The 57,671-nt window shown below is 64.5% G+C and carries 30 protein-coding genes (1 of these 30 cut by a window edge); 28 read left to right on the plus strand and 2 right to left on the minus strand.

Translation table 11 applies throughout. The features are described 5' to 3' along the window. Positions 1-534 precede the first annotated feature (534 nt). The 26 genes from J8G26_RS19530 to J8G26_RS03605 all read left to right on the plus strand — a co-directional run bounded on the left by J8G26_RS19530 (position 535) and on the right by J8G26_RS03605 (position 52,883). Positions 535-2,934, plus strand: coding sequence for a GLEYA domain-containing protein (locus J8G26_RS19530; protein ID WP_282598124.1), 2,400 nt, complete (start codon positions 535-537; stop codon positions 2,932-2,934). 276 nt (positions 2,935-3,210) lie between these two features. After that, positions 3,211-4,482 carry a glycosyltransferase family 4 protein gene (locus J8G26_RS03485; RefSeq protein ID WP_210567941.1) on the plus strand — a complete coding sequence of 424 codons (1,272 nt, stop codon included), beginning with the start codon at positions 3,211-3,213 and terminating at the stop codon, positions 4,480-4,482. A 163-nt stretch (positions 4,483-4,645) separates the two neighbouring features. Next, positions 4,646-6,634 (plus strand): ATP-grasp domain-containing protein, encoded by a 1,989-nt coding sequence (locus tag J8G26_RS03490; RefSeq protein ID WP_210567942.1) that lies wholly within the window; start codon positions 4,646-4,648, stop codon positions 6,632-6,634. Positions 6,635-6,894: 260 nt separating this feature from the next. Then, positions 6,895-28,521 (plus strand): DUF4214 domain-containing protein, encoded by a 21,627-nt coding sequence (locus tag J8G26_RS03495; protein ID WP_210567943.1) that lies wholly within the window; start codon positions 6,895-6,897, stop codon positions 28,519-28,521. A gap of 298 nt (positions 28,522-28,819) precedes the next feature. Then, a complete protein-coding gene (locus tag J8G26_RS03500; protein WP_210567944.1) occupies positions 28,820-29,650 on the plus strand; it encodes a SapC family protein in 831 nt (276 codons plus the stop codon). Positions 29,651-29,775: 125 nt separating this feature from the next. Further along, positions 29,776-30,015, plus strand: a complete 240-nt coding sequence (locus tag J8G26_RS03505) for a DUF6447 family protein (RefSeq protein WP_210567945.1) — start codon at positions 29,776-29,778, stop codon at positions 30,013-30,015. Between the two features lie 262 nt (positions 30,016-30,277). Then, positions 30,278-30,916 carry a hypothetical protein gene (locus tag J8G26_RS03510; protein WP_210567946.1) on the plus strand — a complete coding sequence of 213 codons (639 nt, stop codon included), beginning with the start codon at positions 30,278-30,280 and terminating at the stop codon, positions 30,914-30,916. Beyond that, positions 30,913-32,652, plus strand: coding sequence for a type I secretion system permease/ATPase (locus J8G26_RS03515; RefSeq protein WP_210567947.1), 1,740 nt, complete (start codon positions 30,913-30,915; stop codon positions 32,650-32,652). Before J8G26_RS03510 ends, J8G26_RS03515 begins: the two co-directional genes overlap by 4 nt. A gap of 39 nt (positions 32,653-32,691) precedes the next feature. Further along, positions 32,692-34,446, plus strand: a complete 1,755-nt coding sequence (locus J8G26_RS03520; protein ID WP_210567948.1) for a type I secretion system permease/ATPase — start codon at positions 32,692-32,694, stop codon at positions 34,444-34,446. 48 nt (positions 34,447-34,494) lie between these two features. Next, positions 34,495-35,880 (plus strand): HlyD family type I secretion periplasmic adaptor subunit, encoded by a 1,386-nt coding sequence (locus tag J8G26_RS03525; protein WP_210567949.1) that lies wholly within the window; start codon positions 34,495-34,497, stop codon positions 35,878-35,880. 4 nt (positions 35,881-35,884) lie between these two features. Then, entirely contained in the window at positions 35,885-37,249 is a 1,365-nt protein-coding gene (locus J8G26_RS03530) for a TolC family outer membrane protein (RefSeq protein ID WP_210567950.1), read from the plus strand. A gap of 104 nt (positions 37,250-37,353) precedes the next feature. After that, complete coding sequence (locus J8G26_RS03535) at positions 37,354-38,448, plus strand: glycosyltransferase (protein WP_210567951.1); 1,095 nt, start codon at positions 37,354-37,356, stop codon at positions 38,446-38,448. 72 nt (positions 38,449-38,520) lie between these two features. Beyond that, positions 38,521-39,417, plus strand: coding sequence for an acetylglutamate kinase (gene argB, locus J8G26_RS03540; protein WP_210567952.1), 897 nt, complete (start codon positions 38,521-38,523; stop codon positions 39,415-39,417). A gap of 15 nt (positions 39,418-39,432) precedes the next feature. Continuing rightward, on the plus strand, positions 39,433-40,131 hold the full coding sequence (locus tag J8G26_RS03545; RefSeq protein WP_210567953.1) for a response regulator transcription factor: 699 nt from the start codon (positions 39,433-39,435) through the stop codon (positions 40,129-40,131). A 47-nt stretch (positions 40,132-40,178) separates the two neighbouring features. After that, positions 40,179-41,630 (plus strand): sensor histidine kinase, encoded by a 1,452-nt coding sequence (locus J8G26_RS03550; RefSeq protein WP_210568041.1) that lies wholly within the window; start codon positions 40,179-40,181, stop codon positions 41,628-41,630. A gap of 209 nt (positions 41,631-41,839) precedes the next feature. Then, entirely contained in the window at positions 41,840-42,523 is a 684-nt protein-coding gene (gene slmA / locus J8G26_RS03555; protein WP_210568042.1) for a nucleoid occlusion factor SlmA, read from the plus strand. 214 nt (positions 42,524-42,737) lie between these two features. Then, complete coding sequence (locus J8G26_RS03560) at positions 42,738-43,442, plus strand: TetR/AcrR family transcriptional regulator (protein WP_210567954.1); 705 nt, start codon at positions 42,738-42,740, stop codon at positions 43,440-43,442. Between the two features lie 5 nt (positions 43,443-43,447). Continuing rightward, positions 43,448-45,244 carry an acyl-CoA dehydrogenase C-terminal domain-containing protein gene (locus tag J8G26_RS03565; protein ID WP_210567955.1) on the plus strand — a complete coding sequence of 599 codons (1,797 nt, stop codon included), beginning with the start codon at positions 43,448-43,450 and terminating at the stop codon, positions 45,242-45,244. Positions 45,245-45,273: 29 nt separating this feature from the next. Beyond that, positions 45,274-45,711, plus strand: coding sequence for a DUF2147 domain-containing protein (locus J8G26_RS03570; protein ID WP_210567956.1), 438 nt, complete (start codon positions 45,274-45,276; stop codon positions 45,709-45,711). Between the two features lie 57 nt (positions 45,712-45,768). After that, on the plus strand, positions 45,769-48,168 hold the full coding sequence (locus J8G26_RS03575) for a 3-hydroxyacyl-CoA dehydrogenase/enoyl-CoA hydratase family protein (RefSeq protein ID WP_210567957.1): 2,400 nt from the start codon (positions 45,769-45,771) through the stop codon (positions 48,166-48,168). Between the two features lie 154 nt (positions 48,169-48,322). Further along, entirely contained in the window at positions 48,323-48,835 is a 513-nt protein-coding gene (locus tag J8G26_RS03580) for a DUF4442 domain-containing protein (RefSeq protein WP_210567958.1), read from the plus strand. Positions 48,836-48,847: 12 nt separating this feature from the next. Further along, positions 48,848-50,047 carry an acetyl-CoA C-acyltransferase gene (locus tag J8G26_RS03585; protein ID WP_210567959.1) on the plus strand — a complete coding sequence of 400 codons (1,200 nt, stop codon included), beginning with the start codon at positions 48,848-48,850 and terminating at the stop codon, positions 50,045-50,047. A 258-nt stretch (positions 50,048-50,305) separates the two neighbouring features. Continuing rightward, complete coding sequence (locus J8G26_RS03590) at positions 50,306-50,473, plus strand: hypothetical protein (RefSeq protein ID WP_349238300.1); 168 nt, start codon at positions 50,306-50,308, stop codon at positions 50,471-50,473. Beyond that, complete coding sequence (locus tag J8G26_RS03595; RefSeq protein WP_210567960.1) at positions 50,470-51,303, plus strand: thioesterase family protein; 834 nt, start codon at positions 50,470-50,472, stop codon at positions 51,301-51,303. The genes J8G26_RS03590 and J8G26_RS03595 overlap by 4 nt, the downstream gene beginning before the upstream one ends. Positions 51,304-51,361: 58 nt before the next feature. Then, a complete protein-coding gene (locus tag J8G26_RS03600) occupies positions 51,362-52,138 on the plus strand; it encodes an enoyl-CoA hydratase (RefSeq protein ID WP_087747623.1) in 777 nt (258 codons plus the stop codon). Positions 52,139-52,322: 184 nt separating this feature from the next. Then, entirely contained in the window at positions 52,323-52,883 is a 561-nt protein-coding gene (locus J8G26_RS03605; RefSeq protein ID WP_087747622.1) for a polymer-forming cytoskeletal protein, read from the plus strand. Between the two features lie 78 nt (positions 52,884-52,961). On the opposite strand, the gene J8G26_RS03610 is transcribed toward J8G26_RS03605, so the two are convergent. Beyond that, positions 52,962-53,375 (minus strand): acyl-CoA thioesterase, encoded by a 414-nt coding sequence (locus J8G26_RS03610; protein ID WP_087748404.1) that lies wholly within the window; start codon positions 53,373-53,375, stop codon positions 52,962-52,964. 40 nt (positions 53,376-53,415) lie between these two features. On the opposite strand from J8G26_RS03610, the gene J8G26_RS03615 reads away from it, so the two are divergent. Both J8G26_RS03615 and J8G26_RS03620 read left to right on the plus strand, forming a co-directional pair. Then, positions 53,416-55,230, plus strand: a complete 1,815-nt coding sequence (locus J8G26_RS03615; RefSeq protein ID WP_210567961.1) for an ABC transporter ATP-binding protein/permease — start codon at positions 53,416-53,418, stop codon at positions 55,228-55,230. A 260-nt stretch (positions 55,231-55,490) separates the two neighbouring features. Further along, positions 55,491-56,423: a 2-hydroxyacid dehydrogenase gene (locus J8G26_RS03620; protein WP_210567962.1), complete on the plus strand. Its 933-nt coding sequence runs from the start codon at positions 55,491-55,493 to the stop codon at positions 56,421-56,423. Positions 56,424-56,653: 230 nt separating this feature from the next. Here the strand turns inward: J8G26_RS03620 and J8G26_RS03625 are convergent, their stop codons facing one another. Next, positions 56,654-57,671: the 3' portion of a DctP family TRAP transporter solute-binding subunit gene (locus J8G26_RS03625; protein WP_210567963.1), read on the minus strand. 20 nt of this gene lie beyond the right edge of the window; the window shows 1,018 of its 1,038 coding nt (coding positions 21-1,038); its start codon lies beyond the right edge, outside the window; the stop codon is at positions 56,654-56,656.

The raw sequence follows: 57,671 nt of genomic DNA on the forward strand, positions 1-57,671 counted from the left end.
ACGTAGCCCGGGTAAGGCCACAGGCCGCACCCGGGGTCCGCACAGCGATCCATCACCCACGCCTCATGACAAAGGCCCGCGCGGTGCCACCCCGGGTGCGCTGCGCTGACCCGGGCTACAAGGCAACGGGGCCCGCCAAAATGTAGCCCGGGTAAGGCCACAGGCCGCACCCGGGTCCGCACAGCGGTCGATGACCCACGGCCCATGAAAAAGGGCGGTGCACCCCCCGGGTGCGCTGCGCTTACCCGGGCTACAAGGCAGCCACCCGTAGCCCGGGTAAGGCCACAGGCCGCACCCGGGTCCGCACACCGATCAATCACCCACGGCCCATGCAAAAGGTCAGGCCTGCACGGTCTGCGCCGTGTCGCGGCGGTACAACATCGCGGTGCTATTTCGCCGTGACTTGCCGTGTCAAGGTCGGCTAGTATCTGTAACAATTTTCCGCCAGCCGGGCTTCCGGCGCCTTGGGGGCTCAGGGTTCACGACCAGTTCTCAGGCCATCCCTTGTTGTACTGTCATTCTTGGAATCGATCCATGGCACCCACCCCGCAGAAGACCATTCAGGGCAACGCCCGCAACAATTACCTCTACGGCACCGCCGACGGTGACGGTATGGATGGCGGCCTGGGAGACGACTACCTGCGCGGCTACGCGGGTAACGACTTTCTGTGGGGCGGCGCGGGCGCCGACCGTTTTGTGTTCGAGCGCACCCGGGCGCAAAACGGCACCGACACCATCATGGACTACAGCTTCATTGAGGGCGACGTGCTGGACTTCTCCCTGGTGGGCTTCGCCCGCGGCGTGTTCAACCGGGGGCCGTTGTCGGATGTCATCCGCATCCAGCAGGGCCCGGGCAACACCGCCCGTGTGCTGATCGACGTGGACGGCGGCGGCAATTCTTTTGAGCAGTGGGCCGTGCTCGAAAACTTCGCCCCCGGCTCCAGTGTGGGCGTGCGCGTGGGGGCGAACACCTACACCATAGAGTTGCCCGAGGTGCTGTCTTTCACGGCCAGCGGCGCCAGCCAGTTGTCCGTCACGGCCAACAAAGCCGTGTCTGCCGGGCTGTATGCGTGGACGGACGGCGAAGTGGGCGATGCCATCACCAGCCCCTTGACGCCCCTGACCGCCAACACCCCCGGCACCCTCACCGTGGCAGCGCAGGCCAACGTGACCGAAACCGTGCTGCGCATCTCGGACAGCAACGACACCGTGGGGCCGGCGCCCGATACCCATGTGTTTCTGGGCACAACCGGCGGCGATTCGATCATCGGCACGCAGGCTGCCGACATCCTCTTCGGCTTCGCCGGCAACGACACCCTCACCGGGGGCGATGGGGCCGACACCCTGCGCGGCGGTGCAGGCAACGACGTGCTGGTGGGCGGGGCCGGTGCGGATGCGCTCTACGGTGACGATGGCGATGACAAACTGGTATTTGCGCTAGGCAACGGGCTGCTGGGTACGCGCTACGAAGGGTACTTCAATGACGACCTTGACTTCTTCGCCACGGCAACTCCGCAACCGCACCCCGTTTTCAGCACACAGCCGTTCACCTCGGTAACGGCGTTGACGGCGGGTGCCAACTATGACGACACCTACTCCGCCCAATGGCAAGGCTACTTTGTGGCGCCAGTTTCGGGTTTGTATAGTTTTCGTACCACCAGCGACGATTCCAGCCTGCTCTGGATCGGCAACGCGTCCGAATCGGTCGACGCATTGATCGGGCGGCGGGATTTCGGCAATCTCACGGTCTATAACGGAGGTGAGCATCCCGCGCAAATTAATGATGGGTATGTGTCGCTGGAAGCCGGAAAAGCCTATCCGCTATTGATGTACTTCGGTGAAAACGCAGACTATGACAGCATCCATTTGTCTTTCTTGGCGCCAAATTTTGACTGGCAAACGGACGGCACCGGCTATTTCTTCCACGGGCTAAGCAATTCCGTGGGTGAAACGATCAACGGTGGAGACGGTTCAGACACCTTGGTATTGAGTGGCCCCGCCATTGTGGACCTGTCCGACGATGTCATCAGCAGCATGGAAGTGCTGGACCTGGCGCACACTGCCGATGGCCTTGCCGATGCGTCGCAGCAAACCGTGCACATGCAAGCCAGCCAGGTGGCAGGTTTTGACACCATCGTCGCCACATTGGGCGACACTATCCGGCTGACCGATGCCATGGGCGCCAGCATGCTCGATGGCGTGGCCGTTCAAGGCGATTTGGCCATTCAACTCGCCAATGTGTCGGGCAATGCGCTGACCTTGCAAAACGCCGTTCTCCAGTCCACCGACCGCCTGCGGATCGATGGCTCGGCACTGACGGGCACCAACGCCTTGCAGTTTGACGGTAGAGCCGAAACCACCGCATCCATCACCGTGGTGGGCGGCGCGGGTGCCGATGCCATCACCGGCGGTGCAGGTAATGACGGGCTTTCTGGCGGAGGGGGCAATGACAGACTCTCTGGCGGTGCGGGCAACGACACGCTCAACGGGGGTGACGGCAATGACCGGTTCACCTATGTGTGGGGGGATGGCGCCGACACCATCACCGACTTCCAGAGTGGCGTGGATATTTTCGACACCAGCATCGCAACGTCCGCCGGTAACTTCACATTCAGCACGGCATCGGCCAACAATGCGAATGAACTTGTCATCAATGCGGCGGCGCAGGGGGTATTCAAGTTCAACGGCAACTTCGGCGCTCTGGACTACACCGATGCAGCGGCTGTTCTGAGTGCGATCGATGCCGATGGCACCGTGACGTTGAGTGGCGGGGCCGATTTTTACCTCGTCCTGCACGACACCGTCTCCAACGACAGCCACCTGTACTTCGTTTCGGATTACAACCCGCGGGATGGTTGGGTGAACTCCAGCGATCTGGTGGCGCTGATCGGCACGTTCACCAATGCGGACCTCGTCACCGGCGACATCGTCTGACGGGCTCTGTCGGCCGCCTTCACCCGCAGCCCGGGTAAGGCCAAAGGCGGCACCCGGGGTTCGAACGGCGGTGGTTGCATCACGGCCCCTGAAAAAGGGCGGTGGCGCATTCCCCGGTTTTGCTCCCTCTCCCCCTGGGAGAGGGCAGGGGTGAGGGCCGGCATCCGCTGGGCGCTGGGTACTCCGGGTGCGCTTTGTTCCCCGGGTGCGCTTTGTTCCCCGGGTGCGCTGCGCTTACCCGGGCTACCCGGCCACGCCGGGCTACGATGCTGCACCATGAAGATTCTTTTTGTTCACCAGAACTTTCCGGGGCAATTCAAGCACCTGGCGCCCGCCCTGGCGCAGCAGGGCCACGAGGTGGTGGCGTTGTTCATGCAGCAGCGCAAGACGGCTGTGCTGCCCGCCTTGCCGGGCGTGCGGGTGGTGCCTTATGCGGCACTGCGCGGCTCCACGCCCGGCATTCATCCCTGGGTGGTGGATTTCGAGACCAAGACCATCCGCGCCGAAGCCTGTTTCAAGGCCGCGCTGCAGCTCAAGGCCAAAGGTTTCGAGCCGGATGTGGTCATTGCGCACCCCGGCTGGGGCGAGAGCCTGTTTCTCAAGGAGGTGTGGCCTCGGGCGCGGCTGGGCATCTACTGCGAGTTCTATTACAACCAGCATGGCGCAGATGTGGATTTCGATCCCGAGTTTGCCCAGCACGACGTGGGCGAGCCCTGCCGCTTGCGGCTGAAGAACCTCAACAACCTGCTGCACTGTGAAGTGGCCGATGCAGCCATCAGTCCCACGCAGTGGCAGGCCAGCACCTTTCCCGAGCCCTTTCGCCGCAAGATCAGCGTGGTGCACGATGGCATTGACACCGCTGCGCTTGCGCCCAATGCGCAGGTTCGCATGACGCTGGCCGTACGCACGGGGGGCACGGTCACGCTCAGCCGCAATGATGAGGTGATCACGTTCGTCAACCGCAACCTGGAGCCGTACCGCGGCTACCACACCTTCATGCGTGCCCTCCCGGAACTGCTGCGCCAGCGCCCCCGGGCGCGCGTGCTGATTGTGGGCGGCAATGATGTGAGCTATGGCAGCCGTCCGGACCCGGCACGCCACGGGGCCAGCACCTGGAAGGATGTGTTCATCAGCGAGGTGCGCCCGCAGATCAGCGACGCCGATTGGTCGCGGGTGCACTTCCTGGGGCATGTGCCGTACCAGCAGTTCGTGCCTTTGTTGCAGCTGAGCACCGTGCATGTCTACCTGACCTATCCGTTTGTGCTGAGCTGGAGCCTGCTCGAAGCCATGAGTGTGGGGTGCGCCATCGTGGCCAGTGACACCCAGCCGCTGCACGAGGCCATCACCCATGGCGAGTCCGGGCGCCTGGTCAGCTTCTTTGATCCGAATGCATTGGTGCAGCAGGTGGTGGATTTGCTGGACCAGCCCGATGAGCGCCGCCGTCTGGGCACGCAGGCCCGCCTTTTTGCGCAGACGCATTACGACCTCCAGACCGTCTGCCTTCCCCGGCAGTTGCAGTGGGTGCAGGATCTGGCGGGCAAGGGGTGAACGGGGCCGCCATGTCCGCTCACACGGCCACCCGGCGTGGCAAGTGCACACCACCGCCTGGCCTGGCCATCAGTATCTGCGGGCAGAGATGTTCCGCTCGGCGCCGTACCTTTCCGTGTTGTCTTTCCGCAGGCAGCAGCGTTTTCAAGGTTCCTGTCTTGACATGACATTCATACCGGTCGAAGAGGCCAGCGCATTGCGCTGGCCTTGGGGTTCATTGCAGATGCTGTCGGTGCAGGGTGCGGCGCATGGCTTGCCGCATGCGCATGTCAAAGTGTGGCTGCAAGCCGTCGCACTGCCGGTGCCTGCCACGGGGTCGGCGCTGCGCGCATTGCAGGAGCTGGCCGTGGCCTTGCAGGTGGCTGCGCCGCAGTCCGGTGGGTGCACGCAGGCGCAAGATCCGTTGCACGCGGCGCAGCATGGCCTGACAGACTGGGTGGCCATGATGGGCCAGGCCCTGGCAGCGGCGGCAGCGGTATGTGCCCCCCATGCAGCGGGTGAGCCACGGGTGGTGTCGGGCCAGCAGAATGGGCAGCAGGGTTTTTGGGTGCTGTGGCCTGCGCATTGGCCCCAGCGGGTGGGCGGCAGCTTGCTGTGGTCACTGCAGGTCTGGCAGCAGCTGGCACAGCCAGATCCTGACGGGCAGCGGCCTGGAGTGGGGGGCTTGGGTCGGCAATGGCAGGAGAGGGTGCGAATGCTGCGGCAGCGGGTGCCAGGAGGGTTGAATCCCGCCAACGTGCTGGCGGCAGCCCGTGCGCTGGACTGGCCTGCCCGCTGGGTGGACGGGGATGTGCTGCAGTTGGGCCAAGGGCGGCTCTCCCGCTGGTGGCGCAGCACCCTGACAGACGCCACGTCATCGATCGGGGTGATGCTGGCCCGGGACAAGACCCGGACCAGCCGACTGCTTCGTGCGGCCGGCCTGCCAGTGCCCCGGCACATGGAGGTGGGCAGCCTTGATGCGGCCGAGCGTGCCGCCGAGGCGCTGGGCTGGCCGGTGGTGGTGAAGCCGGCAGACCAGGACAGGGGCGCCGGGGCGCGGGCTCACTTGCAGTCGATGGAGCAGGTGCGGCAGGCATTTGACCACGCTGTAGCGGTGTCCAGGCGGGTACTGGTGGAGCAGCACGTGTACGGGCGTGAATACCGGCTCACTGTGGTGCAGGGTGTATTGCTCTGGGCGCATGAACGCGTGCCTGCGCAGGTGGTGGGGGACGGGCGCAACGATGTGCAAACCCTCATCGAGCAAGAAAATCGTCGCAGGCGCGCCGCGCTGGCGGCCGATCCGGTGGGCTGGGTGCCCATGCAGGTCGACGAAGAGATGCGCGACTATCTGCAGGAAACGGGTGTCTCGCTGCAGGCGGTGCCGCCTGCCGGTGTGCTGGTGCGTCTTCAGCGCGTGCCGGCGGCCAACACGGGGGGAGGGGGACTGGCCTGTTTTCACACGATGCACCCGGATAACCGGCGTCTGGCAGAGCGCGCAGCGCAGTGCCTGCGGCTGGATGTGGCGGGTGTGGACCTGATCATGCCGGACATCACCCGGTCCTGGCGCGAGGCGGGCGGTGCAGTGACCGAGGTGAATGCGATGCCCCAGCTCAGTCTGCAAACCAATCCGAAGCTGGTACAGCGGTTGCTGCAGTGCAGCCTGCCCCAGGGAGCCCGGATTCCATTGGTCTTTGTGCTGGCGGGTTCTGCCAGTCCGCAGTGGCTGGCTTTTTGGCGTGAAAGTGCGCAGGAGGCCGGGCTTTCCCTGGGAATCAGTGCGCCCAGCGGCCTGGAGGTGGGCGCCGAGCGGCGCATCGACGGCCGCATCTCGGCCTGGGAGCACATGCAGGCCTTGCAGATGGACAAGGAAGTGGACGCGATGGTGCTGGTCAGCGATGGCACCGAGTTCCTCAAGACCGGTCTGCCCTTCGATCGGGTGGATGTGCTGGTGGTGCAGGAGTACCAGCCCCGTGTGCTTTCGCTGCTGTGGCCCTATTGCACAGGCCTGCAATTCTGTGCGGACGAGCCATTGTTTCAGCAGTATGCGCACTCGCTCCCGAACCTGCCATTGCAATGGCAGGTGCACAGTCAGGAAGCGGTGCAAACGAAGGACTGGGTGCGCGGATTGGTCCGGCGGTTGAAACCGGGTGCGGGCCCGGTAACAAGCCCGTAGCGCGCTGCTGACGGGTGCATGCTGCGCACCCGGTGGGCACCATCGACGTCATCAAGCGTTGGTTTCTTGCGGCCTGGCAAAGATGGCAAGGCGGTCAGCGGCCATTTTCAGGTGGATTGTCGTGATGAACCATCAACTGTCAAATCGCTGTCGTTGCACTTGCAATTTTAAAATTGCCATGCTTTGAGACGTTTGTTACGATGTATTTGCAATAGTTGAAATAACTGTACCTGTACCCCTAACAAGCAATCGGAGCTCCTGTGGCCACTCAAGCATCTCTCACCATTGTTCAAAAAGCCTATATCGCCTACTACGGACGGCCCGCTGATCCCGAAGGATTGCAGTATTGGGCAAACCTGGTGGACAAGCAAGGCATTGATGCGGTCATTGACACCTTCGGTTCTGCGCCGGAAGCGCAGGCGCTGTTTGGTGGCATGACCAACGAGTCGATGGTGCAGCGGCTGTATGAGCAGATTCTGGGTCGTCCGGCCGAGCCGGCGGGGGTGGCGTACTGGGTGGGAGAGCTGACGTCGGGGCGTCTGTCTGCGGCGTCCATCGCCCTGCAGATCATCCAGGATGCGCAAAACGGCGACGCCGTGGTCGTGGCCAACAGGCTGGCGGTGGCCAACTATTTCACGGCCGGGCTGGACACCCCGGTCGAGAAGTCGGCTTACGCAGGGGATTGGGCCGCAGCGCAGGCGCGCGAGATGCTGTCTGCGGTCGATCAGGAAACCCGGGTTGAAAACTTTGCGTACGTTGTCAATGCCACCATCGCCCAGATTGCCAGCGAGTTGATCGACCCGTCGGCGGCCACATTGGTGCAGAAAGCCTACATCGCCTACTACGGCCGTCCGGCAGACCCGGAGGGTCTGCTTTACTGGTCGGGCCGGATCGAGAAGGAAGGGGTCGATGCCGTCATTGACACCTTCGGGTCGGCGCCCGAAGCGCAGGCGCTGTTCGGCGGCATGACCAACGAGGCGATGGTCCAGCAGCTGTACCAGCAGATTCTGGGCCGTCCGGCAGAACCGGCGGGGCTCGAATACTGGGTGGGCGAACTGACCTCCGGGCGTTTGTCCGCGGCGTCCATTGCCCTCAAGATCATTCTGGGTGCGCAAAATAGCGATGCTGTGGTGGTCGCCAACAAGCTGGCGGTGGCCCATCGTTTCACGGCAGACCTCGATACGCAGGCCGAGAAGGCTGCATACGCCGGAGAGTGGGCGGCCGGCCTTGCGCGCGAGATGCTCGCGGCAGTCAACCGCAGCACCAGTCCCGAGGCGTTCTACAACGTGGACAACACCATCGCGGTGCTGGTGGGTGGCTCGTCCGCGCAGCATTTTGTGCTGACGGACAACATCCAGCAGGGCACACCGGGAACACCTGGAACGCCAGGCCAGTCTGCCATCTATTGGGGTTACACGCCAGGACAAGGCGGCGTGCCGGTGGCCGACATGCTGGCTTTCATTACCCATATCACCGGGCTGGACCTGGCTGAGCTGGGCATTGTGAGTGTGAACGGACAAGACCCCCTGAGCCAGGTGGCCAGCCTCACGCTGACCGATCTTTTCCAGGGTGACGGCAGCACCGCGAACTTGCTGATCGGCTTTGCCGATGGCACCACCCAGAGCACAGCGGCTACGCTGGGCACGGGCTACATGACGTTCCTGCGCGAATTGCTGTTCGATGCCAATGGCCAGTCCCGTCTGTACGAAGTGGTCAGTGGCGGGGAGGCTGGCACGCCAGGCACTCCGGGCGGGCACCTGCCTGCCGTGCTGACACCCAACGAAAACAACGGTGGTACCGTGCAGGTTGGCTATACCACCCCGGGCAATGACCTCATCGTCGCCAGCCGCCTGGAATGGCTGCACCAGGCGCGCATCGACGGCGGGTCGGGTGTCAACACCCTGGAAGTCAGTGCCACCGGCGGCTTGGCCCAGCCAGTGGATCTGCGCAACATCCAGCAGGTCCAGGTGCAGAACATGGCGGTCAACGGGTCTGCCAGCGTGCTGGACCTCAGCCGCGCCACCGAACTGCAAAAACTGGTCCTGAACGAAGGCTACGCAGGCAGTGCCGGGCTGGGTGATCTGGCGGTGGTCGGCATTCGCGGCAATGCCGCGGTCAACCTGGAGGGCGCTTTCACCCAGGCCGTGACCCTGCATTTTGGCCAGGGTGTGAGCACGGCAGGCATCAACCTCGGGCTCAATCTGGGCGATACGCAAAGCCCAGGTTTTGACCTGAGCATTTCGCACAACAACAGCACGCTGAACGTGGATGCCCAGGGCGCTGAAAACTGGATTCATGACGCCAATCTCGGCGGCATGCTGCGCTACCTCAATGTAACGGGTGAGGGCTCGCTCACCATCGAAGGCAACCTGGCACAGTCGTTCATTGCCACCCGTCCGGCGGTCATTGTGGCCACCAACGCCGGGGGGGTGGACCTGCATTTCGACGGGTTGCCCAACGTCCAGTTCACGGGCACGCAGGCGGGCGATGAGTTCGCCGCACTCAACGGCGTCTCGGCCACGATCAATGGTGGTGCCGGCAACAATATCTTCAGTGCCGATGGCACCCAGACCGTCAAGATCAGCGCAGGCGACGGTGACAACACCGTCAGTGCGGAGGGTACCCAGTCCCTGACGCTCAACCTGGGCGATGGCGATAACGTCGTGCAGGCCAGCGAAGGCCAGCAAGTCCATCTGGTGCTGGGCGACGGCAACAACCGTGTCACCTCCACCGACTCCGTGTCCATCGCGCTGACGCTCGGTAACGGCAGCAACGTGCTGGCACTGGCGGCAGACACCCTGACCGTGACCAGTGGCAGCGGCAATGACAGCCTGTCTCTGGCCAGCCGCACAGGCGAAGCCCAACTGGCAGTGAACCTGGGTGGCGGCACCAATACCCTGAAACTGGGCGACGTCGACGGTGGCAAGGGCATTGTGGCACTGGACGGATCAACGATCTCCGGCCAGTCCCTGAGCCTCTTTGTGGCCCAGGACAGCGATCTCTCCCGTGCGAGTCTGACGGGCGTGAAGTCCATCGTCCTGCAGGGCGAGCTGACGCTCACTGCCGAGCAGGTGGCAGCCATCGGCGCGGCCAACATCGGCGTGTACCGCCAGTCGTTCGGCGAAACGCAGAACCTCAACATCATCGTCACGGAAGACCTGGTACTGAGCGACTGGATCAGCCTCAATGCCCTGAGCAAAAGCGTCCGCCTGAACTTCGACTTGCGCGAGGGGGCAACCCTCACTCTGTCGGCCAAGGCGCTGCACGAAAACGTCGCCTGGCAGGGTATTGATTCCACGGACGGACTCAAAGGCAAGGTGGTCATCACCGACGCTGGCGCCAGCTTCGACCCCTTTGACGCAGGGCAGAGCTACCAGGTGGTCGATGGCGGCTCGCTCACAGGCAATTTCAGCGCCAGCACCGATGTGGACATCGCCTACGTTCTGGGTGGCTTCAACCGCCCGGCACCCAAGCCCTCTACGGCCGTGCTCACCGTCAACTCCGATCTGGTGCCGGTGGTGACCGACATCTACGACGGCAACCCCAACGACGACGTTTTCACCAACCTGGCCAAGTCGCTCAAGATCACCGGCGGCCAGGATGTCTCATTCACCGTTCCGGTGGATCTGAATGATGCGGGTTACACCGTCAACTTTGCTGCGTTTGCCCACAACGTCAAAGGCCTGACCCTGGCCGATTTCCAGGACATGGTCCAGATGCGCGGCAATGGCAATGCCGACCGCTTCGTGCGTGTGGATGCACAACTCTCGGGGTCGCCCGATACCACGATTGTGGTGGGTACCCCCGGCGAGGGCGGCGGCATTGACACCCGCGGGGTGCAGGCGTATGTGGTCACCGCCATGACCGACGGCGACGGCAGCTTCAGCGACCATGAAGAAGCCACCCTGTACATGGGTGACCGCAGCCACGATGTCGAACAGCTGGGCCTGCGCGGCAACTTCAATGCCACCCTCAATCTGTTGCAGGTTAACTGGGGCGTGTCCCTGCTCCTCGAAGGCGACGGCCGCATCAACAGCGGCCCGCAATCCCTCGGCCACCCCGCTTATTCGAACGTGGGCGTGCTCAACGTCGAATACGCCTATCCGGGGGCCATGGCACAGGTGCTGATCAACAACCAGGGTCAAGCCACGGCGCGCCCCATCAAGGTTGCCGGGCTCAACATTGCCAATGCCCAGACTGTCGATATCCAGGTCCAGGATGCCGACGCCATCATTGCCGGCCTCAACAACGGGGCCTTCGTTGAAGGGCGCGATGCAGGTGTGGAGACCCTGCGTTTCACTTCCGGCCACGACATCACGGTGTATGGCCCGATCGCGCTGGAAGGTCTGCGCACTCTGGACGCGTCCGGTGTCGACGGGCAGTTCACCCTGCAGCTCAGCGGCAGCAACGACCTGGCAGGCGTCGCGCTCTCGGGCGTGGATGCTGTCGTCCTGTCCGATGCGGACAGCAGCCTCACGCTGTCCCTGGCACAACTCAACGCTTTGGGTGCAGACGCCATTTCCGGCACAGGCATTTTGACTGTGGTGCTCGACGGCGGCGTTTTCGACTCCACCGCCCTGGCAGACAGCTTGCAGCTGGTGGTGCGCGCAAAGCCCGGCACCTACACCCTGAACGAAGGCACCGACCTCTCCGCAGTCGATGCCTTCCACATCGGCGCCAACACCCACGTCACCCTGGGCGCAGAGCAGCTCATGCAGCTGAGCGACGCCACCGTGCAGTACACCGGCACGGGCTCGTCCCTGCACATCGCGGACGTTCGCCAGACGCACATCGACGCGGGCCTGGAAGAAGGCCTGCTGAACCTCACCGAGATCGGCCTCAGCGGTTCGGTCACGCTCGTAGAAAGCGTCACCCTCACGGCCACCACACTCAACGCGGCAGCACTGGACGCCTTCACCTTGCGCGGGGTGGGTGCCAACCTGCGCGTCAACGTGGTGATGGACGCCAACAACGCCGAAAATGGTCTCAACGTGGTGGGTACCGATCCGATCCATGGCGTGAAAACCAGCGGCATCGGCACCTTGGTGATCACCCAGCTCGACCCCACCGCCAGCGACGTTTTCTATGTCTGCAACGACACCGTGGGCCTGCAAACCCTGGGCCTGCGCGGCAATGGGGGCGACGCGATCACGTTGGAAGGCATCAAGCGCGGCGTCAGCCTCCTGCTGGAGGGCGACGGCGCTGCCAACTGGGCCGACGTCGAAAAAACCGATCTGACCCCGGATTTCTCCAGCATCGGTGCGATCACCGCACGCTACTTCACCCCCGGCGCCACGGCCTCGGTGGTCATCAACAACCAGGGCGTCCCCCTTGGCACCGCCTCCGATGGCGCAGAGCGCGCCATCCGGGTGGACGCGCTGAACATCCACAACGCCAGCGTTCTGTCCATCAGCGTGGCCGATGGTGACGTGCAGATCGGCGCCCTGGGCGCCGACAGTGCGCGCACCCTCACCCTCACGGCGGTGGAAGATGTGCAGATCGACGGCCTGCTGCCCAACACGCTCATCACCATCAATGCAACCGGTGTGCAGGGTCTGCTGGATGTCGCCATCGGCGCCATGGGGCATGCATTCACCCTGACCACCGGGGCCAATGCCGCAGTGGCCCTGCAGGGGCTCGACGCCGCTGTGGGCACCAGCATCAACGGCACGGCAGGCAACCTCGCTCTGACGGTCACGGACAGCCATCTTTCGTCGGCCACCCTCTCGGGCGTGGATACGGTGCGCATCACCGAGGGCAGTCAGGTCACCCTGAGTGCTGCACAGATCACTGCCATCGGTCAAGCGGCCATTGGTGGTGGCGTGGCAGGCGTGGGCAATGCCCACGAAACCGTGAATGTGACCGCACTGTCGAGCCAAGCCATCGATGCTGCAGCGTTTGGCCCCGATGTGCGCCTGGGCACCGTCACCCTGGCCCAGGGCACCTTTGTCCTGAATGCAGCCACCGACCTCAGCGGTGCCGCCGTCTGGGTGCCGGCCAACACCATCGTTACTCTCACCGCCGACCAGTTCATGGCCATGGGCTCGCTCGATGGCGTGGCTGCAGGTGCCACCGTGCACATCACCGGTCTGACGCAAGCCCACATCGACGCCGGTTTCACGCTGGCCGGTGTAGACAACATCACCGGCTCTGTCGCCCTGGCGGAAGACCTGCGCCTGCTCAGCAGCACCGACCTCAATGGCTTCTCCGTTGTGATGGACGATGGGCAAACGCTGGGCCTGGCCACCCGCAACCAGGCCGATGGTCTGGACGTGGCAGGTGGCAGCAACACCACGGTGGTGTATCTGTTTGCCTCTGGCTGGGATGCTGCAGCCGACGTGATCGATGGCTCCGGCTACCAGGTCAGCCAACTGCACCTGCTCAGCGCACTGGTGAAGCAGCACAACGTCGAACTCATCCAGAACCTGGCCAGCAGCGTTACCGTGGTGGTGTTCGACGACGCCAGCCTCATGGCGTTTGCGGGTTCCACCTACCGGTCCGTGATCATTGAATCCGGGGTGTCCATCGACGGCTCGCTCGTATTCAACGACGTCCAGCACGACCGTGAAGTCACGGTTCTTGACCTGACCTTCCGCGGGGATGCATCGCTTTTGGGGGACCTGAGCCTCACCACCGTCACGGCCACCGACCCCACCGGCGCAGACAACCGCATTGCCAACAACCTGCAATCGCTGGTCATCACCTCCGAAGGCGCCTTGCCCAACCGCATCGCGGGCAACATCGACCCCACCCCGCAAGGCGTGAGCGTGGTCAACGGCAAGACGGCCACCGAGAACAACCTGCTCAACGTTCTGATCAACGCCAGCACGGACTTCTCCGTCGCCGGCAAAATCCGCTTCAACGCCGTGGGCGACGGTGTGGCGGGCACCCGTGACGACAAAACTGCCACCCTGACCGTCAACGCGGCCACGGGCACATCCGTCCGTATTGGCGACCTCGACACCAACGACGAAGACGTCACCGCGCTGGTCGTCAACCACACCGGTTCGGGAGCGCTCACGGTGGGCCTCTCCACCGTGGCCACGGTCGATGGCGCTGACAAGCTCACCATCAACGGCAGCGCCACGGGCACCACCACCCTGGTCATTGACACCTACCTGGAAAGCGCCGCCACGGCAGGCCCCGGCCTGGACCTGTCGGACGACACCCTCGTCAACGTCAATGCCGTGGTGCTGGCCAACAAGGCACACATCACCCTCAGCCAGACCCAGCTGACCGAGATGGGCGGTTTTGCCAGCATCAGCCTGGTCGACGCAGGCAACACCGCCACGCTGGACGTGGTGGGACTGGGTAGCACGGCCTTCAATGCCGCCGCCGCTGCCAGCGGCCTGAACGTGGGGCAAGTCACAGTGGTGGATGCGCAAGCCCCGGTCACCCTCCACGCCAGCACCAACCTCAGCGGTGTCGACATGCTGGTGGTGCCTGCAGGCACCACCCTCAACCTCAGCGTGGCGCAATACCAGCAACTGCTGGGCGCGGGCAGCATCACGGGCGCAGGCACTGTCAACCTCACCGGCCTCACCCAGGCCGACCTGGACGGCGGTCTGGACCTGTCCGGCATCACCACCGCGCACGGCACCCTCACCTTCGCGGAAAACGTGGTGTTCAACACCACCGACGACCTGGGCGATTTCGCGCTCGTGCTGGCCAATGGCCAGATGGTCACGCTCTCCAGCCAGGCCCAGGCCGACGACCGTGTGGTCACCGGTTCGGGCAGCACCTCCTCCCTGGTGCTGGGCTTCGAGCGCCTGGACACCGCTACCCCTGACACCCAGCTGGGCACGGGCCGCTACGCCGTCTCCGACCTGTACGTCTACGACCGCCTGGTCGAGATCTACAACGGCCAGAACATCGAGGAACTCCTGCAAGACCTGTCCTCCGTGGTCAATGTGACCGTGTTCGACATCAACAGCGCCCCCAGCCCGATCGCACCGGCGGCCAGCATCACCGACCGCAAGCTCAGCATCCAGGCGGGCGCCACCGTCAACACCCAGGTGGTCTTCAACGACCTCGACAACGACGTCGAAGTCGCCACCCTGGTGCTCACGCTCAAGGGCGGCTCCACCATCGATGGCGATGTGGACCTCTCCACCGTCGAGCCCCCGGCCGGCACGGTCACGCTCAACTACTTCCAGTCGCTCACCATCCGCTCCGAAGGCACGGCGCCCAACCGGATCTGGGGCACCATCCATGGCAACGGCAGTGCCGCAGGCTTTGCTGAAAATAACCTGCGCGACATCACCATCGAGGCCACCCGCGACCTGCAAATCGGCCAGATCGAGTTCTCTGCCCTGGAGAACAACCGCACCGCCACCCTGAACGTCAATGCCGCAGCAGGCGTGACCGTCAAGATTGGCGAGCTGGACACCGGCGACGACGACATCGACGCCCTGGTGGTCAACCACACCGGCGCAGGTGCGCTCACCGTGGGCATTTCCAGCGTGGACAGCATCGATGCCAGCGACGCCATTACCATCAATGGCAGCGCCACGGGCACCACCACGCTGGTCATCGACACCTACAACGACGAAACCGGCACCGCCGCCGCCCGCATCGACCTGACCAACGATACCCTCGTCAACGTCAATGCCATCGTCCTGCAAGACCAGTCGGCCGTTACCCTCACCCGCGCACAGCTCGACGCCATGGGCGGCTTTATCAGCCTGAGCGTGGCGCAAGAGGGCAATGTCGGTTACGTCAACATCGTGGGCCTGGGCAGCCAGGTCTTCAACGCCGCGCTGGCCAACCCGGGTGTGGACGTGGTCGATGTCACCCTCGCCAGCCCCACCAACGCCATCGCACTGAACGCCGCCACCAATCTGACGGGTGTGGACCGCCTGATCGTTCCTGAAGGCAAAGCGCTCACCCTGACGGCGGCGCAGTTCCAGCAACTCGCGGGGGCAGGCGCCATCGTGGGCCAGGCCGCCAACGGCAGTGCCAGCACCAGCTACACCGTCCACATTACCGGCCTGACCCAGGCAGATGTGAACCAGGGCTTGGACCTCACCGGTATCACCGCAGGCAGCATCACGCTCACCCTGGCCGGCAACGTCAACCTGCTGGACTCCACCCAGTTGGGTGACCTGTCGCGCCTGGAAGTGCTGGTCGATGCCGGACAGACCCTCGGCCTGGCCAACGCCCAGCAGGCCAACGGCCTGCAGGTGACCGGTCTGCAGCCGATCAGTCCGCTCGATTCCACCGTGGTGTTCATGTTCGACGATACCGGGGTCGGCTCGATTGATGCCTCGGGCTACAACATGGATGTACTCAAGGCGGTCAACACCTTCATCGATGGCCGCAACATCGAGAGCCTGCTTGACGACCTGCCCAGCCCGGTGGAATTGCGCATCTACCATTCGCCGGAAGACCTGGGCTTTGTCACGGCCACCCAGCGCATTCTGGTCATCGATGCGGGCGTGACCGTGCCCGACTTCGTGGTGGTCAACGACCTCGACACCAACAAGGAAGTCCGCGCCCTGTCCCTCACCATGGACGGCGGCTCCGAGATCGATGGCGACCTGCGCCTGTCCACGGTCGAGTCCGACAGCAGCCTCATCCCGCGCTTCTTCGGCAGGCTGTCCATCCTCTCGCAAGGCACGACTGCCAACCAGGAAACCGGCAACACCTACAACCTGATCCGGGGCGATATCACCGCCCAGCCAGAGCCGGGCACGGCCACCATTGAAAACAACCTGCGCGATGTATTCATCATCGCCGACCAGGAATTCCGGGTCACCGGTGACATCGTGTTTAGCTCGGTCGATGCGGGCAAGTACCCCTCGGCTCTGCTGACCCTCATCGGCAGCGAGGACATCACCATCCAGCAGCTCGATGTGTCCGACAACGAGTTGAGCGCCCTCACCATCGACCACCAAGGCACGGGCACCCTCGTCGTCACGGGCGCGTCGCCAGCATTGTTCGACGGCGACGCCGATGGCAGCTACACCGCCGACACCCAGGGCAACCTCGAAGCCCTGACCCTCAAGGGCACGGGCAACATCCAGCTGGGCACGGAAAACGGGGGCTGGGGCATCACCGCCAGCGGCCTGTCCGTCATCAACGCCGCACAACTGCAAGGCACCCTGAACCTGCAGGACGTGACCGACGTCGATTCCGGCCAGTTCAGCTTCACTGCAGGCACGGGCGTGACCATCATCAGCCTCACCGGCGACACCCTCAATGCCACCCAGCCCGGTGAAACCGGCTGGTCCTTCAACCTGGCCAGCACTCCCGCAGGCAGCCGGGTGGAGTTCGGCGAGATCACCTGGACCGCCGGCGCGCTCAACATCAACCTCGGTGCTGATGCCACCCTGTTCTTTGCCGCCGATGCCGACCTGAGCGACCTGGGCCTGACCTGGGCGGGCACGGGCACCAACCAGATCATCGTGGCCGACGGAGCCACCCTGACCCTGACCGCAGCCCAGGCCCATGCCATTGGCCTGGCAGGCCTGGAAATCGTGGGTGAGAACGGCGCAGCCTCGACCGGTGTGGTCAACATCGTCGATTTTGGCCATTACGACGACAGCACCCCGGCCAACTACGATTTCAGCGCCATTTCTGCGCATGTGGCAGGCACCATCACCCTGTTCGACAACGACGTGACGGTGGGTGCCACGACGGAGCTGGGTGACTTCTCCGTCACGCTGGATGCGCTCAGTGCCGACAACAACACCCTCTCGGGCCAGACCATTCGCTTCCAGACGGCCGAACAGGCCGCCCGCGACGTGCTGGTCAATGCCCCCGCCGGGGACGCCGACCACACCAACAGCAGCAACGTGGTGTGGCTGTTCACCGATCCTCCAGCAACCCCTGTGGACACATCGGGCTATAGCGCCAACCTGGGCCGTCTGTGGCTCACTCCGACGCTGGTGGGTACTGGCAGCGTAGAAGACCTCTACACCTCCTTGCCTGGCAGCATCGTGCGGGTGGAGTTCTCCAGCCTGGACGAACTCGACATCCTGCTGCTGGCCTCCGAGGTGCGCCGCACCATCGAGTTTGTGGCCTTTACCGACATCTCTGACACCGGTTTGGTTGTCAACGACGCGGATGACCTCGAATACGTCAAGACGCTGACGCTGGATCTGGGTGGTGAGGTCAAGGTCGGTGACATCACCCTGGGGGATGAAGTCCCCGGAAATCCGGCTGACATCAATCTAGACGCCATCCGCTTTGAAACCCTGACCATCCGTTCGCAACTGGCCCTGCACACCGACCACCCGCTGGCCAGCGAGCAGTACGTCAACGACAACGACGGTGTGGACGAAACGGGGGAATACGAGCAGCCCGTCTCCTCCGCCACCTTCTCCAACGTGGTGGGTAACATCACCACGGCGGGCAATCCGGGCCTGGACCTGCTCAACGTGGTCCTGGATACAGGCGCGCTGTCCGTGGTGGGCAACGGCTCGCTGGGTGCGGGCTCCAACCTCACCGTGGGCACCATCAACTTCAACTTTGCCCCCAAGGCCGACCAGCCCACCGCCCAGGCCACCCTCACGGTGCGCGGCGCCAACGCCACCACGGTGGCCTCGGTCAACACGGCGGATGCAGACATCACCAGCCTGACCCTGGTCAACGAAGGCCCCGGCGTGCTCACCATCACGGGCGCCAGCCCGGCTGCCTCGGTGGACAACGCGACCTTGGCCACGGTATCCGGCACTGAAAGCCTGTTCATCGACGCCACGGGCGACGTGAACCTGGGCACCACCGGTGACCTGACCAAGCCCGGCGTGGCCAGTAATGAACTGAGCCTGATCGACGTGGACGGCGCCGGCAATGTCAACCTGGGCGTCATCGCTCAGGTGGATGCCCTGAGCTTCACCCTAGACGCCACCGGCAACACTGGCACGGTCAGTGCCGTGTTGATGGACGATGGAGATGATTACAACATGGCCCTGGGTGCGGGAGGCACCTGGCTGTTCACCAACGCAGGCTCTACCGGCACGCTGAACATCACCCTGGACGACAGCGTCACCCTGGGTGCGGGCACGTTGACCTTCAACAACGTGGCGCTGACCATTGACGGCACCGTCAATCTGGCCACGCCCGTGGCGCTGACCCTGATCGGCACCACCATCGAGGTTCCGACCGGGTCCGTTTTGACGATCACCGCCGCCGATGCCGATGGCCTGACCATCACTGGCGACGGCAGCGTCACCATCACCGACCTGCAACTCACCCCCGATGCAGACCTCTCCGGCATCATGACCGGTGTGGATGACGTGGGCACTGTGACCGTGCAGGTCGCCACCACCGCCGGTACCCCCGTCGTCTTCACGGGCGACCTGGGTGATGCCACGGTGCAAATCACCGGCGACGGTGTGTTTGACATTACCGAGGGCGGGGTGGGCACAGCCACCTTCACGGTGGTGGCAGGTGCCACCCTCCTGATGACGGCCAACCAGGCAGACGGTCACGCTGCCACCGGCGCTGGCACCACCCGGGTCGAAGACCTGGGCCTGGTAGCCGATGCCGCCAACTCCGATATCGATCTGTCGGGCATTGCCACCACCACCGTGCAGATCGCTGTGGACTCGGCGGTTACCCTCAGTGCCGATGCGGATCTGGGGGCTGCTGGCGCTGGCCGTGTCATCACCGTGGGCAATGGCGCCGAGCTGCGCAGCGCGGGGTCGGTCATCACCGGCCAATTCATCAATGGCCTGGGCACCTTGCTCATCGACGATGAAAACGACAACGGCAACAACGACGTGGCCCCGGCCGACACGCCCATCACGGCCGACCTGACCCACGTCACGGCCGACTACATCACCCTGGTGCCAGGCGCCGAGGTGGGCACCATCACCTTCCCGGTGCTGGATGCCACCCAGACCGTCACCCTGACGGCCGTGCAGGCCAATGACCAGACCATTACCGGTTTGGGTGATGTGGTTGTCAACGACCTGGGTGCCGAGCCCACCAGTTTGGAGCTCATCACCAATACGGGTGACCAGACCGCCTACGTCCCGGAAACCGCCACGCTGGCCCCCACGACCAACCTGGGTACCTTCGACGTGGTGTTGCAGGACGCGGCAGGCACCCCTGTGGCGCTCACCCTGAGCGCAGCGCAGGCCAATGGCCGCACCATCACCGACAGTGCCGACAACGGCACGGTGAACGTGACGGCCCTCGAAGCCACCCTGAATGCCGACCTGTCCGCCATCGACGCAGCCACTGAAACGGCTCAGCTCGACGCTAACGGTAGCGTGTCTCTGAGTGCCAACTTGGGCAGTAACATGGAGGTGATCGTCAGCGACAGTGTTGCTGGCGGCCCCAACGTGGTCACCTTCACAGGTGAAATGGTCAATGCAGCCACGACCTTCACCATTGCGTCCAACAACATTGGCTTGGTGTTTGATGTCGAAGACGCGAACGAGCTCACGGTGGCAGAAACGTCTGGCGGTGTGACCGGCAGTGCCGTGACCGTCAATGGCATTGATGACACGTCGTTCAACCTCAGCACCATCGCGGCCGACACCCTGACGGCCAACGTGCCCACCACCGTCACCCTCAACCCAGCCTCCGACTTCGGCAACTTTGCCGTGGTGCTGGCCGATGGCGTGGTGCTCACCCTCACCACCGCCCAGTTGCTGGACACCGGCGAGGCCGATTTCTCGGGCACAGCGGGTACTACCGATCCAGATACCCTGATCGTCACCGCCTACAACGGCGAAAACATCCAGACCCAGAACCTGGGCACCGGGGTGCAGATTGCCGAGTTGCAGGTGTTGGCTGACAGCGACGACGTGGTCACGCTCGACCCGCTCGCCAACCTCAGCGGTGTGCAGCAGGTCATCATCCCGGATGGCGTCACCCTCAACATGACGGCCGACCAGTACCAGCAGTTGCTCAGCAACATGGGTGTCGCCGTCAGCGGAGCAGGCACGCTCAACCTCACCCACTTCGACAGTGACAACGCTGACATCGATCTGAGTGCGGTCACCGCCAAGGCAGGCACCATCACACTGGACCCCGCTGCTGCACTGGTGGAGGTCGACGCATCGGCCGTGTTGGACTCGGGCGCAGTGACGCCAGAGAAGTTCAGCTTCGTCTACAGCGCCGACAACCAGAACTTGGTGCTCGCCAGCGAAACCCAGGCCGACGGCCGCACGGTCACGGACGGCCTGTTCGACGGCACCATCCTGACGCTGGGCTTTACCACTGCCGACACCCTGGATGCCGACGCCACCATCGATGCATCCGGTTTCAGTGTCGAGAACCTGTACCTGGTCAGCGAATACCTGTACAACGAGTTCAGCCTGGCCAACCTGCCGGCCAACATCGAAACCATCCTGCCCGGCCTGCCAGACCAGTCCCGGGGCGGCTTGGGCGATCCGCTGGTCGTCACGGTGTACTCGGCTGCCGATTTGCTGGAGGTGCTGGAGATCGGTGGCCTCAACACCACCGACCGCGTGGTGGTGGTGAACGAAAACACCACGGTGGACGCCTCGGTGGCCTTCAGCGACCTGACCGCAGGCCGCGAAGTCAGCACCCTGACGCTGACGCTGGAAGGCGCCTCCGTCATCACCGGCAACCTGACGCTGGAGCAGAACAAGGACCCGCTGGCGACGCTGAGCAATCTTGCGAATGGCAAGCTGCCGGGCCTGTTCAAGAAGCTGGTGATCGTCTCGCAAGACGTCACCGGCACCGCCACGGCACCCAACGAAATCCGGGGCGGCATCTTTGCCGACAACGGGGCCGAGGGTGCGGGCAGCGAATCGCGCGCCGAAACCTTCACGCTGACGATTGCCGAGGGTGGTGCTCTTCCTCCTACTTTGCCTCTGGCCGCAGATGCGTCGATTGCGTTCAATGGCGCCTTCATCGTGCTCAAGGCCGGTGACACCGCTGCACAAATCGCTGCCAAGCTGGCGGCCGCCAGCTACGACAACTGGACGGCCAAGGTCGTGGCTCCTGGCGTGGTGGAGTTCACCTACGAGATTGCTGGCGATTACGACACGGCCTATGACGATCTAGCCATCGTTCAGCTGGGCACCAACGGGGTGGCTGCCAACCAGATGAATCTCAGCCTCGGCTTGGATACTGCCGACTTTGTCTTCGCCCCTTCGGTCAACGGCATCCACAACGCCCAGGAAAACAACCTGTACCAGGTGGAAATCCAGGCAGACCACGACCTGGTGATCGCGGGCGAGCTGGAGCTGCGGTACCTGACGCGCTCGAACGTGCTGCACGATGAAACCGTGACGGCCATCATCCGCATCAGCGGCGATGCGGACGTGACGATTGGCTCGGTCAACACCGACGACGAGCACATCAGCGGCCTGACGCTGACGCACACTGGCACGGGCACCGTGACGGCGCCGGGCACCAGCCCGGGGGCAGCGCTGGGCAATACCGAGGTGCTGACCATCAACACCCAGGGCACGGTGGTGCTGGGCACGGCGGGCAACGCCAGCAAGCCCGGTGTGTCGGGCGCTGACCTGAGCATCATCAACGTCAACACCGACGGCACCTCCACCGGCACGGTGGACCTGGGTGTGCTGGGTCTGGTGGACTTGGCCGACTTCACCCTCAACGCGGGCGGCGGCGTGGTGCGCGTCAACCTGGGTGAACTGGACTTGGCCACAGGCGGTACATGGCGCTTCCTCAATGGCAGCGCAGGCAGCTTGGAGCTGAGCCTGGATGGCACCAAGAACACCTTTACCGGCGGCACCCTGGTGCTGGACAACGTCACCCTCAAGCTCACGGGCAGCGTGGACTTCTCCGCAATTACCCTCCAGGGCCTGGCGTCTGTGGAGGTGCCTGCGGGCGTGACCCTGACCCTGACCGCCGCGCAGGCCGACGGCGTGGCTATCAGCGGTGCGGGCAAACTAGTGGTGGAAGGCGCATTGCCTGCGGGCTACGACTTCAGCCAGATCAGCGTGGCGCAGCAGGACTACAGCGGCCTGAATGACGGTGTGAGCCTGGACCTGTCCGGCCATGTGGGCCAGGTCTTCACGGTGACGGGCAGCGATTTTGACGACACCATCACGGGCGGTGCAGGCAACGACAGCATCGATGGCGGTGACGGCAACAATCTGCTGGACGGCGGCGTGGGCCGCGACACCCTGCTGGGCGGCGAAGACGATGACACCATCGTGTACGACGCAGCCGATGCATCGGTGAACGGCGGTGCAGGCAACGACACCCTGGACGCCTCGGGCGCCACAGCGGGCGTCACCATCAACCTGGGCGATGGCAACGACGCTTTCTCGGGCTTTGAATACCTCATCGGTTCGGAGTTCGGTGACACCCTCACGGGCGATGCCAGCACCCTCGGCATCCAGGCGGGTGGCGGTGACGACGTCATCCAGATGGGCAGCCATTTGACCGGCGTCACCATCGATGGCGGCGCGGGCAACGACGAGCTGCGCTTTACCGATGACACCAACGACACCAACGACCTGAACGGGGTGACGAACATCGAGCGCATCACCCTGGGCGATGCAGCGACAGCCATCAGACTCACCAACGACACCCTGGTGGCCGCTGGCAAGACCCTCGTCATTGACGGCAGCGCCCTGGCCAGCGACCATGCGCTGAACTTTGACGGCGGTGCCGAGACCGATGGTCACTTCAGCCTGATTGGCGGTAAGGGCGACGACATCCTCATTGGCGGAACCCTGCCCAACAGCGACACCCTCATTGGTGGCGCGGGCAACGACACCCTGACCGGTGCCGCAGGCAACGACACCTTTGAGGTGGACCAAGGGGCCGACACCATCACCGACCTCTCCGGCGCCGACGTGCTGGTGGTCCGTGCGGGTGCCAGCGCCACGGCGTATGTCACCGGCCACTGGACGGCCACCGCTGCCACCCAGAACCATAGCGCCACCCCGGTGCAGTTGATCCTGGGCAGCATTGGCACCCCCGATGCCAATGAAGCCGCCGGTTACACCATCAACCTGAGCGCGGTCACCACCGGCCAGTCCGGCTTCAACCTGACGACCTCGGGCAATGCGCTCAACGTCACCCTGGTGGGCTCGGCCTTCAACGACACCCTCACGGTGTCTGCGAACGCCATCCTCCACCCGGCGGCCAGCCTGGGCGACTTCCAGGTCATTCTGGGCACTGGTGCAGCGCTGACCCTCAGCCATGCACAACTGGTGGCCACCGGTCTGGGCAACTTTGCCGGTACTGTTGACAGCCCTCTGCCCGACGTGGAGGAAACCCTGATCGTTACCGGCTACGAAGGCCAGGCCCTCGATAGCAGCACGCTGGGGGCCGGTGTGGTCATTGCCAGCCTGTCACTGGCACCATTGGGCACGGCGCAACTGCCGGTCAGCATCACGCTGGACCCGGCGGTCAATCTCTCCAAGGTGCAGAGCCTGGTGATTCCGGAGCATGTCACCCTGAACATGACGGCCGACCAGTACCAGCAGCTGCTGGGCACCGATACCGATGTGACCGTCAGCGGCGCAGGCACGCTCAACCTCACCCACTTCGACAGCAGCAACGCCAGCATCGATCTGGGTGGCGTGACTGCGGTGGCTGGCACCATCACCCTGGATGCAGCAGCCGATGTCGTGGTGCTCCAGCCCGGTGCGGTGCTCGACGGCACAGCCGCATCGGGCAACACGGCATTTGGCTTCGTCTACAGCGCAGACAACCAGAACCTGGTGCTTGCCAGCGAAGTGCAGGCCGATGGCCGCACGGTCACCGGCGATGCATTCGACGGCACCATCCTGACGTTGGGCTTTACCCAAGCCGATGATGAGGATGCCGCTGGTGCTGCTGAAACCGACGCCAACATCAGCGCCACGGGCTTTGATGTCGAAAACGTCTGGATGGTCAGTGAATACCTGTACAACGAGTTCAGCCTGTCCAACCTGCCGGCCAACATCGAAACCATCCTGACGGGTCTGCGCGACCAGGCCAGCAATGGCGACCCTGTGGTGGTCACCCTGTACGACGCCGCCACCCTGCTGGACAGCGGCTACGTCGACCCCGACGCCATTGCCACCACGGACCGCGTGATTGTGGTGAACGAAAACACCACGGTGGACGCAACGCTGGAGTTCAACACGCTCAACGTGGGTGAAGTCAGCACCCTGACGCTGGTGCTGGAAGGGGCCTCGGTCGTCACCGGCAATCTGATGCTGGAACAGGACAAAGATCCGCTGGCGACGCTGAACAATTCTTTGATTGCCCAACTGCCGGGCCTGTTCAAGAAGCTGGTGATCGTCTCGCAAGACGTCACGGGCACCGCCACGGCGCCCAACGAAATCCGGGGCGGCATCTTTGCCGACAACGGAGCCGAAGGCCCGGTTGGCGAATCGCGCGCGGAAGCCTTCACGGTGACCATTGCTGACACCGTGGTGGCAAGTAACCAGTCGATTGCCTTTGACGGCGCTTTTGTGGCCCTGGCCACGGGCGATGATGAGTTGGCTGTTGCGGCCAAGCTGGCTGCGGCCGGGTACGACCACTGGACAGCCAAGAATCTGGGTGGCGGTGTGGTCGAGTTCACCTACAAGATTGCAGGGGACTATCTGGACGCTGATGTGATCGACGTGGGCGACTTTACCCTCAGCGGTGGTTTGGCTGCTGTGGTCTCGGTCATCAATTCTTCGACGGATGCAACATTCGCCGGCATCCACAACGCCCAGGAAAACAACCTGTACCAGGTGGAAATCCAGGCCGACCACGATCTGGTGATCGCGGGCGAGCTGGAGCTGCGGTATCTGACACGCTCGAACGTGCTGCACTCTGAAACCGTGACGGCCACCATCCGCGTCAGCGGCGATGCGGACGTGACGATCGGCTCGGTCAACACCGACGACGAGCACATCAGCGGCCTGACGCTGACGCACACTGGCACGGGCACTGTGACGGCGCCGGGCACCAGCCCGGGGGCGGCGCTGGGCAATACCGAAGTGCTGACCATCAACACGCGGGGCACGGTGGTGCTGGGCACGGCGGGCAACGCCAGCAAGCCCGGTGTGTCGGGCGCTGACCTGAGCACCATCAACGTCAACACCGACGGCACCTCCACCGGCACGGTGAACCTGGGTGTGCTCGGTGCGCTGGACCCTGCCGACTTCACGCTCAACGCGGGCGGTGGCCATGTGCGCGCCACGCTGGGCGCCGTCACGCAGACGGGCAACTGGTCGTTCCTCAACGGTGCAGCAGGCACCCTGGAGCTGACCATTGGTGCGGGCGTCACCTTCACGTCAGGCACCCTGGTGCTGGACGGGGTGGACCTGGTCCTCGCCGGCGACGTGAACTTTGGCAACGTCACCCTGGTGGGCCTGGGCCCGGTGGTGGTGCCTGCGGGCGTGACCCTGACCCTGACCGCCGCGCAGGCCGATGGCGTGGCCATCAGCGGTGCAGGCACACTGGAAGTCACCGGTGACCTGCCTGCCGACGGCTACGACTTCAGCCAGATCAGCGTGGCGCATCAGGACTACAGCGGCCTGACGGGCGGCGCAGGTGTGAGCCTGGACCTGTCCGGCCATGTGGGCCTGGCCTTCACGGTGACGGGCAGCGATTTTGACGACACCATCAAGGGCGGTGCAGGCAACGACGGCATCGATGGTGGTGACGGCGACGATCTGCTGGACGGCGGCGCAGGCCGCGACACCCTGCTGGGTGGCGAAGGCGATGACACCTTCGTGTACGACGCAGGCGATGCGTCGGTGGACGGCGGCGACGACAGCGACACCCTGGACGCCAGCGCACAGACCGCAGGTGTCACCATCGACCTCGACAGCCCCACGGATATCTTCTCGAACTTTGAGAACATCGTGGGTGGCCAGGGCGACGACACGCTGTCGGGCACTGCGTTCGACTACAGCACCCTGCAAGGCGGTGCAGGCAACGACGTCCTGACCGGCCGGGGGCAGGAGTACTACAGCACCTTCATCGTCGATGCCGGGCACGACACCATCACCGATCTGGGCGTGGACGACAACTCGGCTCCCGATGAAATCGTGGTCACCGGCGCGGCCAGTGTGACGGCCAATGACGTGACCAAATTTGTAGCCGATGGCAACACCAGCAACACCAGCACCGGCACGGTCACGATCAATGCGGCGGCCGCAGGCGGCTGGATTGACATGACCGAGGCGACGGGCACCGCAGGCTACACGATCAACGGCGGTGCCGGAGAGGACAGCCTGACAGGGTCCGGCTTCAACGACACCATCAGCGCATCCGATGCCGATGTCATCAACGGCCAGGACGGCATCGACACCGTGCGTTTTGCGGCCAGTGTGTCGAGTAGCCTGAGCAATGATGACCTGACCGAGGTGGAACGCATCGAAATCACCAACACCGCAGCAGGCACCTACGACTTCAGCGTGCAGACCGAGGTGCTCACCATCCAGGGGGGCAGCGCGGATGACACCATCGACATGGGCAGCCACCTCACCAGTGCCGACAGCATTGATGCAGGCCTGGGCAACGACACGCTGCGTTACACCGACGCCGATACCGCTGGTTCTGACGCCTCCGGCGAACTGAACCAGGTCGCGGGTGTGGAGCGCATCGAACTGGGCAACACCACCACCGCAGCTGCCATCACCACCCGCGACACCCTGGTGGCCGCTGGTGCGGTGCTCACCCTGGTGGCCACCGGTATGCAGAGTGCGGCAGCCCTGACCTTTGACGGCGGTGCCGAAACCGATGGCCGCTTTATGGTGGACGCCGGTGCGGGCAACGACGTGCTGACGGGCGGTGCTGGCAACGACACGCTTCAGGGCGGTGCCGGCAACGACGCCCTCAACGGCGGCCTGGGCAACGACACCCTGACGGGCGGTGACGGCAACGACATCTTCACCGTAGGGGCGGGCACCGATACCATCACCGACCTTTATGCCGACGACACAGAAGGCTTTGTCGGCGACACCCTGGTGGTGCAGGCCGGCGCTATCGCCCTGGCCCAGGATGTCAGCGTCTTTATTGCCAGTTCGGGCACCGAGAACAACGGCACCGCCACCCTCCAGCTGGCAGCAGCAGGTGGCGTGGTGGATCTGGAGTTGGCGGACGGCACCTCGGGCTGGACGGTCCAGGGCAGCGGCGCTGAGGACTCCATCACGGGCAGCGCGCAGGCAGACACTCTGCAGGGCGGTGCGGGCAATGACTTCATCGATGGTGCCGGTGGCCGCGATGCCATCAACGCCGGGTCAGGCAATGACTTCGTGCTGTTCGACGTGGCCGACGATGTGGTCAACAGCGTGGACGGCGGCGCCGACAACGACACCCTCTTTGTGGATGGCATCGCCACGCAGCTGACCATTGACCTGGCCTCGACCACCGATGCCTACATCAACTTCGAGAACATCATTGGCAGCATGTCGGACAACGACACCCTCAAGGGCGATGCGAACAGCAATGTGCTGGTCGGCCGCGATGGCGACAACGACCTCTACGGCCAGGCCGGTGACGACTGGCTGGTAGGTGGCGAGGCCATCGACGAGTTCTGGGGCGGGGATGGCCTGGACATCTTCGGCTTTGCCAACGGTGACAGCGTGATCGATCTCACGACGGTGGTCGACGCGATCAACGTTGCGGTGGCAGACGTTATCCACGACTTCGATGTCGCGGACGACAAGCTCTCGCTGTTCGGCAAGACGGTGGACAACTACCAGGCCGTGGATGGTTCTTCGCTCGATGCGACCAGCTTCCTGGCAGCCGCAGACCTTCACTTTGAGGATGCTCTTGACGATGCAGTCAATGCAGTGGATGTGTTCGTGGCCTGGAATGCCGAAGGCTTGGATGATGCCTGGCTGTTGGCCGATATGAACGACAGCGGCACGGTGGACGTCGGTGACGTGTTCGTGGTCTTGAAGGGGCTGAATACGGGTGATGACCTGTACAACGCATCCTTCATCGTCGGCACCATGCCCGCGCTGTACGACGAGTGGATGATGGGGTGATGCGCAGGCCCGTACCCCGGGTGGGCCTGCGGGCCAGCCCCGTAGCCCGGGTAAGGGCATTGCCCGCACCCGGGGTTCGCACTATGTTATTCGTAGCATATTGCGCTTGACTGGCAAGGGCTTGAGCCATTTTTGATGATGAACCCCGGGTGAGGCCCCAGGCCGTACCCGGGGTTTGTGCTTCTGCCGGTCTTCCCAGGCCGAAGGGCTTTTTCGCGTGGGGCGCGCAGTGTCTTCCTCCGTCGAGGCGGGGGAGGGCGTTCCTTTATCATGCGCCGTTCCACCCACCTTCCATACCATGCCTTCCGACATTCAGTTCATCGATGCCACGGCGGCGCGCAGCCACGGCTATGTGCCGTCCGCCGACTTTCGCTTTGCACAGCAGCAGCCCGCCATACCCGTCCACCTGAGCGAGCTGAGCGCCCTGGTGCCCACACTGCCCATGGCCCTGGCCAAGCTGCCGGGCGGCCAGTTCATGCTGGTGGCTGTGGCGGGTTTCGCCGACGGCCGCAACCAGCTGGTGGACGACAACGGGCGTTGGGGCGGCCTGCATGTGCCGAACGAGTTGCGTGCCTATCCCTTCAGCGTCCAGCCCATGGCCGCCAGTGCGGAGGGTTCGCAGAGCTTCGGCGTGTGTTTCAACCATGCCAGTGGCCTCTACCGCGACGCCCCGGACTTTGGGCGGGGTGAGCTGCGCTTTTTCAACGATGAAGGCCAGCCACAGCCGCAGTTCCAGCAGGTCACGCAGCAGTTGCAGCGCAATGTGACCTTGCTGCGCCAGACACAAAACGCTGTCAGGCTGCTGCAAGAGGCCGAACTGCTCACCCCATGGCAGATTCAGCCCCGCAACGGCCACCCGCAGGAAACCTTGCCCGCGGGCCTGTTTCGCGTGGATGAGGCCCGCCTGAACGCCTTGCGGGGCGAGGCATTGGAGCGTCTGCACGCGGGCCATGCGCTGGGCCTGGCCTACGCGCAGCTCTTTTCGATGAGCCGCATCGTTGTGCTTCAGCGCCTCAAGGACGGCCACGCTGCACGGCGCAAGGCCGCCGCACCCGATCCGGCCATCGTGCAAAAGCTGTTTGAGCCGGGTGCCAATGCGATGGGCGACACCATCAAGTTCAATTTCTGACGGCGCCGTACGGCCTCTGCCGGCTGGGTGTTTGCGGGTGTCCCGCAGCACACGGGCGATAATGGATCGAGCCCTGCCACCCCCGGTGGCAGTTTTTTTGTTCAAAACCCAACACAGGATTTCCCATGGCGCAGCCTGAAAGCATCACCATCAATGGCACTACCTACGCTTTTTCCGACCTGAGCGAGGCCGCCCGTACACAACTGGCCAATGTGCAGGCCGTGGACGCCGAAATTGCGCGGCTGCAGGTGCAGATGGGCATTGCCCGCACGGCCCGCAACGCCTTCGTGGGGGCACTGGAGGCCGCGCTGCAGGCCCCAGCAGCGGCTCAGCCTGCCGTAGAGCCGCAAGCCAGCGCATCCTGAAGACGCCTTGGCGTCTGCGATGCCGGTGGTTTGCACGGCTCCAGGCGCCCGCCAGTCGGCGCTTCAGGCGCTGCCGTGCCGCCGGGTTGGCAATACAGAACCGCATGGTGTTTCGTGGAGGCTTTGGCGGAGGTGGCGTGTGTGCAGTCCGGCCCTTTGCGCCGCGTCAACGCTGCGCACCCAGCGCCCCCCAAGCCCGCCAAAAAATTCGCGGGGGAGTCTCCAGATATTCATATAGGAAGTAGTACACTGCATCTCCTATATGAATTTAATCCTGCGCATCCCGCTGCAAGCCACGCCCGAGCAGGCGACGCGGCTGCTGGCGTTACAGCAGGCATTTGCACAGGTGTGCAATGTGCTGGCGCCTCTGGTGCAGCAGACGAGGGTGTGGAACCGGGTGGCGTTGCACCATCTGGCCTACCGGCAGTTGCGTGAGCAGTTTCCGGCGCTGGGGTCGCAGATGGTGTGCAACGCGATTTACTCGGTCTCGCGCACCTGCCGCCGTGTGTATCAAAACCCGGCCAGTCCGTTCAATCTGAACCGCCTTCAGGGCAAGCCGTTGCCCTTGCTGCGGTTTCGTGACAGTTGCCCCGTGTATTTCGACCGGCACACCCTCAGTGTGAAAGGCGGTCAGTTGTCGATGTTCACACTCGATGGACGCATGCGCTTTGAACTGGCACTGCGGCCCGAGGATGAAGCGGCCTTCCATTCGGCCAAGCTGCGCGAGATTGTGCTGGCCCGGCGCCGTGATGGTGTGTTTGAACTGTCGTTCTATCTTGAGACTGCAGGCGACAAGGTGCCAGCCCAGTCTGCCCAGGTGCGTGTTGAACGGACTGGTGCGGTGCCCCCGTCCGGGGTGGGCGAAATTCCTGAATATGTGATGGTGGAGAAAACTGCGTGAGCCAACCAAACCCCCCTTCCGAACTGCGCGAGGCGCTCGGCGCCCTGAAGCCTTATTTTGTGCGTGCCACTTTGTTTGGTGTGCTCGGCAGTCTGCTGTTGCTGGCGCCCACCGTGTACATGCTGGAGGTGTACGACCGGGTGGTCAACAGCCGCAGTCACATGACCTTGTTCATGCTGACGGTGATGGTGCTGGGCCTTTATATGGTGATGGAGTTGCTGGATTGGGCTCGCAACGAGATTTTGCGGGGGGCTGGTCAGGCGCTGGATGGCGAGTTGTCTGGCCGGGTGTTCGGCGCAATTTTCGAGGCCGGTTTGCGTCGGATGCAGGGTGGCACAGCGCAGGCCATGAGTGATTTGCGCACGGTGCGCGACTTTTTGAACTCCCAGGTCTTGTCAGCGTGCATGGAACTGCCGGCGGCTTTTGTCTTCATGGTGCTGATCTTTGCCATCAATCCGTTACTGGGCTGGTCGGCGGTGGCCGGTGCGCTGGTGCAGACGGTGCTGGCCTGGCTCAACGAGCGCAACTCGCAGCCGCCGCTGGCCGATGCCAACCGCATGTCGATTGCGGCGCAGCAATATGCCGATGGTTCCTTGCGCAACGCGGAGGTGATCGAATCCATGGGCATGCTGCGCAACATTCACCGCCTGTGGATGGAACGCCAGCGGGAGTTCCTCAAGCAGCAGGCAGTGGCCTCGGATGTGGCCGGGATCTTTCAGTCGATGTCCAAGTTTGTGCAGCAGGTGATGGGCTCTCTGCTGTTGGGCCTCGGTGCCTGGCTGTTGTTGCGCAACCAGCTCAACGGCGGGTCGGGGATGATGATCATTGCCTCGGTACTGGGTGGCCGCATGCTGGCGCCGTTGGTGCAGATCATCACGCAATGGCGCGCCGTGGTGGGTGTGCGCCTGGCCTGGGGACGTTTGGACCAGTTGCTTCGCCAGCTGCCCAAGCGTCCCAAGGGCATGGAGTTGCCTGCGCCAAAGGGGGCCTTGGCCGTGGAGCAGGTGACGGCCGGGGCGCCCGGCTCACCATCTGCCATTGTGCGCGGCATCCAGTTGACGGTCGCACCGGGGCAGGTGCTGGCGGTGGTGGGGCCGTCCGCGTCGGGCAAGACGACGTTGGCGCGGCTTTTGGTGGGCCTGTGGCCCTCTGCGGTGGGCAAGGTGCGCCTCGACGGTGCGGATGTCTTCACGTGGGATAAATCCGAGCTGGGCCCCCATGTAGGTTACCTGCCGCAGGGCGTGGAGTTGTTCGAGGGCACGCTGGCTGAGAACATTGCCCGCTTTGGCCCGGTGGATTACGCCAAGGTCGAAGAGGCCGCCCGGCTGGTGGGACTGCACGAGCATATTCTTTCATTGCCACAGGGCTATGACAGCCCCGTGGGGCGTGAGGGGGCCATGCTGTCGGGGGGGCAGCGTCAGCGTGCTGCGCTGGCGCGCGCGCTGTATGGCAACCCGGTGTATGTGGTGCTGGACGAGCCTAACTCCAGCCTCGACGAGGAGGGCGATGCTGCTTTGGCGGCGGCCATTTCGGCGCTCAAGGCGCGTGGCACGACCTTTGTGGTCATGACGCACCGCACCAGCATTCTGGCTGTGGCGGATCTGATGCTGGTGATGCGCGAGGGCGCGCAGCAGGCCTTTGGCCCGCGTGACGAAGTGCTGGCAGCCCTGACCAAGGCGGCCCAGGAAGCCAAGGCGCGGCAGACACCGCAGGCCGGGGCGCTGGCAGTGGCATGAGCATGGGGCGCAGGTAATTTACAAGGCAGGCAAGGCACTATGACCAATTCCGCATTTTTTCAACGCAGTGACCTCACCCGCACCTTGTGGGCGTTTCGCCGCGAGTTCCTGATCGTGGGACTCTTCAGCATGGTGGCCAATCTGCTCATGCTGACGCCCACCTTGTACATGTTGCAGGTGTATGACCGCGTGCTGGTCAGCGGCAGCGAACTCACACTGGTGGCTGTATCGGTGGTGACGTTGTTCTTGCTGGGCGTCATGTCGATTTCCGAGTGGTCGCGCTCGCGCGTGCTGGTGCGCGCCGGGGTGCGGCTCGACGAGCAATTGAGTACCAAGGTATTCAATGCCAGTTTCGAGGCTTACCTGTCGCAATCGGGCCACAATCCTTCGCGCGCCTTCGCAGACCTGACCGAGTTGCGCCAGTTTCTGACCGGCAACGGCATTTTTGCGGTGTTCGATTTGCCTTGGGCTCCCATCTACGTCTGTGTGCTGTTCCTGCTGCACCCCTGGCTGGGGATGCTGGCGATTTTCTTCATGCTGGTACAGGGGGCGCTGGCGTGGTTCGGTCACAGCAAAACGGTTGCACCGCAAGCCCGTGCCAGCAAAACGCAGAGCGAAGTCAATGCCTACCTGCAAGGCAAGTTGCGCAATGCCGAGGTGCTGGAGTCGATGGGGATGGTGAACAACCTGCGCAACCATTGGGCGGTGCGGCACGGGGGGGCTCTGAGTGCGCACGATGGTGCGCAGTCGGTATCCAACCGCATTTCAGCGTGGAGCAAGTTCATTCGGTACTCGCAGCAGTCGCTGGCTCTGGGGGCCGGGGCATTGTTGGTGATCGATGGTCAATTGTCTCCTGGCGCCATGATTGCCGCCAATGTCCTGATGACCCGTGCGCTGGCGCCCATCGATCTTCTGGCCAATTCCTGGCGCAGCTTCATTGGCGCGCGGGACGCATTTGGTCGCCTGGAGTCGCTGTTGCAGGCGCATCCAGAACGTGATCCTGCCCTGACCCGCGTACCCCCGACGGGTGCGCTGGCGTTGCGTGGCGTGGTTGCCACTGCCGCTGGCCGCCAGGAGCCCATTCTCAAGGGCATCGATCTGGAGGTGCCTGCGGGCACGGTGACCGTGGTGCTTGGGCCCTCGGGTTCCGGGAAGTCCACGCTGGCGCGGGTAATCATGGGTATCTGGCCGGACGTGTCTGGTGAGGTGTTGCTGGACGAGCGGCCCATCGGGGGCTGGAACCGCACCGAACTGGGGCCGCACCTGGGTTATTTGCCGCAGGACATCGAATTGTTCGAGGGCACGATTGCCGAAAACATCGGACGCTTCACCGAAATGGATTCACCCAAGGTGATTGCTGCTGCGGAGTCCGCAGGCCTGCACGAAATGATTTTGCGTTTTCCCAAAGGCTATGACACCCCCATCGGTGAAGCTGGTGGACTGCTTTCGGGGGGGCAGCGTCAGCGCATCGGTTTGGCGCGCGCCATTTATGGTGACCCCGCTTTGATCGTGCTTGATGAACCCAACGCCAACCTGGACGATGCGGGTGAAGAGGCGTTGCTCAATACGGTGCGCGGACTCAAAGCCAAAGGCAAGACGGTATTCCTGATCAGCCATCGCCCGGGGGTGGTGGCCGTGGCCGATCGACTCCTGGTTTTGCGCGATGGCCGAGTGCATGCCGATGGGCCGCGCGATGCCGTCATGGCTGCCCTTCAGGCGGGCCGTCAGCCTGCGCCGGCAGCGGGGTCGTCGGACTATGGGCCGCCTGCGTCTTCCCTTCCAGCCGCCGCTTAGCTCTAGCGTGCTTCGTTCATATCCAGAAAATTTTTTTCCGAGATTGTCATGGCCATTCAAGATGTTTCCCCCAAACTGCCTAGCCCTGAGGCTGGCGGGCCACCTGCGGCACCTGACGCACCTGCTGCGTCCCAGGAGTCTCCTTCTCTTTCTGACACCGGGCGAGCGGCACGCGTTGGGCTGTGGGCGCTGGGACTGGGTTTTGGCGGCTTTCTGCTGTGGGCCGGTCTGGCGCCGCTGGATGAGGGCGTTCCCAGCCAGGGGATGGTGGCGATCGATACCAAGCGCAAGGCGGTGCAGCACCTGACGGGTGGCATCATCAAGGAGGTGCTGGTGCGCGAGGGGCAGGTGGTCGAAGAGGGGGAGGTGCTCATCCGTCTGGATGAAGCGGTGGCGCGTGCCAACTATGAAGGGGTGCGTCAGCGCTATCTGGGGCTGCGTGCCATGCAGGGCCGTTTGCTGGCCGAGCAGTCGCGCAGCAGCACGGTAACGTTCCACCCGGACCTCAAGGCCGCCCAGTCCGACCCGCTGATTCGTCAGCAGATGGTCACGCAAGAGCAATTGTTTCGAGCCCGCCAGGAGGCGCTGCGCGCCGATGTGCAAGGCATTGAAGAAAGCATTCAGGGTCTGCAGGCGCAATTGCAAGCCTATGAAGGCATGCTCTCCAGCCGTCGCAGCCAGCTGGCCCTGCTGGAAGAAGAACTGACCAATACCCGCAGCATGGTGAAGGAGGGCTATGCCCCACGCAATCGCCAGCTGGAGCTTGAACGGATGGTGGCCGATTCCAATGCGTCTATCGCCGACCTGCTGGGCAATGTCACCCGTGCGCGCCGGTCCATTGCTGAAATGCGCCAGCGGATGATCGTGCGCCAACAGGAATACCGCAAGGAGGTGGAGGCCCAGATGGCCGAGGTGACTCGCGAAGTGTTGGCCGATGCCGAGAAGTTCGTGGCGGTGACGGCGGATATGGAGCGCCTGGAAATCAAGGCGCCTGTGGCCGGGCAGGTGGTTGGATTGGCGACACAGACCGTAGGCGGTGTCGTGCAGCCAGGGCAGAAGCTGATGGATGTGGTGCCAGTCGACCAGGCACTGTTGCTGGAGGCGCATGTGGCGCCCAACTTGATCGACAAGGTGCATGCGGGTCTGCCGGTGGATATCCGCTTCTCGGCGTTCGCCCATTCGCCACAGCTGGTGGTTGCGGGCAAGGTGGTTTCTGTCTCGGGTGACCTGCTGTCGGACCCGCAGAATCCGCAGGTTTCCTACTATCTCGCCCGGGTCGGGGTGACGCCAGAGGGCGCCAAGACGTTGGGGCAGCGGCAGATGCAGCCTGGAATGCCGGCGGAAATCATCATCAAGACAGGTGAGCGTTCAATGCTGACCTATCTGCTGCATCCGCTGACAAAGCGTCTTGCGGCGTCGATGAAAGAGGAGTGAGGCGATGAAAAATGGCACAAGCTTTGCGCGACGTCCTGTTTCATGGCGTCTGGCTGCTGCATGTGTGGCGCTGTCTGGCATGGCATTGCCGGTGTGGTCGCTGGACCTGACCCAGGCTTACCGCGCTGCAAGTGAAAATGATGCTTCCATCCGGGCGGCCCGCGCTGCCGCCGAAGCGGGCCGGGAACGTCTGCCGCAGGCTGTCGCGCAGCAACGCCCCAATGTGTCGTTGAATGCAGCGCGCAATCACAACGACCTGACCAGCAGGACGCAGAACCTGCTGGGCCAGCCGGTCACCAACCAGAACCAGTACTACAGCGGGAGCCAGACCCTGTCTGTGCGCCAACCGCTGTATCGGCCCTATCTGAGCGCGCTGGTGCGTCAGGCGCAGGCTCAGGTCGAGGATGCGGACGCTACGCTGGAGCGTGATGAACACGCTCTGGTGACGCGGGTGGCAGAAGCGTATTTCGACGTACTGCTGGCTGGGGATCAGCAAGCGCTGGTGGCTGCGCAGAAAAAGAACTACGCCGTGCAGCTGGATGCGGCACGCAAGGGTTTCATGGCCGGGTCGGGCACGCGTACCGATGTTGATGAAGCCCAGGCACGTCTGGATCTGACGTTGGCGCAGGAGCTGGAGACGCAGCAGAACGTGGAGTTCACCCGCCGCCGTCTGGAAGTGCTGGTGGGAGGGCCCCTCGACACATTGGCCGTGCTGGACGTTGCGCGTTTTGTTCCCAACGCGCCAGTACCCGCCAGCGTGGATGCTTGGATCGAGCGTGCAGAACAGGCGAGCCCGGAGCTGGCCTCGCTGCGTGCCCAGATGGAGGCCACACGCCTGGAGATTGAAAAGGCACAGGCGGGTCACAAGCCCACGCTGGACCTGGTGGCGCAGTGGTCGCGCACGAACAGCGACAGCGTGACGAGCGTGAACTCGCGTTACGACAACAAGACGATTGGCCTGCAGCTTTCTGTGCCGCTGTACGCGGGCGGCGGGGTCAGTTCCTCGATCCGTCAGGCAGTTGCGGCCCACGAGCGGGCGCGCGAAGTGCTGGAGGCGGCGCGTCGCGATCTTGGCGTGCGTGTGCACCGTGAGTTCCGGGGAATTACCGAGGGCGTTTTGCGTATCGCTGCGCTGGAGCAGGCAGTGCGCTCCGCGGAGCAGGCGGTCACCTCCAATCGCCAGTCGTTTCGTGCGGGTATGCGTACCACGCTGGATGTGCTCAATGCCGAGCAGCAAAAGACGGTGGCATTGCGCGATTTGGCGCAGGCGCGGTATGTGTACCTTCTCTCAAGGCTCCGCCTGCAATCGTTGGCGGGAGAGGGCCGCGAGGACATCGTGGCCGAAATCAACGCCTGGCTTGCGCCCTGAACAATGACACTGTGCGGTCGAGGAGCGCAGGGTTTGCGGGAGGTCGGATGTCTCTGCCATTTGTTACCTGGCAGCCGACCGGCGGCGGGTAACATCCAGAGCGCATGATCTGGTTGTCATTGGTTGCATTCGTCGTGGCAGTATTGGCTGCGGGCGTCATCGTCCGGTGGGCGCGGAGCCACGCGGTTCATTATGGCAATCGAATGCCGCAGCGTTTTCACCATGGTGATGTTCCTCGCCTGGGTGGGGTGGCGGTCCTGATGGGTACGGCATCCGCCTGGTGCGTGGGGCTGGTGCAAGCACAGTGGGGGGGGGCACCCCTTCTGGACCACTGGGTAGCGGCCTGGCTGCTGGTGCTCCTGCCCTCTGCAGTGGGCGGGATTGCCGAAGACATGACCCAGCGGTTGACAGTGCGTTACCGGCTGGTGCTCACGGCTGCCTCCGGGCTGCTGGCTATCTGGCTGCTCGGGCTGTCGGTGCCCCGTCTGGATCTGCCCTGGCTGGATATGCTGTTGACGGCCGCTCCCTGGCTGGGCTATGCCATCGCCTTGCTGGCCGTGGCAGGACTACCCCATGCCTTCAACATCATTGACGGCTACAACGGCCTGGCCGGCATGGTGGCGCTCATTGTGTGCCTGGCCCTGGCCCATGTGGCGCTGCAGGTGGGCGACCGGGCGCTGGCGGCGTTGCTGGTGTCCACGGCGGCAGCCACGGGGGGGTTTCTGGTGTGGAATTACCCGCGCGGCATGCTGTTTGCCGGGGATGGCGGCGCCTACATCTGGGGCGTGGTGATTGCACTGGCCAGTGTGGCGCTGGTGCAGCGCAATGTGCAGGTGTCGCCCTGGTTTCCGTTGCTGCTGCTGATTTATCCGGTGTGGGAGACGGTGTTTTCCATCTACCGCAAGATGGCGCGCGGCGTCTCGCCGGGTGTGGCTGACGCGCTGCACTTTCACCAGCTGATCTACCGGCGCATCGTGCGCAGCGTGTTCCACGATGATGAATCGCGCCGCATGCTGATGCGCAACAACCGCACTTCGCCCTATCTGTGGGGGTTCACGCTGCTCACGGTGGTGCCGGCCGTGTTGTTCTGGAGCCATACGCCGGTGCTGATGGGCTTTTGTGTGCTGTTTGTGGTGAGCTATGTGGCAGCCTACCTGGCCATTGTGCGGTTCAAGGTGCCGAGCTGGTTGCGCCGCTGAGCCTCCTGGACGACCGGCGCCGCCAATGCGGCACAATTCGCGCATTTTCGTTCACGCCCGAAAGCCTGCTTCATGACCACCGACTCCCTTCTTTCGATTACCCCGCGCGACAAGGCTGAAATTCTGGCCCAGGCGCTGCCCTACATCCGCAAGTTCCATGGCAAGACCATGGTCATCAAGTACGGCGGCAATGCCATGACCGACCCGGCATTGCAGCAGGACTTTGCCGAGGACGTGGTGCTGCTCAAGCTCGTCGGCATGAACCCGGTGGTGGTGCACGGCGGCGGCCCGCAGATCGAGGCGGCCCTGGGCCGTCTGGGCAAGAAGGGCGAGTTCATTCAGGGCATGCGCGTGACCGACGCCGAGACCATGGAAGTGGTCGAGTGGGTGCTGGCCGGCGAGGTGCAGCAGGACATCGTGGGCCTGATCAACCAGGCCGGCGGCAAGGCCGTGGGCCTGACGGGGCGCGATGGCGGCATGATCCGTGCGCGCAAGCTCAAGATGCTCGACAACAAGAACCCCGAAATCGAGCACGACGTGGGCCAGGTGGGCGACATCGTCAGCATCGACCCGAGCGTGGTCAAGGCGCTGCAGGACGATGCCTTCATCCCGGTCATCAGCCCCATCGGCTTTGGCGAGAACAACGAGAGCTACAACATCAATGCCGATGTGGTCGCCAGCAAGCTGGCCGAGGTGCTCAAGGCCGAGAAGCTCATGCTGCTGACCAACACCCCGGGCGTGCTGGACAAGGCGGGCAACCTGCTGACCGACCTGACGGCGCGCCGCATCGACGAACTGTTTGCCGACGGCACGATCTCGGGCGGCATGCTGCCCAAGATTGCGGGTGCGCTCGATGCCGCCAAGGCCGGTGTGAACGCCGTGCACATCATCGACGGCCGTGTGCCGCATGCCATGCTGCTGGAAATCCTGACCGATCAGGCCTATGGCACCATGATCCGCAGCCACTGACCCCGGAGTCCTGCCATGCGCCTCCTCCTGGTCGAAGACGACATCATGGTCGCCAGCGGCATCAAGCTGGGCCTGACCGATGCCGGGTATGCGGTGGACTGGGTGGGCAGCGGCGAGCGTGCCGAAGAGGTGCTGCAGAGCGAGACCTTCGATGTGGCGGTGGTCGATATCGGCCTGCCCGGCATGGACGGGCTGGAGCTCACGCGCCGCCTGCGCCGCCCCGAAGTGGCCAGCCATGACATGCCGGTGCTGATTCTCACGGCGCGCGATGCGCTGCATGACCGCGTGCAGGGGCTGGATCTGGGCGCGGACGATTACATGGTCAAGCCCTTCGAATTGCCCGAGTTGCTGGCACGGCTGCGTGCCTTGCTGCGGCGCTCGCAGGCCGCCAACACGGCGGTGCTGACCTTTGGCCCGCTCGAACTCGATACCGCCAACCGCCGCGTCGGCATCCGCCAGGAGGCCGACGCCAGCGTGCTGCCCATCGAACTGGGGCCGCGCGAATGGACGGTGCTGGAATATCTGCTGATCCACGCCCCCAAACCGGCCAGCAAGGACAAGCTCTTGCAGGCGCTGACCGGCTGGGACAAGGAGATCACGCCCAATGCGGTCGAGGTGTATGTGTCGCGCCTGCGCGGCAAGCTCGAACCCCATGGCGTGGGCTTGCGCTCCATCCGGGGGTTTGGCTACCGGCTGGAACTCCAGCAACCTTGAGAGGCTGAGACATACCGATGGCCCTGCAGCGCCCCCGCCTGCGCGCCATGACGTCCGACCTGCGCAACCGCCTGCTGCTGTTGCTGGTCTTGCCGTTGTGCCTGCTGGCGCTGCTGGGGGTGTGGATGGACTACCGTACGGCCGACGAAACGGCGGCGCGGCATGACCAACGCCTGTTGCGCCTGCTGCCTGCACTGGCCGACTCGGTGCTGGCCCCCGGGTCGGAGGCGGGCGGGCCTCCGGTCTGGCTGCTGGCGCCACCCGTCGAAGATTTTCTGCGCCAGAACGCCGGGGTCAGCGGGTTCAGCGTGCGCGACATGTCGGGCCGCCTGCTGCTGGGCGACGCGTGGGTGCATGGCGCTGTTCCGCTCACCCAGGCGCCGGAATTTCATAGCGTGGAGGTGCGCGGCATCACCTACCGGGTGGCAGTCCAGCGCGGCCCCACCGGTGCTGGCGAGATGGTGGTGGCGTTGGCTGACGGCTCCGACCCGCGTCAGCAGTGGGCGCAGCACCTGTTGCTGCGGGTGCTGCTGCCCAACCTGGTGCTGGTGGCGGCGGCGGCACTGGCCATCCACTGGGCCGTGGGCCGGGCCTTCAAGCCGCTGGTGGACCTGGCCGCCGCCGTGGAGCGGCGCTCGCCCCGGGATCTGAGCGCCATCGATGAAACCGCCTCACCGGCCGAAGTGCGGCCCCTGGTGCATTCGCTCAACCGCCTGTTTGCCCTGGTGAATATGCAGGCCGAGAGCCAGCGCCGGTTTGTGGCCGATGCGGCGCACCAGTTGCGCACCCCGCTGGCGGGGCTGCAGGCGCAGGTGGAGGCCTGGGCACTGCTGGCGCGCTCGGGGGGTAAGGTGGCAGGGCCTTCCGGGACTTTCAAGCCAGATGAGCCTCAAGCCCTTGGTGGTAAAGCGGTTGCAGCTATTACATTGGGAGCGTCCGAGATCGAGAAGCTGCGCGCGGCCACACGCCGCACCTCCCAGCTGGCGCACCAGTTGCTGGCCCTGTCACGGGCCGATGCCCGCAGCCTCGATGCCCAGGCCATGCAGCGCGTGGATGTGCGGGACCTGTGCGAGAACCTGCTGGAGATGTACCTCGATGCCGCCACCGGCAAAGGGATCGACCTGGGCCTGGATGCGCAGCCGGTGCATGTGTACGGTCATGGCTGGCTGTTGCGCGAACTGCTGTCGAACCTGGTGGACAACGCCATTAAATACACGCGGGCGGGCGGCAGCGTCACCATCCGCTGTGCCATCCGGCCGGACCCGCAGGGGGGCGCCAGCGCGTTCTTGCAGGTGGAGGACGATGGCCCCGGGGTGCCGCCGGCCGAGCGTGCGCACGTGCTGCAGCGCTTTTACCGGGTGCCGGGCACCGAGGGCGAAGGCACGGGGCTGGGCCTGCCGATTGCCGACGAAATTGCCCGCGCGCACGGCGCCACCCTGACGCTGGAGCCGGGCGCCAGCGGTCGGGGGCTGCGGGTGACGCTGGTGTTTCCGGCGTGAAGTGAGACAACCCCCTGTGTCGCTTCGCTCCCTCCCTCTTCTCTGACATCGCTGCGCGATGTGGAAGGGGGACGCCCCAGCGCGGCGGGACGGCCCTGGCGCGGGGGCTGCTGGCCTGAGCCGCGCCAGTGTCATGGGGCTTTCGTCCGGACGGTTGGCGTACCGCCGCGAGGGGCTGTGCGAGAATGAAACGTACCCCCAAGAGCCCCATGAACGAGCACGCACACACCGCCCCCGACGACGCCACGCCGCGCGCTGAGAGCTCCGCCGAGGGCTCTCCCGTCCCCGGGCCGCGCAAGCGCCCGCGTCCCGGTGAGCGGCGCGAGCAGATCCTGCAGACCCTGGCCGCCATGCTTGAACACCCTGGCGCCGAGCGCATCACCACGGCGGCATTGGCTGCGCGCCTGGAAGTGAGCGAGGCGGCGCTGTACCGTCACTTTGCCAGCAAGGCGCAGATGTTCGAGGCGCTGATCGACTTTATCGAGCAGGCCGTTTTCACCCGTGTCACGCAGATCGTCGGGCGCGACCCCGTGGAGGCTGCCCCGCCCGAGGACGGCGCGCGCCAGGCGATGCGCGTGGCAGCTTTGCTGCTGCAGTTTGGCGAGCGCAACCCCGGCCTGGCGCGTGTGATGGTGGGCGACGCCCTGGTGCTGGAGCACGAACGCCTGCAACAACGCATGAACCAGTTCTTCGAGCGCATCGAATCGACCCTGCGCCAGTGCCTGCGCCCGGCCGCAGGGGCGGCTGGCTCGGCCACGCCCACCGTCGATGCGCAGGTGGCTGCCGGTGTGCTGACCGCCTTTGTGCAGGGGCGGCTGCAGCGGTTTGCGCGTTCGGGGTTCAAGCGCCTGCCCACCGAGCAGCTCCAGGCCAGCCTCGCCCTGATGCTCTGACCCTGTGCGGCAGGCCGCCGCGCACCTTTTTCTCGGCGCCGGTCGCCCGGCTGACGCAGTGCCGTTTCCAGTGTGATGCGTCAGCCCCTGGCGTGGCCGACGGTTGGCATGCCTGCAACGGGAGGCTGGGGATGTACCTCTATTTTTTCGGGCAGGGCTGGCGCCGGAGGGAATTTGCTGCAGAATAGAACGATCGTTCTTTTTTGTGTGCAGCATGTCCGCAACCCCTTCTTCCAGCCCGACGCCGCGCGCCACCCGAGGGCGTGCCGGTAGTGCGCGCGCGCTGCAAAAAGGGCAGCAGACCAAGGCAGCCATCATCGAAGCCGCCCTGGGGCTGGCCACGCATGTCGGCCTGGAAGGGCTGTCCATCGGTGCGCTGGCCGACGTGATGGGCATGAGCAAGTCTGGCGTGTTTGCCCATTTCGGCTCACGCGAGGAACTGCAGGTTTCGGTGATCCACGAATACCACCACTGCTTCGAGCAGGAGGTGTTCTACCCCGCCATGTCGGCGCCGCGCGGCGTGCCGCGTCTGCGCGCGATGTTCGACAACTGGATGAAGCGCACCTCGATCGAGATCGACTCGGGCTGCATCTACATCAGCGGTGCGATTGAATTCGATGAACGCAGCGGCCCGGTGCGCGACGCGCTGGCGCATTCGGTGCTGACCTGGCATGCCGCCATGAAGCGCGCCATCCGGCAGGCCAAGGACCTGGGCCAGCTCCATGCGGATGTGGTCGAGGACCAGATGCTTTTTGAGGTGCACGGCCTCATCCTGGCGCTGCACTACGAGGCGCGCTTCCTGAAAAACCCCGGTTCCATTGCGCGGGCGGTGACCGGTTTCGACAACATTCTTGCCCGCTTCAGCGCCCAGGCGCCTGCGGGCACATCCCCTGTTTCCACCCCAACCTCCAAGGAGTAAACCCCATGCCCACGTACACGCCGCCCCTGCGCGACATGCAATTTGTGATGCACGAAGTGTTCAATGTCACGGCCGATCTGCAGCAGATCCCCAAGCATGCCGACATGGATGCCGACACCATCAACGCCGTGCTGGAGGAAGGCGGCAAGTTTGCGGCCGAGGTGACGTTTCCGCTGAACATCAGCGGCGACGCCGAGGGCTGCACCATCGACCAGACCACCCATGAAGTGACCACGCCCAAGGGCTTCAAGGAAGCCTACGCCCAGTACATCGAAGGGGGCTGGGCGGCGCTGGGGTGCGACCCCGAATACGGCGGCCAGGGCCTGCCGTACGTGGTCAACACCATGTTCTACGAGATGCTCAACAGCGCCAACCAGGCCTGGACCATGTACCCCGGCCTGACCCATGGCGCCTACGCCGCCCTGGAAACGCATGGCACGCCCGAGCAGAAGGCCACCTACCTGCCCAAGATGACCAGCGGCGAGTGGACCGGCTCGATGTGCCTGACCGAGCCCCACTGCGGCACCGACCTGGGCCTGATGCGCACCAAAGCCGAGCCCCAGGCGGACGGCACCTACAAGATCACCGGCAACAAGATCTTCATCAGCGCCGGCGAGCACGACATGTCGGAGAACATCATCCACCTCGTGCTGGCCCGCCTGCCCGATGCGCCCCCCGGCATCAAGGGCATCAGCCTGTTCATCGTGCCCAAGTTCCATGTGAACAAGGATGGCTCGATCGGCGAGCGCAACGGCATCTACTGCGGCGGCCTGGAGCACAAGATGGGCATCAAGGCCAGCGCCACCTGCCAGATGGTGCTCGAAGACGCCGTCGGCACCCTGGTCGGCCAGCCGCACAAGGGCATGCAGGGCATGTTCGTGATGATGAACGCCGCCCGCCTGGGCGTGGGCAACCAGTCGCTCGGCCTGACCGAAGTGGCCTACCAGAACGCCCTGGCCTACGCCAAGGACCGCATCCAGATGCGCTCTTTGAGCGGCACCAAGGCCAAGGACAAGCCTGCCGACCCCATCATCGTGCACCCCGACGTGCGCAAGATGCTGCTGACCGCCAAGGCCTACGCCGAAGGCGGCCGCGCCCTGCAGGCCTACTGCGCCATCCTGCTGGAAAAAGAGCACAACCACCCCGACGAGAAGGTGCGCAAGGACGCTGGCGAGATGCTGGCCCTGCTGACCCCCATTGCCAAGGCCTTCCTGACCGATAACGGCCACATCGCCACCAACGCCTGCATGCAGGTCTTTGGCGGCCATGGCTTCATCAAGGAATGGGGCATGGAGCAGTTCGTGCGCGACAACCGCATCAACATGATCTATGAAGGCACGAACACCATCCAGTCGCTCGACCTGCTGGGCCGCAAGGTGTTGGGCAACAACGGCGCCACGCTCAAGAAGTTCGGCAAGCTGGTCGGCCAGCTGGTGGCCGAGGAGGGCGTGAACGAGAAGATGGCCGAGTTCATCAACCCCATCGCCCTGCTCGGCGACCAGATGACCAAGTTCACCACCGAGATCGGTTTCAAGGGCTTCCAGAACCCCGACGAAGTGGGCGCCGCTGCCGTGGACTACCTGCGCGTGGCCGGTCACCTGGTGTTCGGCTACTTCTTCGCCCGCATGGCCCAGGTGGCCCTGCGCGAGATCGCCGCCGGCAACCAGGACCCGTTCTACCAGGCCAAGCTGCAGACGGCGCGCTTCTACTTTGCCAAGCTGTTCCCCGAGACGGCCACACTGATGCGCACCGCCCGCAGCGGTAGCAAGGTACTGATGGATACCGATCTGGCCTTGGCCTGAAATTGATATAAAAAACCAAGGAGACGCCCATGAATAAAACGCTGGCAGCTATTGTTTTTGTAGTAACTTGCACTGCTTCATGGGCGCAGATGACGCCCGAAGGTCTGTGGCGCAATATCGATGACAAGACCGGCGAGGCCAAGGGCGAAATCCGCATCCAGGCCAACGGCGCTGGCGTGCTGACCGGCGCACTCGAAAAGCGCCTGACGAAAGACGCCAGGCCCGACGACGTCTGCAAGGAATGCAGCGACGATCGCAAGGACAAGCCGCTCCTGGGCCTGGAGGTCATCCGCGGCGCCAAGAAGGCCGAAGGCAAGGACGTGTGGGAAGGCGGCAAGATTCTCGACCCCGAGAACGGCCGCAACTACACGCTGCGCATGACACCCATCGAGGGCGGCAAAAAACTCGAAGTGCGCGGCTCCATCGGGCCGTTTGGCCGCACGCAGACCTGGATACGGGTCCAGTAACGACGACAACAACGAGGGCAGGGCGCCAGCCGCCGCTGCCTTTCTGGAGAAATACCGATGTCAAGATTCCAAGTGAAGAAAGTCGCCGTCCTCGGCGCTGGCGTGATGGGTGCGCAGATCGCCGCGCACCTGGTCAACGTCAAGGTGCCGGTGGTGCTGTTCGACCTGCCCGCCAAGGAAGGTGCCAAGAACGGCATCGTCACCCGTGCCGTCGACAACCTCAAGAAGCTCAAGCCCGCGCCGCTGGGCGTGGCGGACGACGCCGCATTGATCCAGCAGGCCAACTACGAAGAGCATCTGGAGCAGCTGCGTGACTGTGACCTCATCATCGAGGCCATCGCCGAGCGCATGGACTGGAAGCTCGACCTCTACACCAAGATCGCTCCCTACGTCGCACCGCACGCCATCGTGGCGTCCAACACATCGGGCCTGTCGATCACCAAGCTGAGCGAAGCACTGCCCGAGAGCATCCAACCACGCTTCTGCGGCATCCACTTCTTCAATCCGCCGCGCTACATGACGCTGGTGGAACTCATCAATACGCCCACCACCGCCCCCGAGGTGCTCGACCAGCTCGAAGCCTTCGTCACCAGCGGCCTGGGCAAGGGCGTGGTGCGCGCGCACGACACGCCCAACTTCATCGCCAACCGCGTGGGCATCGCCGGCATGCTGTCGACCATGAAGGAGGTCGAGAACTTCGGCCTGACCTTCGACGTGGTGGACGACCTCACGGGCAAAAAGCTCGGCCGTGCCAGCAGCGGCACCTTCCGCACCGCCGATGTGGTGGGCCTGGACACCATGGCCCACGTCATCAAGACGCTGCAGGACAACCTGAGCGAAGCCACAGACCCGTTCTACGGCAGCTTTGAAACCCCCGCCGTGCTCAAGAAGCTGCTGGAGCTGGGCAACCTGGGCCAGAAGACCAAGGCGGGTTTCTACAAGAAGGTCGGCCGTGACGTGCTGCGCTTCGACCTCGCCAGCGGCGACTACGTGCCCGGCGGCCAGAAGGCCGACGAGGTGTACAGCCGCATGCTGAAAAAGCCGGCGGGCGAGCGCCTGAAGTTGCTGCGCGCTGCCTCCGGTGCGCCGGGCCAGTTCCTCTGGGCCATCCTGCGCAACAGCTTCCACTACGCCGCCGTGCACCTGGGCACCATTGCTGACAACGCACGCGACGTGGACCAGGCCATGCGCTGGGGCTTCGGCATGAAGCAGGGCCCCTTCGAGCTGTGGCAGGAAGCGGGCTGGCTCGAAGTGGCCACGATGATCCAGGAAGACATCGACGCGGGCAAGGCCTTGAGCAAGGCACCGCTGCCCGAGTGGGTGTTCAAGGGGCCCGTGGCCGAGGCCGGCGGCGTGCACACGGCGCAAGGCTCGTGGAGTGCATCTGCTAACAAATTCATAGCGCGCCGCGCTTTGCCTGTCTACGCAAAGCAGCATTTTCCTGAAAAATTGCTGGGCGAGGCGCTGCCCGACTACACGACGGCCGGCACGACGCTGCACGAAGACGATGCCATCCGCCTGTGGACGCTGGATGACGAAATTCTCATCGCCAGCATCAAGACCAAGATGCACGCCATCAGCCCCGACGTCTGCGAGGGCCTGAACCTGGCCGTGGAGCTGGCCGAGAAGGACTATGCAGGTGTGGTGATCTGGTCGGGCGACGAGCCCTTCAGCGTCGGCGCCGACCTGCAGGCCATGCTGCCGGCCTTCATGATCGCCGGTGTCAGCGCGGTCGAGGGGGCAGAGCACGAAATGCAGCAAACCATGCTGCGTTTGCGCTACGCCAACGTGCCCGTGGTCTCTGCCATCCGCGGCATGGCGCTGGGCGGCGGCTGCGAGCTGGCCGTGCACTCGGCACGCCGTGTGGTGCACATGGAAAGCTACATCGGCCTGGTCGAAGTGGGCGTGGGCCTGGTGCCCGGCGCTGGCGGCCTGACCTACATCGCACGCCGCGCCGCCGAGAACATGGCCACGTCCACCTCCAAAGACGTGCTGCCCTTCCTGACCGAAGGCTTCACCGCCGCTGCGATGGCCAAGGTGGGCACCAGCGCGCTCGAATCGCGCAAGCTGGGCTATCTGCTGGACAGCGACATCATCGTGCCGCACAAGGACGAACTGCTGTTCGTCGCGCTCAACGAAGCCAAGGCCCTGGCCGCCAGTGGCTGGCGGGCGCCGCACAAGCGCCTGTTCCCGGTGGCTGGCCGCAGCGGCATCGCCACCATCAAGGTGCAGCTGGTGAACATGCGCGACGGCGGCTTCATCAGCCCGCATGATTTTCATATCGCCAGCCTGATCGCCGAAGTGGTCTGCGGCGGCGACGTGGACGCTGGCACGCTGGTGAGCGAGGAGTATGTGATGGCGCTGGAGCGCAAGGCGTTCTGCGCGCTCATCGAAAACCCCAAGACGCAAGAGCGCATCCTGGGCATGTTGTCCACCGGCAAGCCAGTTAGAAACTGATGAAGCACCCCCTGAGTCGCTGCGCGCCTTCCCCCTCTCCTGCGGGAGGGGGACGCACCCGGTGGCCTGGCAAAGCCAGTTCCACGGGTGCACCGGCCTGGGCCGCGCCAGTTATCGGCGATGTGGGCAATGTGCAAAGTGATGGGCGTCGGACATGAGCGACGCACACGCCCCCAACAAACTGCAGCGCTCGCTGATGCGCCTGGACGAGGCCCCCGCGTTTATGCGCGGCTTCGTGCAGAACATCATCTTGCGCCGGGCCGTGCCCTTCACCGGCACGGCCGGGGTGAAGTTTGTGTCGCTCACGCCCGAGCGCGTCGAGGTGCACCTGGCCAACGAACACCGCGTGCGCAACCACATCGGTGGCGTGCACGCCTCGGCCATGAACCTGCTGGCCGAAACGGCCACTGGCATGGTCGTGGGCATGAATGTGCGCGACGACTGCACCCCGCTGGCCAAGACGTTGAGCATGGCGTTCAAGAAGCGCGCCACGGGCGGCCTCAAGGCCGTGGCCACGCTTACGGCCGCGCAGCGCGCCGCCATGCGGGCCAGCGACAAGGGCGAGGTGCAGGTGCAAGTCACCGTGACCGACGAAGCCGGCGTGGAGCCGGTTGAATGTGTATTTACGTGGGCCTGGATTCCTTCCAGCCGCCCCGCCAAGAATTGAAGGAGTTTCACCATGGCTCAAAAACAAGTCCAGGACGCCTACATCGTCGCCGCCACGCGCACGCCCATCGGGCGCTCGGGCCGCGGCTATTTCAAGAACACCCGCCCCGATGACCTGCTGGTCGCCGCGATCAAGAGCGCGATGCTGCAGGTCCCCACGCTGGACCCCAAGGCGATTGAAGACGCCATCATTGGCTGCTCGTTCCCCGAAGGTGAGCAGGGCATGAACATGGCCCGCATCGCCGTGGGCCTGGCGTTCGACCACCCCGTGGGCGGCGTCACTGTGAACCGCTTTTGCGCATCGGGCATCACCGCGCTGCAGATGGCCGCCGACCGCATCCGCGTGGGCGAGGCCGACGTGCTGATCGCCGGCGGCGCCGAGTCCATGAGCCTGGTGCCCATGGGCGGCAACAAGCCCTCGTTCAACGCCGAGATTTTTGCCAAGGACGAAAACGTGGGCATCGCCTACGGCATGGGCCTCACGGCCGAAAAGGTCGCCCAACAGTGGAAGGTGAGCCGCGAAGCGCAAGACGCGTTCGCGCTCGAATCCCACCTGCGTGCCATCAAGGCGCAAAAGGCCGGTGAGTTCACCGACGAAATCACCCCCTTCGAGATCGTGGAGCGTTCGCCCAACCTCGCCACCGGCGAAGTGGTGGAAAAGCGCCGCACCGTGAGCCTGGACGAAGGCCCGCGCCCCGACACGTCCCTCGAAGGCCTGGCCAAGCTCAAGCCCGTGTTCGCGGCGCGCGGCAGCGTCACGGCGGGCAACAGCTCGCAGACCAGCGATGGCGCGGGCGCCCTCATCGTCGCCAGCGAAAAGGCCGTGAAGCAGTTTGGCCTGACGCCCCTGGCGCGCTTTGTGAGCTACGCGGCGCGCGGCGTGCCGCCAGAAATCATGGGCATCGGTCCTATCGAAGCCATCCCTGCGGCCTTGCGGTATGCGGGGCTCAAGAGCGACGACATTGGCTGGTACGAGCTGAATGAAGCGTTTGCCGCGCAGTCGCTGGCGGTGATCAACACGCTGGGCCTGAACCCCGCGAATGTGAACCCCATGGGCGGCGCGATTGCGCTGGGGCATCCGCTGGGGGCAACCGGTGCGATCCGCGCGGCCACCGTGGTGCATGCGCTGCGTCGGCACAAGCTGAGGTACGGGATGGTCACGATGTGTGTAGGCACCGGCCAAGGCGCCGCCGGCATCATCGAGGCGTTGTAACTGGCTACTGCGCGGCTTTCATGCGCCGTTGGGCGGTGCTCGCAATCCTCACGTACCGCAAGTACGTTCCGGTTGCTGCGCTCCGTCCGCCTAGCCTGAAAGTCGCTCGCCACGCCCTTGAGGGCGGGGTTTGGATACACAAGGGCAGGGCTATCACACCTACCCGTTCGGGCTGAGCTTGTCGAAGCCTGGGCACTACCCAGCGATTCGTTTTCTTTTCAAGCCGGTGCAGATCGGTTTCGAAACAAGGGGACAGACATGAACAAGCAAACCGTGCAGGTGAATGGGGCCGTGTCTTTGGCACTGCGTGTCTATGAACCCCAAGGCACTGCGCGTGCCAGCGACGTGATCGGCGGCGTGGTGGGTGTGCGGCAGTCACTGGTACGACCGCATAGCGATTCATTTGGCGGCACACTTGCAGCATGACTTCTTCCCAACTCCATCCCCTGGACGAAGCGCTGAAGTTGGCGCCGTCCTCTACCCCAGGCCTGTACCAGGGCCAGACCCACGCGGGTTACTGGAACATGGTGGGGCCTTTTGGCGGCATCACCGCAGCCACGCTGCTTCAGGCCGTGATGCAGCACTCAGCGCGGCTGGGCGACCCGCTGTCGCTCACCGTCAATTACGCAGGCGCCCTGATGGCGGGGCCATTCACCGTGCAGGCCACGCCGGTGCGCACCAACCGCTCTACCCAGCACTGGACACTGTCGATCCTGCAGGCCGACGCCGAGGGCGCCCAGGTGGTCACCACCACCGCCACGGCGGTGACGGCTGTGCGCCGCGAGACCTGGAGCGCGGGCGACGTGCCCATGCCCGGCGTGCCGCAGCCGGCAGACCTGCCCGCCATTCCGCCGGGCTTTGGTTCGGAGTGGCTCAGCCGCTATGAGATGCGGCCCGTGACCGGCACACTGCCGCGCGCCTGGGACGGCAGCGGCGACCACAGCCTGACCCAGCTGTGGATGCGCGATGCGCCTCCGCGCCCGCTCGATTTTTGTGCGCTGGCGGCGCTGGCCGACGTGTTCTTCCCCCGCGTCTGGTTGCGCCGTGCGCACCGCGTGCCGGCGGGCACCGTGTCCATCACGGTGTACTTTCATGCCAGCGCGGCCCAGTTGCAGGAGACGGGCATGGGCTACCTGCTCGGCCAGGCACGCGGGCAGGAGTTTCGCAACGGCTTTTTTGACCAGACCGTGCAGCTGTGGAACGAGGCGGGCACCATGCTGGCCACCAGCCACCAGATCGTTTACTACAAAGAGTAAGGAACGGGGCACTGCGCCGCCTTTATCTCCCACCATTCAGAACCTCCCAAAGACCACCATGACCGAAGCCACCCAAGACATCCTCGTGCACACCGAAGCGGGCGTGACCACCATCACCTTCAACCGCGTGGACAAGAAAAACTCCATCACCGCCACCATGTACGCCGCCATGGCCGATGCGCTGGCCGCTGCGCAAGCCGACGCCAGCGTGCGCGTGGTGGTGTTCCAGGGCGATGTGGCGGTTTTCAGCGCCGGCAACGACATTGGCGACTTTTTGCAGCAGCCACCTTCTACGCAGGATTCGCCCGTGTTCCGCTTCCTGCGCGGCATCGCCGCCTTCCCCAAGCCGGTGATCGCGGCGGTGTGCGGCCCGGCCGTGGGCATTGGCACCACCATGCTGTTCCATTGCGATCTGGTCTATGCCGGGGACAACGCGGCGTTCTCCATGCCGTTCGTCAACCTGGGCCTGTGCCCCGAGGCCGCATCGAGCCTGCTGGTGCCGCAGATGATGGGCTACCACCGTGCCGCCGAAGCCCTGCTGCTGGGTGAGCCCTTCATGGCCGAGGCCGCGCTGGAAGTGGGCCTGGTCAACCGCGTGGTGCCGCCCACGGAATGCAATGGCGTGGCGCAGGCGCAGGCCCGCAAGCTAGCCGCCAAGCCGCTGACGGCCCTGATCGAAACCAAGCGCCTCATGAAACAGGGCCAGACCCCGCAGGTGCTGGCCGTGATGGCCGAGGAGGGCGCCAGCTTTGGCCGCATGCTGCGCGAGCCCGCCGCGCGCGAGGCCTTTGGCGCGTTCATGGCAAAGCGCAAACCCGACTTCAGCAACTGCTGAAATCAGCGCCGCTCCAGTCAGCGGCTGCAACCTGCAGCGCGCCTTGAACGCGCCGCAACCGGTGTGACCGTGCAAGTGGTGCAAGTGCATGCAACCGGAGAACGATTTGGTTACCGATCTTGCGCGAGACTGTAAGGTGAAATGACCAGGCGCTTCTACGATCCCTTCTTTTCAAGGAGATCCGATGGCCGTGCAGAACCCCTTTTTTGGCAAGCGTGAAACCGAAACCTTCCAGCCCCGCCACAACCCGGTCACTCCCAGCAGCAGCGTGAACAGCGTGGCGCCCAGTGCATCGGCCAGCACGAGTGCCGCCACCGTGGTGGCCGCAACGGCAGCCAAGGCACCCGCAGAAAGCAGCGGCAGCAAGCTCACCGTGGGCCCCAACATCAAGCTCAAGGGGGTGGAGATCACCGATTGCGACACCCTGGTGGTGGAAGGCACGGTCGAAGCCACAATGGATTCGCGGGTCATCCAGATTGCCGAGCAGGGCGCGTTCCGCGGTTCGGCCGACATCGACATCGCCGAGATCCGCGGCGAATTCAACGGCACCCTCACGGTGCGCGACAAGCTCGTCGTCTTTGCCACCGGCAAGGTCAGCGGGAAGATCCGCTACGGCAAGCTGGTGGTGGAAGAGGGCGGCCAGCTGTCGGGTGAAATCGAGGTGGGCGTCGTGGGCGCCACTGCCCGCGCGGCGGGCGCTGCGCGGCCCGTGGACGCACCGGTGCCGGCAGTGGCGCTTGCCTGACCTGGGGGGCTTGTCCCGCTGGTCGTGCCCCGCAGGCGGGGGCGCGCCTGTGGCGCCACGGGCCCGGTCGCCGCAGGCTCAGGACTGAACGGGAACCGGGCGTGGCCGGCCTTCGGCGTCGATGGCCACATAGGTCAGTTGCGCCTCGGTCACCTTGAGGTATTGGCCCTGCTGGGCCATGCGCTCGGCATACACCTCCACATCCACCGTGATGGAGGTGCGGCCGATGCGCGTGACGTGCGAGAAGAACGACAGGATGTCGCCCACGCGCACCGGCTGCTTGAACACGAATTCCTTCACCGCCACCGTCGCCATGCGGCCCCGCATGTAGCGCGCCGGCAGCACGGCGCCGGCCAAGTCCACCTGCGCCATCACCCAGCCGCCGAAGATGTCGCCGTTGGCATTGCTGTCGGCGGGCATGGGGATGACCTTGAGTACCAGCTCGTGGCTGCAGGGCAACGCGGGCGGGGCAAGGGTGGGCAGGTCGGTCATAGGCACAATCTCGGTAAAACAACCATCGGAATTGTCCTTCATGCGCCACCACGGCGAGCTTTCTCCCCCCTCTCCTGAAAATCCCGCGCAAAAGCGCTCCGACTGGGCCACGCTCTCGCGCCTGCTGCCGTATTTGTGGCAATACAAGTGGCGGGTGGTGTTGGCCATCGTGTTCATGGTGGGCGCCAAGGTCGCCAACGTGGGCGTGCCGGTGCTGCTCAAGAACCTGGTCGATGCTATGGCGTTCAAGCCCGGCGACCCGGCCGCCGTGCTGGTGGTGCCGGCCGGGCTGCTGCTGGCCTATGGGCTGCTGCGCCTGTCCACCTCGCTGTTCACCGAGCTGCGCGAGCTGGTGTTTGCCAAGGCCACGCAAGGCGCGGCGCGCTCGATTGCACTGCAGACCTTCGAGCACCTGCACGCTTTAAGCCTGCGCTTTCATCTGGAGCGCCAGACCGGCGGCATGACGCGCGACATCGAGCGCGGCGTGCGCGGCATCGAGTCGCTGATCTCGTTCACGCTGTTCAACATTGGCGCCACGCTGATCGAAGTGTTCATGGTGCTGACCATCCTGGCGCTGCGCTTTGATGCCTGGTTTGCCTGGATCACGCTGGCCGCGCTGGCGCTTTACATCACCTTCACGGTGGTGCTGACCGAGTGGCGCACGCAGTTTCGCCGCCAGGCCAACGAGTTTGATTCCGCCGCGCACAGCAAGGCCGTCGATTCGCTGCTCAACTACGAAACCGTCAAATACTTCAACAACGAAAGCTTCGAGGCCCGGCGCTACGACGAAAGCCTGCAGCGCCTGCGCGCCGCGCGCCTGAAGGCGCAAAGCTCGCTGTCGCTGCTCAACACCGGCCAGCAGCTCATCATCGCCACGGGCCTGGTGGCCATGCTCTGGCGCGCCACGCAGGGCGTGGTCGATGGCCGCATGACGCTGGGCGACCTGGTCATGGTCAACGCCTTCATGATCCAGCTCTACATTCCGCTGAACTTTCTGGGCGTGATCTACCGCGAGATCAAGCAGAGCCTGACCGACCTGGACAAGATGTTCACGCTGATGGACCGCGAGCGCGAGGTGGCCGATGCCCCCGGTGCGCAGCCGCTGGTGGGGCTGGCCCAGCCCACGGTGCGCTTTGAAAACGTGCAATTTGCCTACGACCCGGCGCGGCCCATCCTCAAGGGCATCAGCTTCGAGATTCCGGCGGGCAAGACGGTGGCCGTGGTCGGCCCGTCGGGCTCGGGCAAGTCCACACTGGCGCGGCTGCTGTTCCGCTTTTATGACATCCAGCAAGGCCGCATCACCATCGCGGGGCAAGAGATCCGCGATGTGACGCAGGCCAGCGTGCGCCAGGCCATTGGCATCGTGCCGCAGGACACCGTGCTGTTCAACGACACGGTGGCCTACAACATCGCCTACGGCCGCCCCGGCGCCAGCCAGGCCGACATCGAGGAAGCCGCCCGCGCCGCGCGCATCCATGATTTCATCGCCTCCACGCCCAAGGGCTACGCCACGATGGTGGGCGAGCGCGGCCTCAAGCTGTCGGGCGGCGAAAAGCAGCGCGTCGCCATTGCGCGCACCTTGCTGAAAAACCCGCCGGTGCTGATTTTTGACGAGGCCACCTCGGCGCTGGATTCGGCCAACGAGCGCGCCATCCAGGCCGAGCTGCAAAGCGCCGCGCGCAATCGAACCACGCTGCTCATCGCCCATCGCCTGTCCACCGTGGTCGATGCACACCAGATCCTGGTGATGGATGCCGGCCAGATCGTCGAGCGCGGCACGTACAGCGAGCTGCTGGCCCTGGGCGGGCGCTATGCCAGCATGTGGGCGCTGCAACAGAATGAGAGCCCCCCTTGATTCCACTTCGGCGCCTCGGTGCGGCCGCCAGAGGCGGCGGCTCTTCGGTACCGTCCAGGCCTGCGCAGGCAGGCCTGGAGCCGCGGCCCTCAGCCCCAGAGGGGGACGACGACGCCTTCGCTGCGGGACGGCACTTGCTGGGGGTCTCTCGCCTGGGCCGCGCCGGTTTCATGCGCTGCGCGCGGGCGGATCGGTGGAAGTCAAATGGCTTCCTCATTCCCCAGTTCGGTGTTTTCCATGATCCTTCATTTGCTTGACCCATGAAACCTGTCCTGCTTGCCATCACCTTTCTGTCGGAAGAGCACCGTGCCCAGCTCGCGGGGTCTTCTGAGCTGATTTACGCGCCCGATGCGGCGCAATGCACAGCGGCCATTGCCGCGCACGGTGCCACGGTACAGGCCGTGCTCACGATTGGCTCCATCGGATTGCGCGCCGATCAGATGCAGGCGCTGCCCCGGCTGTCGCTGGTGAGCGCGCTGGGTGCGGGGTTTGAGAACATCGATGTGGCCTACGCCAAGGCCCATGGCATTGCCGTGGCCAACGGTGCCGGCACCAACGACGACTGCGTGGCCGACCATGCCTGGGGCCTGCTGCTCGCCGTGGTGCGCGGCATTCCGCAGCTGGATGCCAAGACCCGCCAGGGCGTCTGGCGCACCGCGTTGCCACTGCCGCCGGGCGTGTCGCACAAGCGCATGGGCATCGTCGGCCTGGGCACCATTGGCAGCAAGATCGCGCATCGCGCGCTGGGGTTTGATGTCGAGGTGGGCTACCACAACCGCAGCGCCCGCCCTGATGTGCCACACCGCTACTTTGCCGATGTGCAGGCGCTGGCCGCATGGGCCGACTTTCTGGTGGTGGCCACGCCCGGCGGGCCACAAACACGCCGCCTGGTGGATGCCCCGGTGCTCGAGGCGCTGGGCCCGAGTGGCTACCTGGTGAACATCGCCCGCGGCAGCGTGGTCGACACCGCCGCCCTCGCGCAGGCGCTGCGCACAGGCCGCATTGCGGGCGCGGGGCTAGATGTGTATGAAAGCGAGCCCACACCGCCGGCCGGGCTGATCGACCTGGACAACCTGGTGATCACGCCCCATGTGGCGGGCTGGTCGCCCGAGGCGGTGCAGGCGTCGGTGGATCGTTTTGTGGAGAACGCCCGGCGCCATTTTGCGGGTAAGCCCATGGTTTCGCCCTTGTGAAGCCGGTTTGTTGGGGATCTTGGACGTTTGGGTATTTTTGGCCTGATTGGCGACATATCTCAGACCTCGTTCGCCCTGAGCTTGTCGAAGGGCTGTTTGCAAGGAGCGCCCTGGCTTCGACAGGCTTAGCCCGAACGGATGGGGTAAGCCACTGAGATAAGTCGCTAATCAGGATAAAAAAGCTGCCACCGCTTTGGTGGTAAGCGCTGGCAGCTCTTGTTTTTATAGCATTACTTCTTGCGCGCAGCGATCGACTTTTCTGCCAGGTTCACCAGGTCGGCACCGATCTGGCCCTTCCACTTGTCAACCACGGGGCGCGTTGCCTTGACGAAGGCTTCGCGCTCGGCGGGGGTGAGCTGGGTCACGGTCACGCCGTGGCTGGCGATTTCTTTCAGCAGCGGCTTGTCGGCCTCGATCACGCCCTTGCGCGCAATGGCGATCTGCTCCTTGCCGGCGTCGATGGCGGCCTGCTTGACGATCTCGCGGTCGGCGGGGGTCCAGCTGTTCCAGATGTCCTTGTTGACCACAAAGATCAGCGGATCATTCATGTAGCCCCACAGTGTCAGGTGCTTTTGTGCCACGGTGTAGAGCTTGGCGGCCATATAGACCGACAGCGGGTTCTCCTGCCCATCCACGGCGCTGCTGGCCATGGCGGGCTGGGCGTCGGCCCAGCTCATTTGCGTGGGGTTGGCGCCCAGGGCGGTGAACGTGTCCAGGAACAGCGGTGAGCCGACCACACGGATCTTCATGCCCTTCAGGTCATCCGGGGTCTTGATGGCCTTCTTGGAATTGGAGATTTCGCGGTAGCCGTTTTCGCCCCAGGCCAGCGGCACCACACCGGCTTTTTCCAGCGTCGTGAACAGGCTCTTGCCCACTTCGCCCTGCGTGAGTGCGTCGGCGGCAGCGTAGTCGGGCATCAAAAAGGGCAGCGAGAACAAATTGAGCTGCTTCACCTGGGGCGACCAGTTGATGGTCGAGCCAATCGCCATGTCGATCACGCCCTGGCGCAGCGCCGAAAACTCCCGCGTCTGGTCGCCCTGGATCAGCGAAACGCCGGGGTAGAGCTTGATGTTGATGCGGCCCTGGGTGCGCTCGCGCACCTTGTTGGCCCACAGCTCGCCGCCCTTGCCCCAGGGGAAGGCCGTGCCCAACACCAGCGACATGCGGTATTCGCTTTTGTACGCGGTTTGCGCAATGGCGGCGGGGGCGGTGAAAGCCAGGGCGGCCGCAGCGGCCACGGCCGTGGTG

Source organism: Acidovorax sp. JG5, from assembly GCF_017939685.1.
GTDB lineage: Bacteria > Pseudomonadota > Gammaproteobacteria > Burkholderiales > Burkholderiaceae_C > Acidovorax.

What these genes read in the sequence shown, in the direction of transcription:
- J8G26_RS03615 (WP_210567961.1), top strand. Translation starts at nt 53,416, where the DNA reads ATGCGCCACCACGGCGAGCTTTCTCCCCCCTCTCCTGAAAATCCCGCG.
- J8G26_RS03500 (WP_210567944.1), top strand. Translation starts at nt 28,820, where the DNA reads ATGCCTTCCGACATTCAGTTCATCGATGCCACGGCGGCGCGCAGCCAC.
- argB (WP_210567952.1), top strand. Translation starts at nt 38,521, where the DNA reads ATGACCACCGACTCCCTTCTTTCGATTACCCCGCGCGACAAGGCTGAA.
- J8G26_RS03525 (WP_210567949.1), top strand. Translation starts at nt 34,495, where the DNA reads ATGGCCATTCAAGATGTTTCCCCCAAACTGCCTAGCCCTGAGGCTGGC.
- J8G26_RS03560 (WP_210567954.1), top strand. Translation starts at nt 42,738, where the DNA reads ATGTCCGCAACCCCTTCTTCCAGCCCGACGCCGCGCGCCACCCGAGGG.
- J8G26_RS03575 (WP_210567957.1), top strand. Translation starts at nt 45,769, where the DNA reads ATGTCAAGATTCCAAGTGAAGAAAGTCGCCGTCCTCGGCGCTGGCGTG.
- J8G26_RS03485 (WP_210567941.1), top strand. Translation starts at nt 3,211, where the DNA reads ATGAAGATTCTTTTTGTTCACCAGAACTTTCCGGGGCAATTCAAGCAC.
- J8G26_RS03605 (WP_087747622.1), top strand. Translation starts at nt 52,323, where the DNA reads ATGGCCGTGCAGAACCCCTTTTTTGGCAAGCGTGAAACCGAAACCTTC.
- J8G26_RS03530 (WP_210567950.1), top strand. Translation starts at nt 35,885, where the DNA reads ATGAAAAATGGCACAAGCTTTGCGCGACGTCCTGTTTCATGGCGTCTG.
- J8G26_RS03535 (WP_210567951.1), top strand. Translation starts at nt 37,354, where the DNA reads ATGATCTGGTTGTCATTGGTTGCATTCGTCGTGGCAGTATTGGCTGCG.
- J8G26_RS03490 (WP_210567942.1), top strand. Translation starts at nt 4,646, where the DNA reads ATGACATTCATACCGGTCGAAGAGGCCAGCGCATTGCGCTGGCCTTGG.
- J8G26_RS03620 (WP_210567962.1), top strand. Translation starts at nt 55,491, where the DNA reads ATGAAACCTGTCCTGCTTGCCATCACCTTTCTGTCGGAAGAGCACCGT.
- J8G26_RS03595 (WP_210567960.1), top strand. Translation starts at nt 50,470, where the DNA reads ATGACTTCTTCCCAACTCCATCCCCTGGACGAAGCGCTGAAGTTGGCG.
- J8G26_RS03550 (WP_210568041.1), top strand. Translation starts at nt 40,179, where the DNA reads ATGACGTCCGACCTGCGCAACCGCCTGCTGCTGTTGCTGGTCTTGCCG.
- J8G26_RS03610 (WP_087748404.1), bottom strand. Translation starts at nt 53,375, where the DNA reads ATGACCGACCTGCCCACCCTTGCCCCGCCCGCGTTGCCCTGCAGCCAC.
- J8G26_RS19530 (WP_282598124.1), top strand. Translation starts at nt 535, where the DNA reads ATGGCACCCACCCCGCAGAAGACCATTCAGGGCAACGCCCGCAACAAT.
- J8G26_RS03505 (WP_210567945.1), top strand. Translation starts at nt 29,776, where the DNA reads ATGGCGCAGCCTGAAAGCATCACCATCAATGGCACTACCTACGCTTTT.
- J8G26_RS03585 (WP_210567959.1), top strand. Translation starts at nt 48,848, where the DNA reads ATGGCTCAAAAACAAGTCCAGGACGCCTACATCGTCGCCGCCACGCGC.
- J8G26_RS03510 (WP_210567946.1), top strand. Translation starts at nt 30,278, where the DNA reads ATGAATTTAATCCTGCGCATCCCGCTGCAAGCCACGCCCGAGCAGGCG.
- slmA (WP_210568042.1), top strand. Translation starts at nt 41,840, where the DNA reads ATGAACGAGCACGCACACACCGCCCCCGACGACGCCACGCCGCGCGCT.
- J8G26_RS03570 (WP_210567956.1), top strand. Translation starts at nt 45,274, where the DNA reads ATGAATAAAACGCTGGCAGCTATTGTTTTTGTAGTAACTTGCACTGCT.
- J8G26_RS03565 (WP_210567955.1), top strand. Translation starts at nt 43,448, where the DNA reads ATGCCCACGTACACGCCGCCCCTGCGCGACATGCAATTTGTGATGCAC.
- J8G26_RS03520 (WP_210567948.1), top strand. Translation starts at nt 32,692, where the DNA reads ATGACCAATTCCGCATTTTTTCAACGCAGTGACCTCACCCGCACCTTG.
- J8G26_RS03545 (WP_210567953.1), top strand. Translation starts at nt 39,433, where the DNA reads ATGCGCCTCCTCCTGGTCGAAGACGACATCATGGTCGCCAGCGGCATC.
- J8G26_RS03590 (WP_349238300.1), top strand. Translation starts at nt 50,306, where the DNA reads ATGAACAAGCAAACCGTGCAGGTGAATGGGGCCGTGTCTTTGGCACTG.
- J8G26_RS03600 (WP_087747623.1), top strand. Translation starts at nt 51,362, where the DNA reads ATGACCGAAGCCACCCAAGACATCCTCGTGCACACCGAAGCGGGCGTG.
- J8G26_RS03580 (WP_210567958.1), top strand. Translation starts at nt 48,323, where the DNA reads ATGAGCGACGCACACGCCCCCAACAAACTGCAGCGCTCGCTGATGCGC.